Annotated in this window: 64 protein-coding genes (2 of these 64 only partly in view); 17 read left to right on the top strand and 47 right to left on the bottom strand. The window is 45.9% G+C overall.

What is annotated here, in order from left to right; translation table 11 throughout:
- Positions 1-92 carry the 5' end (the start) of a sulfate adenylyltransferase subunit CysD gene (gene cysD / locus ACHUFZ_RS12955; RefSeq protein ID WP_134834315.1) on the bottom strand. It extends 841 nt beyond the left edge of the window, so only the first 92 of its 933 coding nucleotides appear in the window; it begins with the start codon at positions 90-92; its stop codon lies off the left edge, out of view.
- Between the two features lie 28 nt (positions 93-120).
- On the bottom strand, positions 121-990 hold the full coding sequence (gene cobA / locus ACHUFZ_RS12950; protein WP_394127485.1) for a uroporphyrinogen-III C-methyltransferase: 870 nt from the start codon (positions 988-990) through the stop codon (positions 121-123).
- A 261-nt stretch (positions 991-1251) separates the two neighbouring features.
- Between cobA and cpdB the strand changes: the two genes are divergently transcribed.
- From cpdB to ACHUFZ_RS12930, 4 genes are all read left to right on the top strand, one after another.
- On the top strand, positions 1252-3213 hold the full coding sequence (gene cpdB / locus ACHUFZ_RS12945; RefSeq protein ID WP_394127484.1) for a 2',3'-cyclic-nucleotide 2'-phosphodiesterase: 1962 nt from the start codon (positions 1252-1254) through the stop codon (positions 3211-3213).
- Between the two features lie 127 nt (positions 3214-3340).
- On the top strand, positions 3341-3898 hold the full coding sequence (locus tag ACHUFZ_RS12940; RefSeq protein ID WP_394127483.1) for a Crp/Fnr family transcriptional regulator: 558 nt from the start codon (positions 3341-3343) through the stop codon (positions 3896-3898).
- 74 nt (positions 3899-3972) lie between these two features.
- Positions 3973-4425 (top strand): GNAT family N-acetyltransferase, encoded by a 453-nt coding sequence (locus ACHUFZ_RS12935; protein ID WP_394127482.1) that lies wholly within the window; start codon positions 3973-3975, stop codon positions 4423-4425.
- Positions 4426-4429: 4 nt separating this feature from the next.
- Positions 4430-5341, top strand: coding sequence for a DMT family transporter (locus ACHUFZ_RS12930; RefSeq protein WP_394127481.1), 912 nt, complete (start codon positions 4430-4432; stop codon positions 5339-5341).
- Here the strand turns inward: ACHUFZ_RS12930 and ACHUFZ_RS12925 are convergent.
- Positions 5287-5853, bottom strand: coding sequence for a LysM-like peptidoglycan-binding domain-containing protein (locus ACHUFZ_RS12925; RefSeq protein ID WP_394127480.1), 567 nt, complete (start codon positions 5851-5853; stop codon positions 5287-5289). The two genes, ACHUFZ_RS12930 and ACHUFZ_RS12925, sit on opposite strands and share 55 nt — an antisense overlap.
- 233 nt (positions 5854-6086) lie before the next feature.
- On the opposite strand from ACHUFZ_RS12925, the gene ACHUFZ_RS12920 reads away from it, so the two are divergent.
- Positions 6087-6707 carry an FKBP-type peptidyl-prolyl cis-trans isomerase gene (locus ACHUFZ_RS12920; RefSeq protein ID WP_394127479.1) on the top strand — a complete coding sequence of 207 codons (621 nt, stop codon included), beginning with the start codon at positions 6087-6089 and terminating at the stop codon, positions 6705-6707.
- Between the two features lie 141 nt (positions 6708-6848).
- Positions 6849-7352, top strand: coding sequence for a DUF2780 domain-containing protein (locus ACHUFZ_RS12915; protein ID WP_394127478.1), 504 nt, complete (start codon positions 6849-6851; stop codon positions 7350-7352).
- Positions 7353-7478: 126 nt separating this feature from the next.
- On the opposite strand, the gene rplQ is transcribed toward ACHUFZ_RS12915, so the two are convergent.
- From rplQ to rnr, 30 genes are all read right to left on the bottom strand, one after another.
- Complete coding sequence (gene rplQ / locus ACHUFZ_RS12910; RefSeq protein ID WP_004410405.1) at positions 7479-7859, bottom strand: 50S ribosomal protein L17; 381 nt, start codon at positions 7857-7859, stop codon at positions 7479-7481.
- A 25-nt stretch (positions 7860-7884) separates the two neighbouring features.
- A complete protein-coding gene (locus ACHUFZ_RS12905; protein WP_004410407.1) occupies positions 7885-8877 on the bottom strand; it encodes a DNA-directed RNA polymerase subunit alpha in 993 nt (330 codons plus the stop codon).
- Positions 8878-8901: 24 nt separating this feature from the next.
- Positions 8902-9522: a 30S ribosomal protein S4 gene (gene rpsD, locus ACHUFZ_RS12900; RefSeq protein WP_004410410.1), complete on the bottom strand. Its 621-nt coding sequence runs from the start codon at positions 9520-9522 to the stop codon at positions 8902-8904.
- A gap of 27 nt (positions 9523-9549) precedes the next feature.
- Positions 9550-9939 (bottom strand): 30S ribosomal protein S11, encoded by a 390-nt coding sequence (gene rpsK, locus ACHUFZ_RS12895; RefSeq protein ID WP_126575281.1) that lies wholly within the window; start codon positions 9937-9939, stop codon positions 9550-9552.
- 18 nt (positions 9940-9957) lie between these two features.
- A complete protein-coding gene (rpsM, locus tag ACHUFZ_RS12890; protein ID WP_004410414.1) occupies positions 9958-10314 on the bottom strand; it encodes a 30S ribosomal protein S13 in 357 nt (118 codons plus the stop codon).
- 147 nt (positions 10315-10461) lie between these two features.
- Positions 10462-10575: a 50S ribosomal protein L36 gene (rpmJ, locus tag ACHUFZ_RS12885; protein WP_000868186.1), complete on the bottom strand. Its 114-nt coding sequence runs from the start codon at positions 10573-10575 to the stop codon at positions 10462-10464.
- Positions 10576-10614: 39 nt separating this feature from the next.
- Complete coding sequence (gene secY, locus ACHUFZ_RS12880; RefSeq protein ID WP_004410423.1) at positions 10615-11949, bottom strand: preprotein translocase subunit SecY; 1335 nt, start codon at positions 11947-11949, stop codon at positions 10615-10617.
- A gap of 20 nt (positions 11950-11969) precedes the next feature.
- Positions 11970-12404, bottom strand: coding sequence for a 50S ribosomal protein L15 (rplO, locus tag ACHUFZ_RS12875; RefSeq protein ID WP_004410426.1), 435 nt, complete (start codon positions 12402-12404; stop codon positions 11970-11972).
- 5 nt (positions 12405-12409) lie between these two features.
- A complete protein-coding gene (gene rpmD, locus ACHUFZ_RS12870; RefSeq protein ID WP_004410429.1) occupies positions 12410-12586 on the bottom strand; it encodes a 50S ribosomal protein L30 in 177 nt (58 codons plus the stop codon).
- A 7-nt stretch (positions 12587-12593) separates the two neighbouring features.
- Positions 12594-13097 carry a 30S ribosomal protein S5 gene (gene rpsE, locus ACHUFZ_RS12865; protein WP_004745894.1) on the bottom strand — a complete coding sequence of 168 codons (504 nt, stop codon included), beginning with the start codon at positions 13095-13097 and terminating at the stop codon, positions 12594-12596.
- Positions 13098-13111: 14 nt separating this feature from the next.
- A complete protein-coding gene (rplR, locus tag ACHUFZ_RS12860) occupies positions 13112-13465 on the bottom strand; it encodes a 50S ribosomal protein L18 (RefSeq protein ID WP_008072351.1) in 354 nt (117 codons plus the stop codon).
- Between the two features lie 9 nt (positions 13466-13474).
- Positions 13475-14008 carry a 50S ribosomal protein L6 gene (gene rplF, locus ACHUFZ_RS12855; RefSeq protein ID WP_134834290.1) on the bottom strand — a complete coding sequence of 178 codons (534 nt, stop codon included), beginning with the start codon at positions 14006-14008 and terminating at the stop codon, positions 13475-13477.
- Positions 14009-14021: 13 nt separating this feature from the next.
- On the bottom strand, positions 14022-14414 hold the full coding sequence (gene rpsH, locus ACHUFZ_RS12850; RefSeq protein WP_126575278.1) for a 30S ribosomal protein S8: 393 nt from the start codon (positions 14412-14414) through the stop codon (positions 14022-14024).
- A gap of 29 nt (positions 14415-14443) precedes the next feature.
- Positions 14444-14749, bottom strand: coding sequence for a 30S ribosomal protein S14 (gene rpsN, locus ACHUFZ_RS12845; protein ID WP_004410442.1), 306 nt, complete (start codon positions 14747-14749; stop codon positions 14444-14446).
- Between the two features lie 17 nt (positions 14750-14766).
- On the bottom strand, positions 14767-15306 hold the full coding sequence (rplE, locus tag ACHUFZ_RS12840; protein ID WP_004410443.1) for a 50S ribosomal protein L5: 540 nt from the start codon (positions 15304-15306) through the stop codon (positions 14767-14769).
- 23 nt (positions 15307-15329) lie between these two features.
- On the bottom strand, positions 15330-15647 hold the full coding sequence (rplX, locus tag ACHUFZ_RS12835; RefSeq protein ID WP_004745885.1) for a 50S ribosomal protein L24: 318 nt from the start codon (positions 15645-15647) through the stop codon (positions 15330-15332).
- A 13-nt stretch (positions 15648-15660) separates the two neighbouring features.
- Positions 15661-16032 carry a 50S ribosomal protein L14 gene (gene rplN, locus ACHUFZ_RS12830; protein WP_004410450.1) on the bottom strand — a complete coding sequence of 124 codons (372 nt, stop codon included), beginning with the start codon at positions 16030-16032 and terminating at the stop codon, positions 15661-15663.
- Positions 16033-16196: 164 nt separating this feature from the next.
- Positions 16197-16451, bottom strand: a complete 255-nt coding sequence (rpsQ, locus tag ACHUFZ_RS12825) for a 30S ribosomal protein S17 (protein ID WP_008072333.1) — start codon at positions 16449-16451, stop codon at positions 16197-16199.
- Positions 16451-16642 (bottom strand): 50S ribosomal protein L29, encoded by a 192-nt coding sequence (gene rpmC, locus ACHUFZ_RS12820; RefSeq protein WP_004410456.1) that lies wholly within the window; start codon positions 16640-16642, stop codon positions 16451-16453. Before rpmC ends, rpsQ begins: the two co-directional genes overlap by 1 nt.
- Complete coding sequence (rplP, locus tag ACHUFZ_RS12815; RefSeq protein ID WP_004410459.1) at positions 16642-17052, bottom strand: 50S ribosomal protein L16; 411 nt, start codon at positions 17050-17052, stop codon at positions 16642-16644. The genes rpmC and rplP overlap by 1 nt, the downstream gene beginning before the upstream one ends.
- Positions 17053-17063: 11 nt before the next feature.
- On the bottom strand, positions 17064-17762 hold the full coding sequence (rpsC, locus tag ACHUFZ_RS12810; RefSeq protein ID WP_004745879.1) for a 30S ribosomal protein S3: 699 nt from the start codon (positions 17760-17762) through the stop codon (positions 17064-17066).
- A 19-nt stretch (positions 17763-17781) separates the two neighbouring features.
- The gene (gene rplV / locus ACHUFZ_RS12805; RefSeq protein ID WP_004410462.1) at positions 17782-18114 is read right to left on the bottom strand and encodes a 50S ribosomal protein L22; all 333 of its coding nucleotides are present in this window, start codon (positions 18112-18114) and stop codon (positions 17782-17784) included.
- A gap of 10 nt (positions 18115-18124) precedes the next feature.
- Positions 18125-18403 carry a 30S ribosomal protein S19 gene (gene rpsS, locus ACHUFZ_RS12800; protein WP_004410465.1) on the bottom strand — a complete coding sequence of 93 codons (279 nt, stop codon included), beginning with the start codon at positions 18401-18403 and terminating at the stop codon, positions 18125-18127.
- A gap of 21 nt (positions 18404-18424) precedes the next feature.
- Entirely contained in the window at positions 18425-19249 is an 825-nt protein-coding gene (rplB, locus tag ACHUFZ_RS12795; protein WP_004410474.1) for a 50S ribosomal protein L2, read from the bottom strand.
- Positions 19250-19264: 15 nt separating this feature from the next.
- Complete coding sequence (rplW, locus tag ACHUFZ_RS12790) at positions 19265-19567, bottom strand: 50S ribosomal protein L23 (RefSeq protein ID WP_004398471.1); 303 nt, start codon at positions 19565-19567, stop codon at positions 19265-19267.
- Complete coding sequence (gene rplD, locus ACHUFZ_RS12785) at positions 19564-20166, bottom strand: 50S ribosomal protein L4 (RefSeq protein WP_004410477.1); 603 nt, start codon at positions 20164-20166, stop codon at positions 19564-19566. Before rplD ends, rplW begins: the two co-directional genes overlap by 4 nt.
- A 17-nt stretch (positions 20167-20183) precedes the next feature.
- Positions 20184-20813 carry a 50S ribosomal protein L3 gene (rplC, locus tag ACHUFZ_RS12780; RefSeq protein WP_134834289.1) on the bottom strand — a complete coding sequence of 210 codons (630 nt, stop codon included), beginning with the start codon at positions 20811-20813 and terminating at the stop codon, positions 20184-20186.
- A 14-nt stretch (positions 20814-20827) separates the two neighbouring features.
- Positions 20828-21139, bottom strand: a complete 312-nt coding sequence (gene rpsJ / locus ACHUFZ_RS12775) for a 30S ribosomal protein S10 (RefSeq protein ID WP_004410492.1) — start codon at positions 21137-21139, stop codon at positions 20828-20830.
- A 612-nt stretch (positions 21140-21751) separates the two neighbouring features.
- On the bottom strand, positions 21752-22489 hold the full coding sequence (gene rlmB / locus ACHUFZ_RS12770) for a 23S rRNA (guanosine(2251)-2'-O)-methyltransferase RlmB (RefSeq protein WP_394127477.1): 738 nt from the start codon (positions 22487-22489) through the stop codon (positions 21752-21754).
- Between the two features lie 25 nt (positions 22490-22514).
- A complete protein-coding gene (gene rnr / locus ACHUFZ_RS12765; protein WP_394127476.1) occupies positions 22515-24974 on the bottom strand; it encodes a ribonuclease R in 2460 nt (819 codons plus the stop codon).
- Between the two features lie 253 nt (positions 24975-25227).
- Here rnr and ACHUFZ_RS12760 point away from each other — a divergent pair, with 253 nt between their 5' ends.
- Positions 25228-26637, top strand: coding sequence for an amidohydrolase (locus ACHUFZ_RS12760; protein WP_394127508.1), 1410 nt, complete (start codon positions 25228-25230; stop codon positions 26635-26637).
- A 102-nt stretch (positions 26638-26739) separates the two neighbouring features.
- Here ACHUFZ_RS12760 and motX read toward each other — a convergent pair whose 3' ends face one another.
- The 7 genes from motX to kefG form a co-directional block, all read right to left on the bottom strand.
- On the bottom strand, positions 26740-27378 hold the full coding sequence (gene motX, locus ACHUFZ_RS12755; protein WP_394127475.1) for a flagellar protein MotX: 639 nt from the start codon (positions 27376-27378) through the stop codon (positions 26740-26742).
- Positions 27379-27622: 244 nt separating this feature from the next.
- On the bottom strand, positions 27623-28939 hold the full coding sequence (locus ACHUFZ_RS12750; protein WP_005432780.1) for an adenylosuccinate synthase: 1317 nt from the start codon (positions 28937-28939) through the stop codon (positions 27623-27625).
- A gap of 172 nt (positions 28940-29111) precedes the next feature.
- Positions 29112-30053, bottom strand: a complete 942-nt coding sequence (locus ACHUFZ_RS12745; protein WP_394127474.1) for an isoaspartyl peptidase/L-asparaginase family protein — start codon at positions 30051-30053, stop codon at positions 29112-29114.
- Between the two features lie 109 nt (positions 30054-30162).
- Positions 30163-30750, bottom strand: coding sequence for a peptidylprolyl isomerase (gene slyD / locus ACHUFZ_RS12740; RefSeq protein WP_394127473.1), 588 nt, complete (start codon positions 30748-30750; stop codon positions 30163-30165).
- A 93-nt stretch (positions 30751-30843) separates the two neighbouring features.
- Positions 30844-31038 carry a YheV family putative zinc ribbon protein gene (locus ACHUFZ_RS12735; RefSeq protein WP_053438819.1) on the bottom strand — a complete coding sequence of 65 codons (195 nt, stop codon included), beginning with the start codon at positions 31036-31038 and terminating at the stop codon, positions 30844-30846.
- Positions 31039-31055: 17 nt separating this feature from the next.
- Positions 31056-32852: a glutathione-regulated potassium-efflux system protein KefB gene (gene kefB / locus ACHUFZ_RS12730; RefSeq protein WP_394127472.1), complete on the bottom strand. Its 1797-nt coding sequence runs from the start codon at positions 32850-32852 to the stop codon at positions 31056-31058.
- 1 nt (position 32853) lies between these two features.
- Positions 32854-33426: a glutathione-regulated potassium-efflux system ancillary protein KefG gene (gene kefG, locus ACHUFZ_RS12725; RefSeq protein ID WP_394127471.1), complete on the bottom strand. Its 573-nt coding sequence runs from the start codon at positions 33424-33426 to the stop codon at positions 32854-32856.
- A gap of 170 nt (positions 33427-33596) precedes the next feature.
- Here kefG and ACHUFZ_RS12720 point away from each other — a divergent pair, with 170 nt between their 5' ends.
- From ACHUFZ_RS12720 to crp, 6 genes are all read left to right on the top strand, one after another.
- Positions 33597-35519, top strand: coding sequence for an ABC transporter ATP-binding protein (locus ACHUFZ_RS12720; RefSeq protein ID WP_394127470.1), 1923 nt, complete (start codon positions 33597-33599; stop codon positions 35517-35519).
- Positions 35516-35995 carry a TIGR02444 family protein gene (locus ACHUFZ_RS12715; protein ID WP_394127469.1) on the top strand — a complete coding sequence of 160 codons (480 nt, stop codon included), beginning with the start codon at positions 35516-35518 and terminating at the stop codon, positions 35993-35995. Before ACHUFZ_RS12720 ends, ACHUFZ_RS12715 begins: the two co-directional genes overlap by 4 nt.
- 23 nt (positions 35996-36018) lie before the next feature.
- Entirely contained in the window at positions 36019-37008 is a 990-nt protein-coding gene (locus tag ACHUFZ_RS12710; protein WP_394127468.1) for a hydrolase, read from the top strand.
- Between the two features lie 40 nt (positions 37009-37048).
- Positions 37049-37261 (top strand): YheU family protein, encoded by a 213-nt coding sequence (locus ACHUFZ_RS12705; RefSeq protein WP_394127467.1) that lies wholly within the window; start codon positions 37049-37051, stop codon positions 37259-37261.
- Between the two features lie 82 nt (positions 37262-37343).
- Positions 37344-38213: a phosphoribulokinase gene (locus ACHUFZ_RS12700; RefSeq protein ID WP_004410516.1), complete on the top strand. Its 870-nt coding sequence runs from the start codon at positions 37344-37346 to the stop codon at positions 38211-38213.
- A gap of 241 nt (positions 38214-38454) precedes the next feature.
- Entirely contained in the window at positions 38455-39087 is a 633-nt protein-coding gene (crp, locus tag ACHUFZ_RS12695; protein WP_004410522.1) for a cAMP-activated global transcriptional regulator CRP, read from the top strand.
- Between the two features lie 69 nt (positions 39088-39156).
- On the opposite strand, the gene ACHUFZ_RS12690 is transcribed toward crp, so the two are convergent.
- From ACHUFZ_RS12690 to ACHUFZ_RS12660, 7 genes are all read right to left on the bottom strand, one after another.
- Positions 39157-39948 carry a DUF1338 domain-containing protein gene (locus ACHUFZ_RS12690; protein ID WP_394127466.1) on the bottom strand — a complete coding sequence of 264 codons (792 nt, stop codon included), beginning with the start codon at positions 39946-39948 and terminating at the stop codon, positions 39157-39159.
- A gap of 194 nt (positions 39949-40142) precedes the next feature.
- Positions 40143-41600, bottom strand: coding sequence for a succinylglutamate-semialdehyde dehydrogenase (astD, locus tag ACHUFZ_RS12685; protein WP_394127465.1), 1458 nt, complete (start codon positions 41598-41600; stop codon positions 40143-40145).
- 35 nt (positions 41601-41635) lie between these two features.
- Positions 41636-42655: an arginine N-succinyltransferase gene (gene astA, locus ACHUFZ_RS12680; RefSeq protein ID WP_394127507.1), complete on the bottom strand. Its 1020-nt coding sequence runs from the start codon at positions 42653-42655 to the stop codon at positions 41636-41638.
- Between the two features lie 106 nt (positions 42656-42761).
- The gene (locus ACHUFZ_RS12675; protein ID WP_394127464.1) at positions 42762-43976 is read right to left on the bottom strand and encodes an aspartate aminotransferase family protein; all 1215 of its coding nucleotides are present in this window, start codon (positions 43974-43976) and stop codon (positions 42762-42764) included.
- A gap of 402 nt (positions 43977-44378) precedes the next feature.
- Positions 44379-44966 (bottom strand): aminodeoxychorismate/anthranilate synthase component II, encoded by a 588-nt coding sequence (locus ACHUFZ_RS12670; RefSeq protein ID WP_394127463.1) that lies wholly within the window; start codon positions 44964-44966, stop codon positions 44379-44381.
- A 130-nt stretch (positions 44967-45096) separates the two neighbouring features.
- Positions 45097-47694: an ExeM/NucH family extracellular endonuclease gene (locus ACHUFZ_RS12665; RefSeq protein ID WP_394127462.1), complete on the bottom strand. Its 2598-nt coding sequence runs from the start codon at positions 47692-47694 to the stop codon at positions 45097-45099.
- A gap of 347 nt (positions 47695-48041) precedes the next feature.
- Entirely contained in the window at positions 48042-48560 is a 519-nt protein-coding gene (locus ACHUFZ_RS12660) for an FxsA family protein (RefSeq protein WP_394127461.1), read from the bottom strand.
- A 329-nt stretch (positions 48561-48889) separates the two neighbouring features.
- On the opposite strand from ACHUFZ_RS12660, the gene aspA reads away from it, so the two are divergent.
- The 4 genes from aspA to arcA all read left to right on the top strand — a co-directional run.
- The gene (gene aspA / locus ACHUFZ_RS12655) at positions 48890-50341 is read left to right on the top strand and encodes an aspartate ammonia-lyase (RefSeq protein WP_394127460.1); all 1452 of its coding nucleotides are present in this window, start codon (positions 48890-48892) and stop codon (positions 50339-50341) included.
- A 153-nt stretch (positions 50342-50494) separates the two neighbouring features.
- Entirely contained in the window at positions 50495-51802 is a 1308-nt protein-coding gene (locus ACHUFZ_RS12650; protein ID WP_134834264.1) for an anaerobic C4-dicarboxylate transporter, read from the top strand.
- A gap of 473 nt (positions 51803-52275) precedes the next feature.
- Positions 52276-53724: a YfcC family protein gene (locus ACHUFZ_RS12645; protein WP_394127459.1), complete on the top strand. Its 1449-nt coding sequence runs from the start codon at positions 52276-52278 to the stop codon at positions 53722-53724.
- Between the two features lie 880 nt (positions 53725-54604).
- Positions 54605-55728, top strand: the 5' portion of a protein-coding gene (gene arcA, locus ACHUFZ_RS12640; RefSeq protein ID WP_004410565.1) for an arginine deiminase. It continues 100 nt past the right edge of the window; only the first 1124 of its 1224 coding nucleotides appear in the window; it begins with the start codon at positions 54605-54607; the stop codon falls past the right edge of the window.

The following is a 55728-nucleotide window of genomic DNA, read 5'->3' as shown; positions in this document are numbered from 1 at the left end:
ACTTCACGGATGATATGAATACTCTCCGCTTCTAGCTGCTTTAGGTGGGTTAAACGTTCTTGGTCCATGTTAGTGCTTCCTTTAAGGCTCATCATGAGCTTCGACTAATCAAATAATGAGTTATGCAAATTGGCGTTGTTGAGGTTGTTGCTGTGGCTCTGGAGTGAACCACGCGAGCTTCTCTGAAAGTGACACCACTTCGCCAATGACGATAAGAGAGGGCGATTGCGCGTCTTTAGCAAGTTCAGCTAGTTGAGCAAGCTGACCTTTAAAAATTCTTTGAGTTGATTGAGTACCGCGTTCAATAATGGCGATCGGCGTCTCTGGGTTGCGACCATGTTCAATCAATTGGTTTTCAATGTACTCGGACTTCATCAGCCCCATGTAAATCACCAACGTTTGATTGCCACGAGCGAGCGTTGACCAATCCATCTGATCGCTTTCTGCTTTTAAATGGCCCGTAATGAACATCGCGGACTGCGCATAATCACGGTGAGTCAATGGAATCCCTGCATAAGCAGTCGCACCCGCTGCTGCGGTAATGCCCGGAATAACTTGAAATGAGATACCAGCATCAGCCAGCACTTCGAGCTCTTCACCACCACGGCCAAACATAAATGGATCGCCACCTTTAATGCGAACTACGCGATGGCCTTGCTTAGCAAAGGCGACTAATAGCTGATTGGTTTTCTCTTGTGGGACACTATGGTGACCAACGCGCTTACCGACACAAACTAAAATGGTGTCGCTTGGTACTAGCGCCATAATCTCATCCGAGACAAGGTAGTCGTACAAAACCACGTCGGCTTGCTGTAAAAAGCGAATCGCTTTAAGTGTCAGTAGTTCAACATCACCCGGCCCAGAGCCGACAAGCGCGACTTCACCTTGACCAAGGAGACTCTGCCCTATTGAATTTAGATCTGTTCGATTGCTGCGCTGTGCGTGCTGACTACTCAATGGGAATTGAGAGATCGTATCCTTGCTCGCCATAATGTCACCCTTTCCATTTCTCTTTGGGCATTATGGCGTTGTAGTTATATTACCGGAAATTCTAAAATTTCATTTTTTATATCAATTTCTGATAAGAAGATTTGTTATAAGTGATTACGAATTGATCATTTTTGAGAGACTCTAGGCAGAACGCCATAAAGTAATTGGTCAAGATCACACTTTACTATTCACTGAAGTCATTGTTTCATGCCGTTTTGTTACATTAAGCGACGTCTAACTTAACGCTATCGGAGCTTAAAAATGAAAGTAGCAGTGAAACCTCTGTCTCTTGCTGTACTAGGTGGTATGTTGACTATGGCTGGCCCAGCTATGGCAGATACAATCAAACTACGCATTGTCGAAACGACTGACATTCACACTAACGTCATGGATTACGACTACTACAAGGACAAACCGTCACAAAAAATTGGTCTAACTCGTGCCGCTACTCTAGTTAAGCAAGCTCGTTCGGAAGTCGAAAACAGCGTTCTTGTTGATAATGGTGACCTTATCCAAGGTAGTCCAATGGGTGACTACATGGCAGCTAAAGGCATTGAAGCTGGTGAAGTACACCCAGTTTACAAAGCAATGAACCAGCTAAATTACGATGTAGGTAATATTGGTAACCATGAATTTAACTACGGTCTTGAGTTCCTAGCTGAAACTATCAACGATGCTGACTTCCCATACATCAGTGCCAACGTTTTTGATAAGAAAACAGGTAAGCACTACTTCAAGCCATACATCATCAAATCACACACCTTTAAAGATGTAGACGGCGTTGAACATGAAATTAAAGTGGGTTACATCGGTTTTGTCCCACCACAAATCATGGTTTGGGATAAAAAAAACCTAGAAGGTAAAGTCTTCGCTAAAGACATCAAAGAGTCAGCTGAAGAGCTTGTTCCTCAAATGAAGAAAGAAGGCGCTGACGTAATCGTTGCGATCCCTCACTCTGGTGTTGCCTCTGATCCATACAAGCACGGCGCTGAAAACTCGACTTATTACCTTGCAGAAGTTGAAGGCATTGATGCGATTGCGTTTGGTCACTCACACGCCGTATTCCCAGGTAAAGGCTTTGACAACATTCAAGGCGTAGATAACCAAAAAGGCACTATCAATGGTGTGGCATCAGTAATGCCGGGTCGCTGGGGTAGCCACGTGGGTGTTATCGATCTTGAATTAAAAGAGAAAGATGGCAAGTGGACTGTGGTTGACGGCCAATCTGAAGCTCGCCCTATTTTTGACAAAGCTAGCAAGAAATCTCTAGCGGAAGCAGACGCGGATATGGTTAAAGCACTAGAAGGTGACCATAAAGGCACGCGTGAATTCGTTAACCAGCCAATTGGTAAAGCGAATGATGTGATGTACAGCTTCTTAGCACTGGTTCAAGACGATCCAACAGTACAAATCGTTAACCTAGCGCAAAAAGATTATGTTGAGCGCTTTATCCAAGGCGACCCTGACCTATCTGATATCCCAGTGCTTTCTGCAGCTGCACCATTTAAAGCGGGCGGTCGTAAAAATGATCCAGCAAACTTCACTGAAGTTGAATCTGGTCAGCTAACATTCCGTAACGCGGCCGACCTTTACCTATACCCGAACACGCTAGTTGCAATGAAGGTAAGCGGTAAAGAAGTGAAGGAGTGGCTAGAGTGTACAGCAGGTCAATTTAAGCAAATTGACGTTAACAGCACTGAGCCTCAAAGCCTGATAGACTGGGATGGTTTCCGTACTTATAACTTCGACGTTATTGACGGCCTGAACTACCAAATCGATGTGACTAAGCCAGCGAAATACGATGGTGACTGTAAGCTAATTAACGATGGCGCAGAGCGTATTGTTGGTCTAACTTACCAAGGTAAGCCAATCGATATGAAGCAAGACTTCATTATCGCGACGAACAACTACCGTGCATACAGCAACAAGTTTCCTGGAACTGGTTCTGAGTTTGTCGCTTTCGACTCTCCAGATGAAAACCGTTCTGTTATCGCTTCTTATATCACTCGTGTAAGTAATGAGAAAGGCGAGTTCACGCCGAGTGCAGACAACAACTGGACATTTGCACCAATCAAATCTGATAAGCAGCTAGACATCCGCTTTGAAACTTCACCAAGCGATAAAGCGGCGAAGTTTATCGAAGAGAAAGGTCAATACCCAATGAAACGTGTTGGCACTGACGATGTTGGTTTCGCTGTATACCAGATCGACCTACAGAAATAATTTCTGATTGGAAGCACTCAAAGCCGCGACCCCAAGTTGCGGCTTTTTTGTATTTTCATCCCTCTCACACCCTGAGAAGGATTTACGCTACACTCTTGGCTATCACTTTTATCCACTGAATTTGACTATGTTTGACGCTTTCCAACAGCAGTTGGCTAATAACAGCTTTACCCAGCAAGAAATTACTCAGTTATCTGACAGTGCACAATTTATTGAGCTTCCTACCCGGCATATTTTGCTTCATCAAGGGGAAGTCGCCTCGGAGATACACTTTCTGATTGAAGGCATCTGTCACTCGGCCTATTTAACCGATAAAGGCAAAGAGTTCAGTAAAGAGTTCTATTGGGAAAATGATTGGATAATTGGCTTTGAAAGCCTCATCAAGCAGCAACCATCACCTTATTTACTTGAATCTCTTACGCCTTGCTCAATTCTGTCACTGCCGATAGAAACGTTACGCGTTTGGCGCGAGGAGAAGCACAGCATTTATCTTAAACTGCTCGAAACTCAACTGATGTATAAAGAGAACAAAGAGCGCTTTATGCTGCTTTACAGTCCTGAAGAACGCTATGAACTGTTCTGTCAGCACTATCCTGAGCTACTAGAGCGATTGAATGATTACCAAATTGCGGCGTATTTGGGTATCACTCCGATCAGTTTAAGTCGGATCAAAAATCGTCAATAAAGTTAACAATTGTTAATGCAGCCGAGGTAGTGGCTTGCTAGATTCGCTTTATCACTTATTGAAGACGAAACCGCATGATCACTTGGCAACTTACCCCTTTTTCAGATTTAACCACCAACCAGCTTTATCAACTTCTCAAGCTCAGAGTTAACGTATTTGTTGTTGAACAAACCTGCCCTTACCCTGAGCTTGATGACAAAGACCACCAAGCGGGTGTCCACCACCTATTGGGTTACCAAGGTGAAGAATTGATAGCCTGCGCTCGATTACTGCCAAGTGGTATCAGCTACCCATCGGTTAGTATTGGTCGTGTAGCAACCGCAGAAGCTAAACGTGGCGGCGGACTTGGTCATCAACTACTCCAACAAGCATTGCAAGGATGTGAATTGTTATGGCCAGGTGAGAGCATCGAAATTGGTGCACAAGAGCATCTTGCTAGCTTCTACGAAAAACATGGTTTCGTTCAAACGTCAGCAATGTACCTTGAAGACGACATACCGCATATCGATATGAGATTGGATAAGTAACACGATGCGTTCGGCTACCTACTCTGCAATCCTACTATTAGTATTCGGTAACTTAGCGGCGTCGCTATCCGACGTAGCAGTAAAGTTGCTTCATGGGGAGGTGTCGGCGTTTCAATATATTTTTATTCGCCAGTTGTTATCGACATTGGTTATTGCGCCATTTTGGTGGCGACAGAGCAAACAACAACGCGCACTGACACATCCAAAAATAAACCTATTGCGCGCCCACCTGATCATCATCGGCAGCGGCTGCATGGTTGTCGCGATTACCCATCTAACATTAGCCACGGCCAACGCCGTATTCTATGCTGCACCATTGGTGATGTTGCCGCTATCAGCGTTATTACTCAAAGAAAAACCAAGCGTGCGTCGAGTAGGTGCAACCCTATTTGGCTTTGTTGGTGTGATGGTCGTATTAAGACCGACTGAGTTTCACTGGGCTGCCATGTTTGCATTAGGCACAACGCTGACCTTAGCCTTATTTAACATTACGGCACGTAAGCTACCAGCAAGCCAAAGCGTCATTAGCACACTGTTTTGGACATCTCTGCTTTCTTTGCCGGTGTCGGTGTTATTAGCCACGCTCCATTGGGCGCCAATATCACTCAATCAGATCCTACTTATCTTAACCAGCGCAGGACTGATACTGGCCTACAACGGGCTGGCAGTAATGGCCTATCGACGCGCTCCGGCGAATAACATTGCAGTGGCGGAAAATTCGGGATTAGTCTTTGTCGCGCTGTTTGGCATAGCGTGGTTTAACGAAGTGCCTAACTGGCTGACAACATTAGGGATAGTAATGATCATACTCCCCCTAATGCCTTGGAAGGGACTGCTCGATGGTCTAAAACATCGTGGCGGCTATTTACTACGGCCAAAGCCACCATCAGATAAGCGGAAAAACATCACAGACTGATTGTTCTTCTCTAACTGTAAAATATCAAGTTGGCCGCTCTCTTCGAGCTTAAATCGCACCAACTGGCCTTGCTTGATTCGGCTAAGAGGTTTATCGGAACCTTCGACCTTAACCAGTGCATTCAAGTCTGACATCGCTAAGCCATTATTGCGGAAAACCTGAGCCAGCGTATCACCACTTTTTACTTCATACTCTTTCCAAGCATCTGAAGCTAACGACTGTTGCTCGGCACTTTTTTGTTCGCTTAAGCTGCGAGTATTGATATTCACTTCAACTCGTTGAGATGGCGTAGTGGCAGTTTCCTCTTGTTGCTGAGGCTCCGGTAAAGGAATAACAAGCAATATCAGCAACAGAGGAACTAACACCATCAATGCACGCTGGTGTAGTTTTGGCAGCACATTCCATTTAGTCAGTACTTGCTGTTTAATCTGTTGCCAATCAATCGAGCTGAACTTTTCTTTCGCTAGCTCTAGGTAATCCACTTGTTGCTTCTTTTTCTTTCTGCGATTCATCGCACCTTCTCTCCAAACGGGCTGCGCTACCAGTATAAAAAATCAAGACCTTATGAGTATAGGAATTTTCACACGAGCAGGTCATTACTCGCCAAAAATTGACAAATAGCATGCTGAAAGTCGATCTAAATCTCACATTACAGCTAGCCGCCGCGTATCAACCCACTGACGTTTCCTCACGCGGCTATTACTGGTATCCTTTACCCTTTATACACCATATAAAGAGAGACACCATGTCTGAAGTTAAATTTGAGACTGTAGAGCAGAAAGCAAGCTACGGTATCGGTCTACAAATGGGTCAGCAACTAGCTGGTTCTGGTCTTGAAGGTCTAAACGTTGACGCTATCGCTGCAGGTATCGCAACAGCACTAGTTGGTGAACAGCCAGCGATCGAGATCGACGAAATCAACAACGCACTACAAGAGCTACACACTCGCGTAGAAGCAGCACGTCAAGAAGCAGCTAAAGCAGCTGCAGCTGACGGCGAAGTGTTCCTAACAGATAACGCTCTACGTCCAGAAGTGACTGTACTTGAGTCTGGTCTTCAGTACGAAATCATCACTGAAGGTACTGGTGAGATCCCAACTTCTGACAAGCAAGTACGTGTTCACTACCACGGTGAGCTAACAGACGGTACTGTATTCGACAGCTCTGTATCTCGCGGTCAACCTGCTGAGTTCCCAGTGACTGGCGTAATCAAAGGTTGGGTTGAAGCTCTTCAACTAATGCCTGTAGGTTCTAAGTGGAAACTATACATCCCTCAAGACCTAGCATACGGTGAGCGTGGCGCAGGTGCAGCTATCCCTCCATTTGCTGCTCTAGTATTCGAAGTAGAGCTACTAGACATTCTTTAATCGATAACGATTAAGCATATTTAAAACGGCGATACCTAGGTATCGCCGTTTTTATTTATAGAATTAACACACCCATAGCATTTCACGCGCCATTAGGTATATGATGCGGAATGACGTTAAACAAAATTATAAGGAAATGATATGAAAAAGCGCGTCGTAGTCACTGCTGCACTGGTTCTTGCTCTAGTAGGGTGTCAGTCAACAAGTGATCAATCACAAACAGAAGCGACTTCTACCAATTCAGCATACAGTTCACTTGCAACAGCAGCGCTCACCGGAGCGATTAGTGCTTGGGGGCAACAAGGTGCTGCTGATACCGATCTTGCAGGGCAAATCCAGCAAGCAACCAATGTCACTTCAGACCAAGCAATTGGTGGTGTGGGTTCTCTGTTAGCACTGGCACAAAACTCTTTAGGCTCAAGTCAGAATCAAGAGCTCGGTTCGTTGATCCCAGGGTACGATGTTCTTGAAAGCACTGGCTTATCAAAAATGATCACTGACAGCGGTGCAGTAGACAGTGCATTCTCAGCATTGGGCATGGACCCAGCGCTAGTGAGCTCATTTACGCCTTTAATCATCAATGCTCTTCAGGCTCAAGGTGCCAGCAGCGGGCTGACTTCAGCTTTAGCAGGGATTTGGCAGTAAGAATAACTGGTGGGTTTATTGAGAAGAGGTCGATAAGCATATCGGCCTTTTTTAATGGCAGAGTCGAATTGCAGATACAAAAAAAGCCGAGCTAATGCTCGGCTTTTTTTGTTCTTACGAACCTGATTACTCAGCAGCTTCTTCAGCAGCTGGGCGATCTACAAGCTCAATGTAAGCCATTGGAGCTTTATCACCAGTACGGAAACCAGCTTTTAGGATACGAGTGTAACCGCCCTGACGAGCAGCAAAACGTGGACCTAGTTCGTTAAACAGTTTTGCAACTACTTCGTTGTCACGAGTACGTGCAAATGCTAGACGACGGTTAGCAACGCTGTCAGTCTTAGCTAGTGTAATCAAAGGCTCAACTACGCGACGTAGCTCTTTTGCTTTTGGCAGTGTAGTCTTGATAACTTCATGACGTACTAGAGAGCTAGCCATGTTGCTAAACATCGCTTTACGATGTGAGCTGTTGCGGTTGAGTTGACGACCACTCTTACGATGGCGCATGACCTAATCCTTCTAACTTTATCGATTAATCTTCAGCGATAGACGCTGGTGGCCAGTTTTCTAGGCGCATGCCCAGAGACAGACCACGTGATGCAAGTACGTCTTTAATCTCAGTAAGAGATTTTTTACCAAGGTTAGGCGTTTTAAGTAGCTCAACCTCAGTACGCTGTACAAGATCACCGATGTAGTGAATCGCTTCTGCTTTCAAACAGTTAGCAGAGCGAACTGTTAGTTCAAGATCGTCTACAGGACGCAGTAGGATCGGATCGAATTCTGGCTTCTCTTCCTTCTCCTCAGGTACACGTACATCACGAAGATCTACGAACGCATCCAATTGTTCAGCTAGGATAGTAGCTGCACGACGGATTGCTTCCTCAGGGTCTAGAGTACCGTTCGTTTCCATATCGATAACAAGCTTGTCTAAGTCTGTACGCTGCTCTACACGAGCTGCTTCAACAGAATAAGCAATCTTGTCTACTGGGCTGTACGTAGCGTCAACCAGTAGGCGGCCAATTGGACGCTCATCTTCTTCAGTATGGATACGAGCCGAAGCTGGAACATAACCACGACCACGTTCAACCTTGATACGCATAGCGATCTCAGCGTTGTCATCCGTTAGGTGACAAATAACGTGTTCAGGGTTAGCGATCTCTACATCACCATCATGGGTGATGTCACCTGCAACCACAGGGCCCGAGCCTGATTTGTTCAAAGTAATGAACACTTCATCTTTGCCTTCGGCAACGCGTACAGCTAGACCTTTAAGGTTTAGTAGGATTTCAAGAATATCTTCCTGAACGCCTTCTTTAGTGCTGTACTCATGAAGTACGCCTTCAATTTCTACTTCTGTTACAGCACAACCTGGCATAGAAGATAGAAGAATACGGCGAAGTGCATTACCAAGAGTATGGCCAAAACCACGCTCTAATGGCTCAAGAGTTACTTTTGCGTGAGTCGTGCTAACTTGTTCGATGTCAACAAGACGTGGCTTAAGAAATTCTGTTACAGAACCCTGCATTGTGTCCTCTCTTTAGTTTAAACCTTACTTAGAGTAAAGCTCGACGATCAATTGTTCGTTGATGTCAGCAGATAGATCTGAACGCTCAGGCATACGCTTGAACGTAGCTTCCATCTTACCAGCATCTACTTCAATCCAAGTTGGTTTTTCACGTTGTTCAGCAACTTCTAGAGCCGCTTTAATACGAGATTGCTGTTTAGCTTTCTCGCGGATAGAAACAACGTCATTAGCCGCAACTTTGAAAGAAGGAATGTTTACAACTTTACCGTTAACTAGGATAGCTTTGTGGCTAACTAGCTGACGTGCTTCTGCGCGAGTTGCGCCAAAGCCCATGCGGTAAACTACGTTATCAAGACGACCTTCAAGAAGCTGAAGTAGGTTTTCACCTGTGTTGCCTTTAAGACGTGCAGCTTCTTTGTAGTAGTTACGGAATTGTTTTTCTAGAACGCCGTACATACGACGAACTTTTTGCTTCTCACGAAGCTGAACGCCATACTCAGATAGACGACCGCGACGAGCGCCGTGTACACCTGGTGCGTTATCAATTTTACACTTGGTATCGATCGCGCGTACACCAGACTTAAGGAATAAGTCAGTACCTTCGCGACGGCTAAGCTTCAGCTTAGGACCCAAATATCTTGCCATGATCTTTCTCCAGTAATCTAAAAAACGTTATACGCGACGTTTCTTAGGTGGACGACAACCGTTATGAGGGATTGGTGTAGCATCAACGATGTTTGTGATGCGGAAACCAGCAGCGTTCAGTGCGCGAACAGTAGATTCACGACCTGGACCTGGACCCTTAACCATAACTTCCAAGTTCTTTAGACCGTACTCTTTAGCCATTTCAGCACAACGCTCAGCAGCAACCTGTGCAGCGAACGGAGTAGACTTACGAGAGCCACGGAAACCTGAACCACCTGCAGTAGCCCAAGCTAGTGCGTTACCTTGACGGTCAGTAATGGTTACGATTGTGTTATTGAAAGAAGCATGGATGTGCGCAACACCGTCTGCAACTTGTTTGCGAGCGCGTTTACGCGCGCGAGTTGGTTGTTTAGCCATTGTACTCTACCTTCCCGATTATTTCTTGATCGGCTTACGCGGACCCTTACGGGTGCGAGCATTGGTTTTAGTACGCTGTCCACGTAGTGGTAGACTGCGACGATGACGAAGACCACGGTAACAGCCAAGGTCCATAAGACGCTTGATGTTCATTGATACTTCACGACGTAGATCACCCTCTACAGTGTATTTAGCTACACCATCACGCAGTTGATCGATCTGTTCTTCAGATAGTTCACTGATCTTAACATCTTCAGCAATACCCACTTCAGCTAGGATAGCTTGAGAGCGAGTTTTACCGATGCCGTAGATTGACGTTAGTGCAATCACAGCATGTTTTTGATCAGGAATGTTAATGCCTGCTATACGGGCCATTATTCACTCCTAGTGTTTCATAAAAGAATTAGCCGCAGCAAAGCCCGTTATGGATACGCTGCGGGATACTACTTCTTTTGCACGCAAAAGGTAGGCCGAGGAATATACTCGACACTACCTTATATTTCAAGTAAAAATTTCTGCTAATTAGCCTTGGCGCTGCTTGTGCTTTGGCTCACTGCAAATCACGCGAACGACACCGTTACGCTTGATAACTTTACAGTTACGGCAGATTTTTTTAACGGAAGCACGAACTTTCATTGCTAAACTCCGTAAATGAAATCTGAGTCTACCGCCGAATTAACGGCCATAGCCTTTCAGATTTGCTTTCTTCAACACAGAATCATACTGTTGAGACATCAGATGAGTCTGTACCTGTGCCATAAAGTCCATGATAACAACAACTACGATTAGTAGTGATGTACCGCCGAAGTAGAAACGTACGTTCCACGCGACCATCATAAACTCTGGAATCAGACAGATAAAGGTAATGTAAAGCGCACCAGCAAGGGTTAAACGCGTCATTACTTTATCAATGTACTTAGCTGTCTGTTCACCTGGGCGGATGCCGGGTACGAATGCACCGGACTTCTTCAAGTTATCTGCTGTTTCACGCGGGTTGAAAACCAACGCCGTGTAGAAGAAACAGAAGAAAATAATCGCTGCTGCATAAAGCATTACATACAGAGGTTGACCTGGGCTAAGAGCCAAAGACACGTCAGTTAACCAACCGAACGCGCTGCTCTCACCGTTCTGACCGAACCACTGAGCCAGTGTTCCTGGGAACAGGATAATGCTTGAAGCAAAGATTGCTGGAATAACACCTGCCATATTAATTTTAAGTGGCAAGTGAGTGCTTTGCGCAGCAAATACCTTACGACCTTGTTGACGCTTCGCGTAGTTTACAACGATTCGACGCTGACCACGCTCCATGAAAACAACGAAGTAGATAACTGCAAAAGCTAGTACAGCAATCAACAGCAGAAGAAGTACATGCAATTCACCTTGACGCGCTTGCTCGATTGTTTGACCGATTGCAGAAGGCAATCCAGCAACAATACCTGCAAAGATTAGTAACGAAATACCGTTACCAATTCCACGCTCTGTAATTTGTTCACCTAACCACATTAGGAACATGGTACCGGTTACTAAACTTACGGTCGCAATTAGCGTAAACATGGTTTGGTTGATAACAACCAGATTATCGACCATGTTTGGTAGGCCTGTTGCGATACCAATAGCTTGGAATGTTGCAAGTACAAGCGTGCCGTAGCGTGTATATTGGCTGATCTTACGACGGCCTGCTTCACCCTCTTTTTTGAGTTCAGCTAACGCTGGATGAACTACAGTTAGCAGTTGGACAACAATAGATGCCGAAATATACGGCATGATGCCCAACGCTAATATAGATGCACGCTCAAGAGCACCACCGGAGAACATGTTAAACATTTCAACGATGGTACCTTTTTGCTGTTCGAACAAATCGGCAAGTACAGCAGCGTCAATACCAGGGATCGGCACAAAAGAGCCTGCTCGGAATACTAAAAGTGCACCAATTACGAATAATAAGCGCGACTTTAGTTCACTTAAGCCGCTCTGAGCACTACGAAAATCTTGACCTGGTTTCTTAGCCATCTGTACCTCGTTCCTCGAGATTATTCCTCGATTTTACCGCCTGCAGCTTCGATTGCAGCTTTAGCGCCTTTAGTCACACGTAGACCTTTAACAGTCACTGCTTTGTTAATTTCACCAGATAGAACAACTTTTACAAATTCGATGTTCTTAGTGATAACGTTAGCAGCTTTAAGGCTGTTTAGATCTACTACGTCACCAGTTACTTTCGCTAGCTCAGCTAGACGAACTTCAGCAGACACTAGGCTCTTACGAGAAGTGAAACCGAATTTTGGTAGACGTTGTTTTAGAGGCATCTGACCGCCTTCAAAACCTGGACGAACTGAACCGCCAGAACGTGACTTTTGACCTTTGTGGCCACGGCCACCAGTCTTACCTAGGCCAGAACCAATACCGCGACCTACGCGCTTAGCAGTAGTCTTAGCACCAGCAGCTGGTGATAGAGTATTCAAACGCATTCTGATTACTCCTCAACTTTAACCATGTAGTAAACCTTGTTGATCATACCGCGAACGCACGGAGTATCTTCAAGTTCTACTGTGTGGTTGATTTTACGAAGGCCTAGACCTTTAAGACACGCTTTGTGCTTAGGTAGACGACCAATTGAGCTTTTAGTTTGAGTTACTTTAATAGTTGCCATGGTGTTCTTACTCCGAAATAGATTCAACAGTTAGACCACGTTTAGCAGCAACCATTTCTGGTGACTTCATGCTACCTAGTGCATCGATCGTTGCACGAACGATGTTGATAGGGTTCGTAGAACCGTATGCTTTAGATAGTACGTTGTGTACACCAGCAACTTCTAGTACTGCACGCATAGCGCCGCCAGCGATAACACCAGTACCTTCAGCAGCAGGCTGCATGTAAACTTTAGAGCCCGAATGGCGACCTTTCACCGGGTGGTGAAGAGTGCCTTCGTTAAGCGCGATCGTAGTCATGTTACGACGTGCTTTTTCCATTGCTTTTTGAATCGCTGCAGGTACTTCACGAGCTTTGCCGTAACCGAAACCTACGCGACCGTTACCGTCACCAACTACTGTTAGTGCAGTGAAGCTCATGATTCGACCACCTTTAACCGTCTTAGATACACGGTTAACTGCGATTAGCTTTTCTTGCAAATCATTCGCTTGAACTTGTTGTTCTTTAGCCATCTTCCAACCCTACCTTAGAATTTCAGACCAGCTTCGCGAGCAGATTCTGCTAGCGCCGCTACTCGACCGTGGTATTGGAAACCAGAACGATCAAATGCAACTGAAGCTACGCCTTTTTCAAGAGCGCGCTCAGCAACAGCTTTACCTACTGCTTTAGCTGCATCGATGTTACCAGTGTTCTTAACTTGCTCACGGATCGCTTTTTCTACAGTAGAAGCTGCTGCGATAACCTCAGAGCCGTTAGCTGCAATCACCTGTGCGTACACGTGACGAGGAGTACGGTGTACTACTAGGCGAGTTGCACCCAGTTCTGCAATCTTACGACGTGCACGTGTAGCACGACGGATGCGAGATGCTTTCTTATCCATAGTGTTACCTTACTTCTTCTTAGCTTCTTTAGTACGCACATTTTCATCTGCGTAACGAACACCTTTACCTTTGTAAGGCTCAGGCTCACGGTAAGAACGAATGTCAGCCGCAACCTGACCAACAAGTTGTTTGTCACAACCAGTGATCACGATTTCAGTTTGGCTAGGACATTCTGCTTTGATACCCGCTGGCAGCTCGTGCTCAACTGGGTGTGAGAAGCCAAGTGTTAGGCCTACAGCGTTGCCTTTAATAGCAGCACGGTAACCAACACCTTTTAGAGTTAGCTTCTTAGTAAAGCCTTCAGTAACACCAACAACCATGTTGTTAACTAGAGCGCGAGCAGTACCTGCTTGTGCCCATGCATTAACAACACCTTCGCGTGGACCGAAAGTAAGATTGCTTTCTTCCTGAGCTACAACTACTGCGTTGTTAAGAACGCGAGTTAGTTCGCCTTTAGCACCTTTTACAGTGATTTCTTGGCCGTTTAGTTTCACCTCTACGCCAGCTGGAATAGCGACAGGTGCTTTAGCAACACGAGACATAGTCTACTCCTTATTAAGCTACGTAAGCGATGATTTCACCACCAAGACCTGCTTTACGTGCAGCGCGGTCTGACATAAGACCCTTGGAAGTTGAAACGATAGCAACACCAAGACCACCCATTACAGAAGGAAGATCATCTTTCTTCTTGTAAACACGTAGACCTGGACGAGAAACACGTTTAAGTTGCTCGATTACTGGTTTAGCTTGGAAGTACTTAAGAGTAACTTCAAGCTCAGGTTTAACTTCGCCTTCAACAGCGAAATCAACGATGTAACCTTCAGCTTTTAGTAGTGCAGCAATTGCAACTTTAAGCTTTGAAGAAGGCATTTTAACAGCAACTTTGTTTGCTGCCTGACCGTTACGAACGCGGGTCAGCATATCCGAAATCGGATCTTGCATGCTCATATGATTTACTCCAAATGATTAAGTGGCAATTACCAGCTAGCCTTACGAAGTCCAGGAATCTCGCCTTTCATGCAAGCTTCGCGAACTTTGATACGGCTTAGACCGAACTTACGTAGGTAACCGTGTGGACGACCAGTTTGGTTGCAACGGTTGCGCTGACGTGATGCACTTGAATCACGTGGAAGAGATTGCAGTGTAAGAACTGCGTTCCAACGATCTTCTTCAGATGCGTTTACATCGCTGATGATAGCTTTAAGCGCAGCACGCTTTTCAGCGAACTTAGCTACTAGCTTCGCACGTTTTGCTTCACGTGCTTTCATTGAATTTTTAGCCATAACAGTAACCCTTCACCTTACTTACGGAATGGGAAGTTAAAGGCAGCCAGCAGAGCTCGGCCTTCCTCATCAGTACCAGCAGACGTCGTAATAGTGATGTCTAGACCGCGTACTTTATCAACTTTATCAAAGTCGATTTCCGGGAAGATGATTTGCTCGCGAACGCCCATGCTGTAGTTACCGCGTCCGTCAAAAGACTTAGCGCTAACGCCACGGAAGTCACGTACTCGTGGAAGAGCGATGTTAATCAAACGCTCAAGAAAATCCCACATACGTTCGCCACGCAAGGTTACTTTACAACCGATAGGGTAGCCTTCGCGGATTTTGAAACCTGCAACAGATTTACGCGCTTTAGTGATAAGTGGCTTTTGACCAGAGATCGTTGCCATATCAGCAGCTGCGTTTTCTAGCAGTTTCTTATCGTTGATTGCTTCACCAACACCCATGTTAAGGGTGATTTTCTCGATTCTAGGGACTTGCATGACGCTTGTGTAGCTAAACTGTTTGGTCAGTTCAGCGACTACAGACGACTTGTAGTAATCATGCAGTTTCGCCATAGTAGAACTCCAAATTACTTCTATTAGTTAGAAACGATTTCGTTGTTAGACTTAAAGAAACGTACTTTCTTACCATCTTCAAAACGGAAACCGATACGGTCAGCTTTACCAGTAGCTGCGTTAAAGATTGCAACGTTAGAAGCATCAATTGCTGCTTCTTGTTCAACGATGCCACCTTGTTGACCTAGAGCCGGAACCGGCTTTTGGTGCTTCTTAACAAGGTTGATACCTTCAACGATAACTTTACCGGTTGCTAGAACCTTAGTTACTTTACCTTTCTTGCCTTTGTCTTTACCAGCAAGAACGATTACTTCGTCATTACGACGGATTTTAGCTGCCATTTCTACGTGCTCCTTACAGAACTTCTGGAGCCAGTGAAACGATCTTCATGAACTTATCGCCACGAAGTTCGCGTGTCACAGGACCAAAGATACGTGTACCGATTGGTTGCTCAGTGTTGTCGTTCAACAATACGCAAGCGTTTCGGTCGAAGCGAATGACAGAACCGTCAGGACGACGTACGCCTTTACGGGTGCGCACTACCACCGCCTTCAGAACGTCACCTTTCTTAACTTTACCGCGAGGAATTGCTTCCTTAACAGTAACTTTGATAACGTCACCGATATGTGCATAACGGCGGTGAGAGCCACCCAGAACCTTAATACACATTACGCTGCGTGCGCCTGAGTTATCAGCTGCGTCCAGCATACTTTGCATTTGGATCATGTTAGTGCTCCGCTAAATATAAAAAAAACTAGACCCTCTCGGGTCGGGCTGCCTCTTTAAAAGGGACGCGAATTGTACCACCCTTTTTTAAGATTGGGTAGTCAAAAAATAAACGGCTCCAAAAATATTTTTGGAGCCGTTTAATTTCATAGAATTAGCTAAGATTAACCTTTAGCTTTTTCTAGAACTTTTACCAAAGTCCAAGACTTAGTCTTAGACATTGGACGACACTCTGCGATTTCAACGCTGTCGCCTAGGCCACATTCGTTGTTCTCGTCATGTGCGTGTACTTTAGTCGTGCGCTTTACGTATTTACCGTAAATTGGGTGTTTAACCATGCGCTCGATAGCAACTACGATAGACTTGTCCATCTTGTCGCTAACAACACGACCTTGTTGAGTACGTTTTACTTCGCTCATTATGCGCCTGCCTTCTCAGTCAAAACAGTTTTCACACGTGCGATATCACGGCGTACAGCTTTCAGAGTATGAGTTTGCTGTAGTTGACCAGTCGCAGCCTGCATGCGCAGGTTGAACTGTTCACGTAGCAAATTCAATAGCTCAGCGTTAAGCTCTTCAACGCTTTTCTCGCGTAGATCTTGTGCTTTCATCACATCACCTGCTTAGTTACAAATGTAGTTTTGAATGGCAGTTTACGAGCCGCTAGGCGGAACGCTTCACGTGCCAATTCTTCAGGTACACCACCCATTTCGTACATAACCTTACCAGGTTGGATTTGGGCTACCCAGTACTCAACGTTACCTTTACCCTTACCCTGACGAACTTCAAGTGGTTTTTCTGTGATAGGCTTATCTGGGAACACACGGATCCAGATTTTACCTTGACGCTTAACGTGACGTGTCATTGCACGACGTGCCGCTTCGATTTGACGAGCAGTTAGACGACCACGGCCAGTAGCTTTAAGACCGAATTCGCCGAAGCTTACATCAGTACCTTTAGCTAGACCACGGTTACGACCAGTCTGAACCTTACGGAACTTAGTACGTTTAGGTTGTAGCATCTGTCGACTCCTTACTTACGGCCTTTGCGCTGCTTCTTAGGCTTATCGCCTTTAGGCTCTACAGCGTTAGCTGCTGGCATACCGCCTAGAATCTCACCTTTGAAGATCCAAACTTTAATGCCGATCACACCGTATTGAGTGTGAGCCGAAGAAGTTGCGTAATCAATGTCAGCACGTAGAGTGTGTAGAGGTACACGACCTTCACGGTACCACTCTGAACGTGCAATTTCAGCGCCGCCTAGACGACCACTTACTTCTACTTTGATGCCTTTAGCGCCTAGACGCATAGCGTTTTGTACCGCGCGCTTCATAGCACGACGGAACATAACACGACGCTCTAGCTGAGACGCGATGCTATCACCAACAAGCTGTGCATCTAGCTCAGGCTTACGTACTTCAGCGATGTTAATCTGCGCTGGTACACCTGCGATTTTAGCTACAGCTGTGCGTAGTTTTTCTACGTCTTCACCTTTCTTACCGATTACTACGCCTGGACGAGCAGTGTGAATAGTCACACGGATGCTCTTAGCAGGACGCTCGATAACGATGCGTGAAAGTGATGCTTTTTTCAGTTCACTTGTAAGGAACTGACGTACCTTGAAGTCGCCGTCTAGGTTGTCAGCGAAATCTTTGGTGTTAGCAAACCATGTAGCATTCCAAGGCTTAACGATGCCTAGACGAATACCATTTGGATGTACTTTTTGACCCATTGCTTACTCTCCTAGTCTCTTAGCGATCTGCAACAACAACAGTGATGTGGCTAGAACGCTTCAAGATACGATCCGCACGACCTTTAGCACGAGGCATAATACGCTTCATGATCGGGCCTTCATCTACGAAGATTTTTGCGACATTTAGATCGTCGATATCTGCGCCTTCGTTGTGCTCCGCGTTAGCGATAGCTGACTCAAGAACTTTCTTGATCAGTTCAGCAGCTTTTTTGTTGCTGAAAGTCAGGATTTCTAGAGCCTGGTCTACAGATTTACCACGAATTTGATCCGCAACTAAGCGAGCTTTCTGAGGCGAAATGCGAGCAAAGTTATGTTTAGCTAGTGCTTCCATTATCTACTCCTTAACGCTTCTTCGCTTTCTTATCCACGACATGGCCGCGGTAAGTACGAGTTGGTGCGAATTCACCCAGTTTGTGACCGATCATTTCTTCGGTAACGAAAACTGGTACGTGCTGACGACCATTATGGACAGCGATGGTCAAACCAATCATTGATGGGATGATCATTGAACGACGGGACCAAGTCTTAATAGGCTTTTTGTCTCCGCTTTCCACCGCTTTCTCTACCTTCTTCAGCAAGTGTAGGTCAATAAATGGACCTTTCTTGAGAGAACGTGGCATGGCGATTCCTCTTTATATAGATTACTTGTTACGACGACGTACGATGTACTTGTCAGTGCGTTTGTTCTTACGAGTCTTGAAGCCTTTAGTTGGCTGACCCCATGGTGAAACTGGGTGACGACCACCAGATGTACGGCCTTCACCACCACCGTGTGGGTGGTCTACTGGGTTCATTACCACACCGCGAACGGTTGGACGAACACCGCGCCAGCGGTTAGCACCAGCTTTACCAAGTTCACGTAGCATGTGCTCAGAGTTACCAACTTCACCGATTGTTGCACGGCCTTCAGAAAGTACTTTGCGCATTTCGCCAGAACGTAGACGGATAGTTACGTATGCACCGTCGCGAGCAACGATTTGAGCATATGCACCAGCCGAACGAGCTAGCTGACCACCTTTACCAGGTTTTAGTTCAACGTTGTGTACAGTTGAACCTACTGGGATGTTACGCATTGGTAGAGTGTTACCAGCTTTGATTGGTGCATCAACACCTGACTGGATAGCATCACCTGCGTTAACACCTTTAGGTGCTAGGATGTAACGACGCTCACCGTCTGCGTACAGAACTAGAGCGATGTTAGCGCTACGGTTTGGATCGTATTCAAGACGCTCAACTTTCGCTGGGATACCGTCTTTAGTACGTTTGAAGTCAATTACACGGTAGTGGTGCTTGTGACCACCGCCGATGTGACGTACTGTGATACGACCGTTGTTGTTACGACCACCATTCTTAGAGTTTTTCTCTAGAAGAGGTGCGTATGGCTTGCCCTTGTGTAGGTCAGCGTTAACAACTTTAACAACGTGACGACGACCAGGGGAAGTCGGCTTACATTTAACAATAGCCATTCTTAACTACTCCTGTTATTCCGCGCCGCCAACGAAGTCAAGATCTTGACCTTCTTTCAGAGTAACGTACGCTTTCTTAACGTCGCTGCGGCGACCTTGGCGTAGACCCTGACGTTTGGTCTTACCCTTAGTAATAAGAGTATTTACAGACTTAACTTCAACTTCAAATAGCTTTTCTACAGCTGCTTTGATCTCTTTTTTAGTTGCATCTTTAGCTACTTTGAAAACGATAGTGTTCGCTTTCTCAGCTGCCATAGTTGCTTTTTCAGAGATGTGCGGTGCACGTAGAACTTTTAGGATACGCTCTTCAGTGATCATGCTAGCATCTCCTCTACTTGTTTAACTGCATCAGCAGTAATTACAACTTTGTCAAACGCAATTAGAGAAACTGGATCAATACCAGCTACGTCACGTGCGTCAACTTTGTATAGGTTACGAGCAGCTAAGAATAGGTTCTCATCTACTTCGCTAGTCACGATTAAAGCGTCAGTTAGCTCAAGCTCTTTAAGCTTAGCAACTAGTTCTTTAGTCTTTGGTGCTTCTACTGAGAAGTTATCAACAACGATTAGACGCTCTTGACGAACTAGCTCAGAAAGAATGCTCTTCATAGCACCACGGTACATTTTTTTGTTTACTTTTTGGCTGTGATCTTGTGGCTTCGCAGCAAAAGTAACACCACCTGTACGCCAGATTGGGCTACGGATTGTACCAGCGCGCGCACGGCCAGTACCTTTTTGACGCCATGGCTTAGCGCCACCGCCAGAAACTTCTGAACGTGTTTTCTGAGCACGAGTACCTTGACGAGCACCTGCTGCAAACGCAACAACTACTTGGTGTACAAGAGCTTCGTTAAACTCACGTCCGAAAGTAGTTTCGGAAACAGTTAGTGCATCAGCACCTTTAACCATTAGTTCCATTACTTACTCCTGAGACGTTATGCTTTAATAGCTGGTTTAACGATCACGTTACCGCCAGTTGCGCCTGGGACTGCACCTTTAATAAGAAGCAGATTGCGCTCAGCGTCAACACGTACGATCTCTAGGTTTTGAGTCGTTACACGCTCAGCACCCATGTGACCTGCCATTTTCTTGCCTTTAAATACGCGACCTGGAGTTTGACATTGGCCAATAGAACCAGGAGCACGGTGAGACAATGAGTTACCGTGAGTCATATCTTGAGTACGGAAGTTCCAACGCTTAACAGCGCCTTGGAAGCCTTTACCCTTAGATGTACCAGTAACGTCTACTTTCTTAGTATCGTTGAATAGTTCAACTGTTAGCTCAGCGCCAACTGCGAACTCTTCACCGTTTTCCAAACGGAATTCCCAAAGACCACGACCTGCTTCAACACCAGCTTTAGCAAAGTGACCTGCTTCTGGCTTAGATACGCGGTTAGCTTTCTTAGCACCAGTAGTTACCTGGATTGCTGCGTAGCCGTCTGTATCAAGTGTTTTAACTTGAGAAACACGGTTAGCTTCAACCTCAACAACAGTTACTGGGATAGAAACGCCTTCTTCAGTAAATACGCGGGTCATGCCCACTTTACGACCGATTAGACCAATCATTCTTCTAATCTCCCTTAACCTAGGCTAATTTGAACGTCAACGCCCGCAGCAAGGTCTAGACGCATTAGAGCATCAACAGTTTTGTCTGTTGGCTCAACGATGTCGATTAGACGCTTGTGAGTACGAATTTCGTACTGGTCACGTGCTTTCTTGTTAACGTGTGGAGAGATAAGAACTGTGAAACGCTCTTTACGAGTAGGTAGTGGGATTGGACCACGAACCTGTGCGCCAGTGCGCTTAGCTGTTTCAACGATTTCCGCTGTAGAAGCATCGATTAGTTTGTAATCGAAAGCTTTTAGGCGGATACGGATACGTTGGTTCTGCATGAGACAGAGCTCCAATATTAAAAATTACACAAACAATATCGCCACTCAGACTCGTTAAGACGAGAGAATGTACGATTGATTTATGTGAAACCGTAACTTCCAAGATTAGGAAGTATTGTCAGTTAATTTTCGATCAACTACCCCTACATACCAGAATCACGTCTGGGGATAGTTATTCCGAAGAATAAGTAGCTAATTGTATTAACCGCGAACATAAGCTGAGTCTACATTACCTAATAAATCCTTAGATTTATTAGCTCCTCTTCGCTCATTGGTTCACAACTGGATTAACCAGTGGGCTGCATTATACAGATCACAGTTTCACATGCAAGTGCTGTTTGAAAATTAATCGCGTAAGGTGGAAGAAAGGTATGAGTGTGTTGAGGCTCTGTTAAAGCGAGTCGAAATCTTTGTGAGATTCCCTACTCCCTCATTCTTCGGTCTATGGAATGACAGGCTAATACCTTTCATCGAGGATAAGCGCCCGTTACAGCTACCCACCCCGCTACCAACACACTCTTTTTCGTAGAATGAAGTCCGCTCTCGCCTTTAAAAAAACAAAAAGCGCAGACTGAACTCCAGTCTGCGCTTATAGATAAGGTTAGCGAGCAATTATACTAGACGCTGACGTACCGCTTCAAACAAACATACTCCAGATGCCACCGAGACATTTAAGCTTGATACGCTACCTGCCATAGGGATCTTGATTAGGTCATCACACGTTTCACGCGTTAGACGACGCATACCGTCACCTTCTGCGCCCATAACAATTGCCAACGGACCCGTCAGTTTAGCTTGGTAGATATCATGAGTCGCTTCACCCGCTGTACCCACAAACCAAACACCCTGCTCCTGCAGCGCGCGCATAGTACGAGCTAAGTTTGTGACTCGTACTAGTGGTACAGTCTCAGCTGCGCCACAGGCAACTTTACTTACTGTCGCGGTAATGTTTGCTGACTTGTCTTTCGGTACGATAACCGCAGCCACACCAGCTGCATCCGCATTACGTAGACACGCGCCTAGGTTATGTGGGTCAGTCACGCCATCAAGCACAAGCAACAGCGGCGCTTCATGCTTAGCCAGAATGTCATCGAGATCATTCTCGTTCAGCTGCTTGGCTGGCTTAACGCGAGCCATAATACCTTGGTGGTTGGCACCACGCGCTTTGTCATCCAGTGTCTTACGCGTCATCTGTTGAATAGAGACACCACACACTTGCAGATCATTTAGAATCGGCATTAGACGGTCATCTTGACGCCCTTTTAATACAAATGCTTCGATAAAGCGCTCTGGTTCACGCTCTAGTACCGCTTTTACTGCGTGAATACCGTAGATAAATTCGTTACTCATTTAAAAACCTGTTGGGTTAAATTCTTTACTGCGCCGGTTTATTGGTACGCTTGGTTTTCTTTGGCTTGCTGCCTGGCTTTTTCTTACGAGCCTTAGTCACTTTAGGCTTTTTAGCCGGACCTTTTGACTCTGACTTTTCAGGTCGTTTAGTCGGCTCTACCTCTGGGCTCGCTTTGGTATCTCTACCCTTAGTTGCAGCACGCTTTTTCTCTTTGGCTTTTCTCTTCGCCTCTGCCGCTCGTTTCTTGGCGGTCTTCCCTTCGCCGCGTAGCTTACGACTTGTTTCGACTAATTCAAAGTCAATTTGGCGATCATCAAGGTTTACCGCCAGTACTTTCACTTTAACCGCATCACCTAAACGGTAGATAGCACCAAAGCTTTCTCCGATAAGTCTTTGACCAATTGGGTCAAATTGATAGTAATCGTTGGCTAGCGCTGAAATATGCACCAAACCATCAATATGCAAATCACTTAGTCGTACAAAGAAACCAAAACCAGTGACATTGGCGATCACGCCATCCAGCTCTTCACCAACATGGTCCTGCATGTATTCACACTTAAGCCAGTCTGATACTTCACGGGTGGCATCGTCAGCGCGGCGTTCAGTCATAGAACACTGCTCACCGTAGAAATCCATATCATCAAACGAGTAATGGTAGCCACCAGTTGGTGTCCAGCGATCTTTCAGCGTGCCATTTTCTTTCGCAATAAGGTATTTGATTGCACGGTGCAGCAATAAGTCAGGGTAGCGGCGAATTGGTGAGGTAAAGTGCGCATAGCGCTTCAATGCTAGACCAAAGTGGCCACAGTTATCGGCGTTGTATACCGCCTGCTTCATCGAACGAAGCAGCATAGTTTGAATTAGCTCTTTATCTTGGCGCTCAGCAATCAACTTAACCAGATCGGCATAATCTGTTGGTGATGGCTCCAAGCCACCATTTAAGTGCAGACCCAGCTCACCAAGAAAATCGCGGAAACCTTGTAGACGAAGCTCACCCGGTGATTCGTGAATACGGTATAGCGCCGCCTCTTTCGCTTTCTCTACTAAAGACGCAGAAGCGATGTTGGCCAGAATCATACACTCTTCTATCAGCTTGTGAGCATCATTACGAATCACAGGCTCAATACTGTCGATTTTACGTTCCGCATTGAAGATAAACTTAGTTTCAACTGTCTCGAACTCAATCGCGCCACGATTATCACGAGCATGCTTGAGCACTTTGTACATTTTATGCAGCTCTTCTAGATGAGGAACAACTGGCTCGTAACGAGTACGCAACTCTTCATTCCCTTCAAGAATGTCGTGTACTTTGTTGTAGGTTAGACGAGCATGCGAGTTCATCACCGCTTCATAGTGCTTGTAACCCGATAGCTTACCCGTTTCCGAGATAGTCATCTCACACACCATACATAGTCGGTCAACCTGCGGGTTAAGTGAACATAAGCCATTTGATAGCACTTCTGGCAGCATAGGCACGACTTGCGATGGGAAGTAAACCGAGTTACCACGGTTAATCGCTTCTTTATCTAAGGCTGAATCTGGGCGAACGTAATAACTTACATCGGCAATCGCAACCCATAGACGCCAGCCGCCACCTTTCTTCTTCTCACAGTAAACGGCATCATCGAAGTCACGGGCGTCTTCGCCATCGATAGTCACCAGCGGCAAGTCACGCAGATCAACACGACCGACTTTCGCCTCTTCTGGTACTTCTTCACCTAGGCCTTCAATCTGTTTGTCGACCGCCTCTGGCCATTCATGTGGGATCTGGTGAGTGCGAATCGCAATCTGTGTTTCCATACCCGGCGCCATGTTTTCGCCAAGCACTTCAACCACTTTACCCATCATGCCACGTGAGCGCGAACCTCGGTCGGTAATCTCAATCACCACCACATTACCCATACGAGCTCCTGCGCGTAGCTCATTTGGGATTAAAATATCTTGGCTGATACGTGAATCATCAGGTACTACATACGAGTAACCGTACTCCAAGAAGAAGCGACCGACGATTTGAGTTTGACGCTCTTCTAAAACGCGCACCAATCTCCCTTCCTTACGGCCACGTTTTGAGTTATCAGTTGGCTGCACCAGCACATAGTCACCATGGATGATGTTTTTCATCTGGTGATGCGGTAGTACGATGTCATTATCTTTGCCGACACTTCCTTCTGGACGTACCCAGCCATGGCCATCTTTATGACCAATCACATAGCCTTTCACCATTTCGAGTTTTTCAGGCAATGCGTAACACTGGCGACGAGTAAACACGAGCTGACCATCACGCTCCATAGCACGAAGCCTACGACGCAGTCCTTCGTAGTGATCCTCTCCTGAAAGCTTCAGCGCTTCAAACAGGTCATTGCGGTTCATCGGAACCCCTGCTTGGCTTAAGAATTCAAGAATGTACTCTCGGCTAGGGATCGGATTTTCATAATTTTCCGATTCACGAGCTGCAAATGGGTCATTATGGGTATTGTCTGACATAGGCGCGCCTAATTAAGAAGGAAGGGAATTAAATCTAGTATATCCGAGTACCCGTTCTAGGCACAGGTAAGTCGAGTTAAATTCCTCATTTTTCCGTACCTTTTTCATAACTTGGCATCTCTTTTAACAATCCTTTACGCCATACGATAACGATCACATTTCGATGCAAGTGACAGAGCAAACGATTGCAACAGGTAAAGAAAGGGGTATGATTCAGAAAAATTTTACTCCCCTTTTTACTACAGGTATCTCTATGAGTATGAAGCGCACACTCCTTGCGACAGCCATTGCCAGTCTAGGTCTGTTTTCAATGTCAGCATCAGCCGCTGAAAAAGCCGATCTAATGATCACGGACGCTATGGTATTGACCATGAACCAAGACAAAACGGTTTATCAAAACGGTACTGTAGTCATTAAGGATAATAAGATCCTCGCCGTTGGTGATAAGTCACTCGAAAAGCAATACGACGCAAAGAAAGTGCTGGATGTTGATGGTGATATCGTGATGCCGGGCCTGATTAACACTCATACTCACGTATCGATGACCGTATTCCGATCACTAGCGGATGATGTGCCAGATCGCCTGCACCGTTATATCTTCCCACTCGAAGCGAAGCTTGTTTCACGAGACATGGTGCGCATTGGTGCCAACCTAGGTAACGTTGAAATGGTTAAAGGCGGCGTTACTACTTACGCTGATATGTACTACTTCGAAGATGAGGTAGCCAAAACTGTCGACCAAATTGGCATGCGCGCAATTCTTGGTGAAACGGTGATTAAGTTCCCTGTTGCCGATGCTGCTAACGCAGAAGAAGGCATCAAGTACGCGCTTAACTTCATCGAAGAGTACAAAGACCACCCACGTATCACTCCTGCGTTTGCACCGCACGCACCGTACACTAACACGACAGAAGTTCTGCAGAAGATCGCGAAACTATCTCTTGAGCTTGATGTACCTGTGATGATTCACCTTGCAGAATCACACCGCGAAGAAGAGAAAATTGCTGAGCGTGCTGATGGCATGTCACCGGTTCAGTACATGGATAGCATCGGCGCGCTAAACAAAAACCTAGTTGGTGCGCACATGATCTTGGTTGATGACCAAGACATCGAGCTGGTTAAGAAATCGGATATGGGTGTTGCACACAACATGAGTGCCAATATCAAATCAGCAAAAGGCGTTTCTCCAGCATTGAAGATGTACGACGAAAACGTACGTATTGGCCTAGGTACTGACGGCCCAATGTCAGGCAACACTCTAAGTACCATTGATGAATTCAACCAAGTAGCCAAAGTTCATAAGCTAGTAAACAAAGACCGTGCAGCAATGCCACCAATCAAAGTGATCGATATGGCGACGATGGGCGCAGCAAAAGCACTGCACATGGAAGACAAAATTGGTTCACTAGAAGCAGGGAAACTTGCCGACATTATCGTCGTTGATACCAAAGCACCAAATATGGTTCCTGTTTACAACCCATATTCAGCATTGGTTTACTCAGCTAACTCAGGCAACGTTCGTCATACGATTGTTGATGGTAAGATCCTAATGAAAGACCGCAACATGCTAACGGTTGATGAAGATAAGATCCGCGAAGAAGCGTTAGAATTCACCAAAGTTGTTCGCGAGACAGTGATCGAATCAGGTGAAGTGGTTCAGTAATCACATCCCAAAAATGACAATGCCCAGCAAGTGCTGGGCATTTTTGTTTCTAGTGCAACCGACTGAGTGCAGGAAGTCTGTTGCTTTCGATAGTCTATATGTTTACCAGAAAGTATCGCGCTTTTTAGCTCGGGCGATAATGTTCTGTGGCATTCGCCTCTCTAGCCCTTGCCTCAAGACACTGATTCGTTTGTGGGTTCTTTGGTCAGCGGTGACCGAATTGTATAACCAGCGATAGGCATCTTCGTAATCAAGCGGACTACCATAGTCACGCAGCAATAACTCAGCAAGATGAATACGCGCATTCAAGTTGCCCATCGCCGCTGCTTCACGCAGGTAGGGAATCGCACGTTCTTTGTCTTGCTGGACGATGGTACCACGAGAGTAATAACGACCAATCTGCTCTAGCGCGGCAGGTAAACCTTGATGAGCGGCGTTTTCCATATAGTAAAGGCCAAGCTCAACGTCCTGCTCCACACACACGCCCCACGCTAGCATATCACCATACAAAAATTCATACGCTGGTAAGCTAATGCGAGTGGCACGCGCAACGATATCTTCAACTAGCTGACAGCTATCAGCCTTGACTCGTTCTAAATGTTGGTTGTTATTAATCAGTTTAATTAGTTCAGCTTCGGTATAGATAGCTATTGGCTCACCAATATCCGGCGAATCATTCGCCTGAACAACCGATGCGCTCAACGCCAATACCATCGAAGCCGCTAATTTCCTTAGCTTCATTTTCTGCACTCTTTACTTCGATTTCTTCTCTGCCACCAAATAGGCTCATTTGGCAGTCAGTGAGTTATTCGCCACTTAATGCGGCAAGCTTGATACCTGTATCGGCAAGCATTGATAACTCTTTAATCAAAATTGCCGCCTGTTGGCAAATTGTTGCCGTAAGCGCCTAAGATCGCAAGAAAAAAAGCTCAAAAAAAAGCCAGCGATAAACGCTGGCTTTTTTAACTGTCTGAACAATCAGAGATTAAGCACCGTATGGGTGAACCTTAATGATTGTTTCATTACGGTCTGGACCTGTAGAGATGATGTCTACTGGTACACCCGTTAGTTCTTCGATACGTTTGATGTAATCAAGAGCAGCTTGTGGAAGCGCATCGATTGATTTAGCACCAAATGTTGTCTCAGACCAACCAGGCATTGTTTCGTAGATTGGCGTTGCTTCTTCGAATGACTCAGCAGCCATTGGAGAAACTTCTAGGATAGCGCCATCTTTCATCTTGTAACCAGTACAGATCTTGATCTCTTTAAGACCATCAAGAACGTCTAGCTTAGTTAGACACATACCCGTTAGAGAGTTGATTTGGATTGCACGACGCATTGCTACTGCATCAAACCAACCTGTACGACGTAGACGACCAGTCGTTGCACCAAACTCGTGGCCAACATCACCTAGGTGTTTACCAACTGGGTCTTGCTTATCTAGACCGTCGTATAGTTCTGTAGGGAATGGACCTGAACCAACGCGAGTACAGTACGCCTTAGTGATACCAAGGATGTAACCGATGTGACGAGGACCGAAACCAGAACCTGCAGCAACACCACCAGCAGTCGTGTTCGAAGAAGTTACGTATGGGTAAGTACCGTGGTCGATATCTAGTAGCGTACCTTGAGCACCTTCGAACATGATCTTGTCGCCGCGCTTACGTGCTGCGTCTAGTTCGTCAGTTACGTCCATAACCATTGAAGTTAGTAGATCTGCGTAACCCATGCACTGCTCAAGTACTTCATCGTAGCTTACTGTGTCAGCTTTGTAGAAGTGCTCTAGTTGGAAGTTATGGAATTCCATTACTTCTTTTAGTTTCTCAGCGAACATTTCTTTATCGAAAAGGTCACCAACGCGTAGACCGCGACGAGCTACTTTATCTTCGTAAGCTGGACCGATACCACGACCGGTTGTACCGATAGCTTTCGCGCCACGAGCGATTTCACGCGCGTTGTCGATAGCGATGTGGTACGGAAGAATTAGAGGACAAGCTTCAGAAACGAAAAGACGTTCACGTACTGGGATACCGCGCTCTTCAAGAGGCTTCATTTCTTTAAGAAGTGCTTCAGGCGATAGTACAACACCATTACCGATAACACATTTTACGTTATCGCGTAGGATGCCTGATGGAATTAAGTGAAGAACGGTTTTCTCACCGTCAATTACTAGTGTGTGGCCTGCATTGTGACCGCCTTGGTAACGAACCACATATTTTGCATCTTCAGTTAAAAGGTCAACAATTTTACCTTTACCTTCGTCACCCCATTGGGTGCCCAGAACGACTACGTTATTTCCCATCTTTCCAGTATCTGTTGCTAGTTAAAAATGGATTCTAGCACTGAATCACATTTCTTGCAGTCATTTTTTAATCATGCAGACGTAATATGGTGGAAATCCATTTGGGCTGAAATTAACACCGAAACAAATCAGCTAGTTAGCCTCAACCATGGAAGGTTATGCTGACTTAGCGTTACTCATCAGCATATATCTTAACGCTGAATTTGCCATGAATGTCGATACCAGCACGGTACATTCCCGAACTGTTCATCGCAAAATGAAGCTCACCCTGACCATCAACGGCAATAAGCCCGCCTTCGCCGCCCATCTGTTTCAGTTCACCTTGAATGACGGCTTCACTCGCGGTGTGGACATCTTCTTTTAAGTAACGCATTCGAGCTGCGACATCACCCGCTACAGTTTTACGAATAAAGTACTCACCCATCCCCGTCGTCGAAACCGCGACGTTGCCATTTTCGGCGTAGGTACCCGCACCAATGATTGACGAGTCCCCTACTCGGCCATATTTCTTGTTGGTCACGCCGCCCGTACTGGTCGCGGCGGCAAGGTTGCCCTGTTGGTCTAATGCCACCGCACCGACTGTACCGTACTTCTTATCATCAGGATATTTAGACTCTGATAATGCAAACAGCCCTTTCTCTTTCATCGACAGCAACTGGTCATAACGTCGGTCAGTAAAGAAATAGTCTTGCTCGGTAAACTGATAGCCTTGCTCAAACGCAAACTCTTCGGCACCCTCGGCTATCAGTAGCACATGATTACTCTTGTTCATTACATCACGGGCTAGCTCAATGGGGTTTTTGATATGACGAACCCCAGCGACAGCGCCAGCATCAAGCCCTTTACCATGCATGACCGAGGCATCCATTTCGACCATCTCTTTGTGAGTCAGCACTGAGCCTTTACCGGCGTTAAAGTTCGGCGAGTCTTCCAACACCTTAACCGCAGCAACAACCGCATCAAGCGCGTCACCTGACTGAACTAGAATGCTATGCCCAGCACGAACCGAAGCTTCAAGGTCAGCTAAGATTGACGCCTTGAGTTCATCACTCATTTGCTCTCGTAGAATGGTTCCGGCTCCGCCATGAATGGCGATTGAGAATGGTTGGCTCATTGATTGGTCTCCATCGGTATCACTGACCCTATATACATTTAAATAACAAAAAAGGCGTTTCCCGTACAGCGGGAAACGCCTTTTAATATTTTAGCTATCAGCTAACGGATTAGTGAGAACCGCAGCTACCACCACCGCAGCAGCCGTCTTTTTTCTCTTCACCGTGGTCGTGGCCTTCGCCACCACAACAACCGCCTTCGTGATCGTGGTCGTGATCATGACCACAGCCACCAGCTTGATGTACGTGACCGTGTTCGATCTCTTCTGCTGTTGCTTCACGTAGTGCTACAACTTCAACATCAAATGTCAGAGTTTGACCAGCAAGCATGTGGTTACCATCAACAACAACTTCGTCGCCATCAACTTCTGTAACTTCAACAGGGATTGGACCTTGGTCAGTATCCGCTAGGAAGCGCATACCTACTTCGATCTCTTCAACACCTTGGAACACGTTAGCAGGAACACGTTGAACAAGTGCGTCGTTGTGCTCGCCGTACGCTTCTTCTGGAGAAACCGTTACCGAGAACTTAGCGCCCGCTTCCTTACCTTCTAGTGCTGTTTCAAGACCAGTGATTAGGTTGTTGTTGCCGTGTAGGTAATCTAGAGGCGCATCAGTTGTTGATTGGTCAACAACCACACCGTCTTCTAGTTTTACTTGGTAAGCAAGACTTACTACTACGTTCTTTTCAATTTTCATATTTACTCCAAGGAGAATAAAGGACCGTTGTATTCACAACGGTCTGTAAACTTTCTACGTCGGTTATTATGGGGATGATTTAGAGAAACTCAATCAATCTGGTTTAAAAATACCGATCATTTCTTGTCCACTGTGTTCAGCGGTCTCCACAGATTCTGGTGTACGTTGGTCTTGGTGACCACATTCCACACACTCTACTAACTCAATATTGTTCTCTATCCACCAGCGTAGCGTGTCTTGTTGAGCACACTTAGGGCAGCTGGCGCCTGCGATAAATCGTTTTTTCATCTGTTTATTTCACTAGTCTATTCCCAGAAGTTCTTCGCTTGTTGGTCACTTTCCATTTCACGACCAAAAATCTCTTCCAGTTCTTTACGGGCTTCTTTGGCTCTTTGGGCCAATTGTTTGTCATCGTTATGCTGAGGTAACAACTCTTTGAGCATAGCATTATCGAGCTTTCTAAAATGCGCTTCCGCTCGCTTTGCTTGATATGGGTGCATACCTAGATCTATCAATGCCTGACGACCTAAGTCTAGAGCGCCTAGGAAGGTCTCACGCGAATAGCTTTCTACACCGTGGCTAAGCAATTGATACGCTTCAACACGACTGCGGGCACGCGCCAGCAGCTTAAGATTAGGGAAGTTAGTCTTACATAGCTCGATAATCTGCATGATTTCGTCTGGTGAATCAGTACAGATGATCATCGCTTCGGCTTTGTCTGCCCCTGCGGCGCGCAATAAGTCCACCTGAGTCGCATCACCGTAAAACACCTTATAGCCATATTTACGCAACAATTGAATTTGGCTGGCATCACTTTCCAATACCGTGACTTTGATTTTATTGGCATACATGAGACGGCCAATAATCTGACCAAAGCGGCCAAAGCCTGCGATGATAACGCGTGGCTGTTTGTTGACGATGTCTGACTTCAGCTCAGCAGTCGTTTCCGCATTCAGCCCTCGCGCATACCATTTGCTTTGTGCCATTAAAAGCAAGGGTGTCGTAACCATAGACAGACTCACCACAACCAGTAAGAAAGCGGTTTGCGATTGGTTAAGCAGTCCTTCACTCGCTGCAGCGGTAAAGATAACAAAAGCGAACTCACCACCTTGGCTTAAAATCGCCGCCATTTTACTGCGCGACTTAGCACGGCTACCGGCCAATCGAGCCAGTAGGTAAAGAATCATCCCTTTGACGATCACAAGCCCAATTACCGCAGAAAGCACAGCCAGAGGTTCAAGCGCTAAGAGGCCAAGATTGACCGCCATACCGACCGCAATAAAGAACAAGCCAAGCAGCAAACCTTTAAACGGTTCAATCGCAATTTCTAACTCATGACGATATTCACTTTCCGCAAGCAGCACCCCTGCGAGGAAAGTACCCAGTGCCATAGAAAGCCCAAGCTGTTTCATCATCAAGGCGATACCAATCACCAACAGTAGCGCGGCAACCGTAAAAAGCTCACGGACACCACTTAACACCACATAGCGAAACAGAGGTCGTAATAGGAAGTGACCACCCACCAACAAGCCACCAACACCCGCTAGCATCCACAGTGCATCAAGCCAATCACCTGCGGTGTTGCCTGCCAAAATAGGCAGCAGAGCCAACATAGGGATCACGGCGATATCTTGGAACAGCAATACCGCAAAGCCTGACTGCCCGGCTTCTTTGGCGCCAAGTCCTTGTTCTTCAATTACGCGCAACGCAATCGCAGTAGAGGAGAGCGCTAAGCCCATGCCGATCACTAAGCTGGTTTGCCATGAGGTACCAGCGATATACGCGACACTGGCCAGCACTAAGGTCGTCACCACAACCTGAGCGCCACCAAGCCCAAGTATTGGCCCTTTCATTTGCAGCAGTTTTTTCGGATTCAGCTCGAGACCAATTAAAAACAGCAGTAACACCACGCCGAACTCAGCGAAGTGAAGAATAGCATCAACATCGCTTATCAAGCCTAAGCCCCACGGACCAATCGCGATCCCGGCCAGTAGATAGCCTAGTACCGAGCCTAAACCCATTCTTTGCGCCAAAGGAACAGCAACCACCGCAGCGGTTAAGAAAATCGCACTGCTTTGAAGAAAATCATTTTCTAATGCCATGCTACCCTCCTACTTGTTCAGAATAGGACATCAATGGGTCATTTAGCCATTGACGGTAGCGCTCAGCATGTTGATAACGTTCCATCTCAGAAACGTTGCGCGCCCAATAAAGCACCAGCGGTTCAATCCAATGCATCTGGCACAGCGCTGCGGTTAACTCGAACGGCTGTAAGATCTGTGAAAGCGGATAGCGGTTATATCCCCCCTGACCAAACGCCTCTTCTTTGCCTCCGGTGGTAATAACACTGCGCCAATACTTGCCTTTTAATGCTTCACCATTACCAAACGCAAAGCCTTTACCTATGACTCGGTCTAGCCATTCTTTTAATAACGCCGGACACGAGTACATATAAAGAGGATGATGAAAGACGATCACATCATGTTCATTGAGCAACTTATGCTCCGCGCTGACATCGATAAAAAAGTCTGGGTAATGAGCATAAAGATCATGCACAGTGACATGCTCAAGAGATTCCACTTTCTTAAGCATCATTTGATTGGCAACAGAGTCTCGCGATTCTGGGTGTGCGTAAATCACCAATACCTTAGGTACATCAGAGGGTAAATTCGGCATTCCTTGGACAGCAATCCTTATATTATTCATAGCCAAACATGACTGTATTTATTGTAATTTATCGTTATCAGTTTGTTATACGTTGTTAGGCACAATAACGCAACGATCGACATAGCTAGTCAAGTAACCTACTATTCGACGCAATACGAGCAAAGACAAAGCACAAGATTATGATTACCTTCTCTGGCATCCAGCTTCTGCGCGGTGGCAAACCACTGCTTGAACAAGCCTCTGCAACCATTCACCCAGGCGATAAAGTCGGCCTTGTGGGTAAGAATGGTTGTGGCAAATCCACTCTATTCGCCCTGATTAAAGACGAACTTTCTATTGATGCTGGTAATTTTAGCAAACCGGCTCATTGGGAGATGGCGTGGGTAGCTCAGGAGACCCCTGCGTTAGAGCGCAGCGCCATTGAGTATGTCATTGATGGTGATCGCGAATACCGTCGTCTAGAGTCTGATTTAACCGATGCTGAGCAAAAAGATAACGGCACCTTAGTTGCCGAGATTCACGGCAAAATTGAAACTATTGGCGGTTACAGCATTCGCGCTCGCGCCGCAGAGTTACTCGATGGTTTAGGCTTTAGCCAAGAGCAAATGAGCTGGAGCTTAACTCAGTTTTCCGGTGGTTGGCGTATGCGTCTTAACCTAGCTCAAGCGCTGCTTTGTCGCTCTGATCTTTTGCTCCTCGATGAGCCAACCAACCACTTAGACCTTGATGCGGTAATGTGGTTAGAACGCTGGCTACAGAACTACCCAGGCACCTTGGTTCTTATCTCGCACGACCGAGACTTTCTTGACCCAATTGTTGGCCGAGTGATCCACGTAGAGAATCACCAGTTGCACGAATACACCGGTAACTACTCGTCGTTTGAAGACCAGCGAGCACAAAAGCTGATCTTGCAACAAGCTCAATTTGAAAAGCAGCAGAAACAGATGTCACACATGCAAAGCTACATTGACCGTTTCCGCTACAAAGCGTCTAAAGCGCGCCAAGCACAAAGCCGCATTAAAGCACTGGAGCGCATGGAGAAGGTTCTGCCCGCTCAATTGGATAACCCGTTTAGCTTCCAGTTCCGCGACCCAGACGCCCTACCTAACCCAATCATTATGATGGACGAAGTATCGGCTGGTTATGGTGACAACCTGATCCTTGAGAAGATTCGTCTAAATCTGGTACCGGGTAGCCGTATCGGTCTGCTTGGTCGTAACGGCGCAGGTAAGTCGACGCTGATTAAACTGCTATCACGCGAGCTTAATCCTCAAGGCGGTGACCTGACCTATTCTCAAGGCGTCAAGATTGGCTACTTTGCTCAGCATCAGCTCGAAACTCTCCACCCAGAAGAGACGCCGCTGCAACATATGATGCAGATCGCCCCAGATAAGAATGAGCTTGAGCTGCGCAACTACTTAGGCAGCTTTGGTTTCCAAGGTGACAAAGCACTAGAGAAAGTGGCACCGTTCTCTGGTGGTGAAAAAGCTCGCTTAGTGCTTGCGTTGATCGTGTGGCAAAAGCCTAACCTGTTGCTGCTCGATGAGCCAACCAACCACCTTGACCTTGATATGCGCCAAGCGCTGACTATGGCGTTACAAACGTTCGAAGGTGCAATGGTGATTGTTTCGCACGACCGTTACCTACTGCGTGCCACGACCGATGACCTTTACCTGGTTCACGATCGTCAGGTGGCTCCATTTGATGGTGATTTGAATGATTACTACAAGTGGCTGACTGAACAGCAAAAAGCAGAACGCCGCGAAGCGCAAGCACAGCAACCAGAGAAGAGCAGTGAGAACAGCGCCGCAGCGAAAAAAGACCAGAAACGCCGTGAAGCAGAGTTCCGTAAGCTGACCGCACCAATTCGCAAAAAGCTGACAAATCTAGAAGCAAAAATGGATAAGTTAGGCACAGCATTAGCTGAGGCGGAAACGCAATTGTCGGACAACAGCCTTTATGAAGCCGAAAATAAAGCTAAACTTAACCAAGTACTCGCTGTTCAGGCTAACAGCAAAAGTGAACTTGAAGATGTCGAAATGGAGTGGATGTCTCTCCAAGAAGAACTAGAACAAATGGAACAGGAGTTCAATAGCCTATGAGTTCAAAGCACGTCGAAATTTCTTTAACTCTTGAACGCTTATGGCAATTCAGTTTGCAGTATTACAGTGTGCGAGAGGTCAAAGAGGCGTGCTTGAATCTTCAGAACCAATTTAAGGGCAACGTGAACTTATTGCTGCTGCTCAAATGGCTTGATGAGCAGCAGATCTGTTTCAGAGAACAAGACTGGCACCGCGTTGAGGAGTGTTTAGGTCGTTCTGAAGCATTACTGCTCAGCTATCGTGAATTGAGGCGTAAACTCAAACTCCACCTCCCCGATACGCTCTATCGAGAGTCACTCCAATTTGAACTGCAATTAGAAAAACAGCAGCAATCTGATCTGGTTGACTGCATCAACAGTATTCATCTAGAAAAGAATCATAGCGAACCGCTTGTCTTGCGCTATTGTCGCCAACTCGGCGGCGAACAGCTTTACTCGGCCTTTGCAGAACCAATCAATAGTATCGCCAATCTATAAGCTCCACAGACCCTAGGACTTTTATGACACAATTTGTTGCGGCTAAAGGACTCACCAATCCACACCTTCAAACTCTAGCGCCACGATTTATTCGTAAGAAAGCGCTATTTGAGCCGGTGTGGCAAACACTTGATATCCCTGATGGGGACTTTCTCGATATTGCTTGGAGTGAAGACGTCGCTCAAACCAATGGTCAACAGGCCAAAATTGATAAGCCGATTTTTGTCCTGTTTCATGGCTTAGAAGGCTGTTTTTACAGTCCGTACGCCAATGGTTTGATGGATGCCTTTGCCAAGCAAGGCTGGCTGTCGGTGATGATGCATTTTCGCGGCTGTAGCGGTAAACCCAACAAACTGGCTCGGGCTTATCACTCAGGAGAGGTCGAAGACGCACGCTTTTTCCTTGAGCACCTTGATACGCTCTTCCCCAACCAAACCAAAGTCGCTGTCGGTATCTCGCTTGGTGGCAATATGCTGGCTAACTATCTAGCCAAGTATCGCGATAATCCGCTGATTGATGCGGCGACCATCGTCTCAGCTCCGCTGGATCTCGCTGCGTGCTCTGAACGTATCGAACAAGGTTTTTCTAAGCTGTATAAAAACTATCTGCTCTCTTCGCTCAAAAAGAGCGCGCTACAAAAGCACCACCTCCTCAAAGGCGAGCTTGGCCTCAGTTACCACAACATCAAGCGAGTAACAAAACTGTACGAGTTCGATGACTTGATCACCGCGCCACTGCATGGCTTCAAAGACGCCGAAGATTACTACCACCAATGCTCAGGTATTCATCGTCTCAAAGAGATCACTTTGCCGACTCAGATCATTCACGCCAAAGACGATCCATTTATGACGGATGCGGTGATCCCGAAATATGTGCTGCCTGAGAACATCGACTATCGCTTGTTTGACCAAGGCGGCCATGTCGGTTTTGTCACCGGCAGCGCGATTAACCCACGCTTTTGGCTGGAAGAAGCTCTACCCGCCTACTATGAAAGTTTGGCGGTTTCGGCATAATAGCGAGCGTCTACAACGAACATAAAATCTAGAGGCATTTATGATTGTTCCTTGGCAACAAATCGATCCAGACACGCTGGATAACTTAATCAAAGAGTTTGTCCTGCGTGAGGGGACGGACTACGGTGCGATAGAAATTTCCCTGCAAAGTAAAATTGACCAAATCAAAAAACAGCTTGAGTCAGGAGACGCGGTGGTGGTTTTCTCTGAGTTACATGAAACGGTCGATATTCAACTCAAAAATAGATTTTAGAGAACTGCATACAGTGACGTCCAAGTAAAGCATGCTATAGTGGACGTCGATTACAGGAACGTACTCTCAGACAAGGTTTGTCATGTCAGCAAAACACCCTATTATTGCCGTTACTGGTTCGTCCGGTGCGGGAACCACTACCACCTCTGAAGCTTTCCGCAAGATGTTCAACATGATGAACGTTAAGCCAGCATGGGTTGAAGGCGACAGTTTTCACCGTTTCACTCGCCCAGAAATGGATGTTGAAATCCGTAAAGCTCGTGAACAGGGTCGCCATATCAGCTATTTTGGCCCGCAAGCTAATGACTTTGGTGGTCTGGCGGAATTCTTTCGTCAGTATGGTCAAGAAGGTACAGGCCAAGTCCGTCGTTATCTACACACTTTTGATGAAGCCGTCCCTTACAATCAAATGCCAGGCACCTTTACTCCATGGCAAGATCTGCCGGAAAACTCAGACGTTCTGTTCTATGAAGGTCTGCATGGTGGTGTGGTTGATGGTGATGTCAACGTCGCGCAACATGTCGACTTCCTAATTGGTATGGTGCCGATCGTTAACCTTGAGTGGATTCAGAAATTTGTCCGTGATACCCGTGATAGAGGACACTCACGTGAGGCAGTGATGGATTCAATTGTTCGTTCGATGGACGACTACCTGAATTACATTACACCGCAGTTTTCGCGTACTCATATTAACTTTCAGCGTGTCCCGACTGTGGATACGTCAAACCCACTTAACGCCAAAGGCATTCCAAGCCTAGATGAAAGTTTTGTGGTGATTCGCCTTCGTGGCATCAAGAATGTTGATTACCCTTACCTGCTGGCAATGATTGATGGCTCGTTTATGTCGCGCCATAACACCATCGTTGTACCGGGCGGTAAGATGAGTTTTGCGATGGAATTAATCGTACGACCTATTCTTCAACAATTAATCGAAACGGGAAAAATTGGCTAATACGCACGGCTAGAACACGATTACTTTTCATACCGTGATCATGTGCACAGTTTTGCGTAGTAAATACGTCGTTGGACCCGATTAAAATCAAGAAATCGTTTTCGAAAAAGGATACTATTTCTTACCGAAACACAAGATGGCTTGCAGCACTTGTAAAGTGCTCTTATCCTAGTGGGCCTATTTAAGGCTTTGCTAAAACATGGAAAGCGGCAAGCGTACCCTGCAGAGGAAGTGAGATATTATGGTTCTAGGTAAACCTCAAACCGACCCAACATTAGAGTGGTTCCTTTCACACTGTCATATTCATAAGTACCCATCAAAAAGCACGCTAATTCATGCGGGCGAAAAAGCTGAGACGTTGTACTACATCGTTAAAGGCTCTGTTGCGGTTCTTATCAAGGACGAAGAAGGTAAGGAAATGATCCTTTCTTACCTAAACCAAGGTGACTTTATCGGTGAGCTTGGTCTATTCGAAGAAGATCAAGAGCGTACTGCTTGGGTTCGTGCTAAATCTCCTTGTGAAGTAGCAGAAATCTCTTTCAAGAAGTTCCGTCAACTAATTCAAGTTAACCCAGACATCCTAATGCGCCTTTCAGCGCAGATGGCAAGCCGCCTACAAGTGACTAGCCAAAAAGTGGGTGACCTAGCATTCCTAGACGTAACGGGCCGCATTGCTCAGACGCTACTAAACCTAGCGAAACAACCTGATGCAATGACTCACCCAGACGGCATGCAGATTAAGATCACTCGTCAAGAGATTGGCCAAATCGTTGGCTGTTCTCGTGAGACTGTTGGTCGTATCCTGAAGATGCTAGAAGAGCAGAACCTAATCTCTGCTCATGGTAAGACAATCGTTGTATACGGTACTCGTTAATTTCGATTAACGAATCAGAATTAAAAAAGCCACCGACTCGGTGGCTTTCTTTTTATCTAACGAACACTGCTAGCCGTTAGTACTTTCGAAAATCTTATCTGCAGATGCCGCAACAAACCCTGGGTAAAGTTCACCATTTACCATTGGGTAACGCTTAGCAAATTCATAGAAACCACCTGGGATGATTTCAGTGCCTTCGCTAAACTGCACCGCAACTTTGTCTGCCATGGTTGAGGATTGTTCTAGCAGTACCTCTGGAGAGCCTTTCACTTCACCACCAAACTCGTTAATGGTAAAGCCTGCCTCACGTAGGTGATTATTGACGCCAACCACTTCCTCAAACACATTCAATTGGTTAACGCTAACAGTAAAGTGGTTAGCACCATAGCCATGCGCCGCTAACCAAGAAGCGTACTCACTCTCTGCCGCTAATGTTTGAAAATCTGCGTAGCTTAAGTCCCATAAACGACCGCCAGACAAGAATTCATGACCTTTTAGCTTACTGGTGTCCAATTGCTCAACCAGCTTAGTGACGATAGCTTGCAATGCTTCTGAGCACTCTTCCACTTTTAGCTCACTGATAAACACTTTTGGCTGTTTCGGGTCAGGATGTTCAAAGTGCTTGGCTACCAACTTCTTGCTTTCAAACAGATAGTCACCGCAAGGTTTGTAGCCAACGTCTAAGAAAGGCTGCGCTAAAGTTGCAATACCCAATGGCTCGACATTGAAAGTTCGTAACGCAATATGGTCGTTGATCAGCGTTTCATCTTCTTGCAGTAGTTGATGCACTTTTTCAGCAGAGGGACACAAGCGTTGAATATAGTCCTTCCATAACGATTGGAATAAAGCATCTGGCGTCATAACGCCTCCTTGTTTACGGTTGTTTACGTTATCGGGTTAGTCGTTATTATTATTGGTTAAGTTATAAAAGAGGCTACCAAACCGATTTGTCCAGATAATCAGTCTGATAGCCTTCAACCTGTGACGTTAAAAGCCTCCCAGCTCAGGGAGGAAGAAGGGAATGCCCTAACTTAGGTTCTTTGACCTAATGTTTTTTAAAGCTCTAGTCCCGGGCTCAATGTTGCGGGAAGAAGAGTCTCTCCGCCTTCCATTGATGCCATAGGATAAGCACAGTAATCCGCGGCGTAGTAAGCACTTGGTCGTAAGTTACCCGAAGCACCTGGGCCACCAAATGGTGCATCACCACTTGCGCCCGTTAGCTGGCGATTTCGGTTAACGATGCCAGCGCGAATGTGGTCAACAAAGTATTCCCACTCGCTGTCATCGGTAGAAACCAGACCTGCCGATAAGCCAAAGCGCGTATCGTTAGCTAGCTCGACCGCTTTCTCTAGACCTTGGTAACGAACCACTTGTAGCAATGGGCCAAAGTACTCTTCATCTGGTAGCTCTGCGATCGCTGTGACATCAATGATACCCGGAGTAACAAACGCAGCTTGACCCGCTTTCGCTTCAATCAAGCTCTCACCACCCAATTTTTGCAGATTAGCTTGCGCTGCAAGGATGAAGTCAGCAGCTGCTTTAGAAATTTGCGGCCCCATAAATGGTGCAGGTTCAGCAAATGGCTGATCGACACGAATCTTCTTAGTTGCGTCCACCAGTTTGCTCACCAACAAGTCACCTTTTTCACCCACAGGTACGTACAGACGACGCGCACAGGTACAGCGTTGGCCAGCACTGATAAACGAAGACTGAATAATGGTATAAACCGTCGCATCCACTTCACCGTAGTTTTCAGAAATAACCATCGGGTTGTTGCCGCCCATCTCTAGCGCCAGCATTTTGCCCGGCTGACCGGCAAACTGTTTATGCAGGATATGACCAGTGTTAGCGCTGCCAGTAAACAGCACACCATCAAGACCTTTTGAGTCCGCCAGTGCAATACCGGTTTCTTTCGCACCTTGTACGAGGTTAATTACCCCTTTTGGCAGGCCTACTTGGTCCCACAGCTTCATTGCAAACTCGCCAGTTAGCGGCGTTTGCTCTGAAGGTTTAAATACCACGGTGTTACCCGCAAGTAGCGCAGGAACAATGTGACCATTCGGTAGGTGACCTGGGAAGTTATATGGACCAAATACGGCCATCACACCTAATGGGCGGTGGCGAAGGACAATTTGATTGCCCGCGGCTTCACGCTGCGCTCCACCGGTACGGTCATGGTAAGCACGAATCGAGATAGCAATCTTGCCTGCCATCGCCGCGGCTTCTGTGCGCGTTTCCCAAATCGGTTTACCGGTCTCTTTAGCGATGATTTCAGCGATCTGCTCGCTGTTCTCTTTTACCTTTTCGGCAAAGGCGAGCACAATCGCTTCACGCTCAGCAAAGCTCATTTTTTTCCAGCCCACAAACGCGCTGCGTGCAGCTGAGACCGCTTGCTCAACTTGCTCTGGAGTGGCACTCTCACCTTGCCAGATGACCTCATTGTTATATGGGCTTTGTGAGTTCATCGACTCACCTTGACCTGCCACCCATTCACCTGCAATCCAATGTGTCATAACTTGTTCCTTCAAATTTGTTCTTAATCTCAGCGTTACTGAGCTAACATGCGAACATAGTCGCCTTCGTTCACTTTCAATGCTTGCGCGACTTCAGGCGATAGAATCACCGATTCTGACTCATGGTCATGAGCTGCTTTGGCTGCTGTTGCACGGAAGTCTTCAAACGAAGTATTAGAAATTAGGTAATCTTGAGAGCTGCTATGCTCGGCAATCGTCACCTTGGCACGAATAGAGTGACGCACGGATTCAATATTACGCACATCACACTCAACCGTTGGACCGCCATCAAAGATGTCGACGTAGTTTCGGCAAGTGAAACCTTCTTTTTCCAGTAGGCGCAGTGCCGGACGGGTATTTTCATGTACCTCACCAATCACCGCTTGCGCTTCTTTACTCAGTAAGTTGATGTAGATTGGCAGTTTCGGCATCAGATCAGCGATGAAGCCTTTCTTACCAATACCAGTTAGGTAATCAGCCATAGTAAAATCAATTGAGAAGAAGTGCTCTTGCAGCCACTGCCAGAATGGCGAGTTACCTTCTTCATCAGAAACACCACGCATCTCAGCGAATACAGTTTTTGAGAAGCGGTGCGGATGCTCTGCCATCATTAGAAAACGACATTTCGACATCAGACGGCCATTCAAGCCACCACGGAATGACGGCCTCAAGAACAGAGTACAAATCTCACTACAACCTGTGTAGTTGTTGCCGAACGTCAGTAGTTTAACGACGTTATTCACACCCAGTTTCGGTGATGAATGCACCACGGTACTGATGTGATATGAATAGAAAGGCACATCCCAACCAATGGATGCTTCGATACCTGTACAACCGGCAACTTCACCAGTTTCACTATCAAAGCCCACCATCAGATAGCCTTCATCACCTGGCTCTGATACCTCTGGTTTTGTGAAGCTATATTCTGAATGAGTAATACGGTTAGTTAACAGTTCTTCGTTAACTGGTAGAGATGTAAATCCATGACCCGACTCAACCGCACATGTGTGCAGCGCGTCGTAGTCCGACATTGCGATAGGGCGAACAACCAGCATCGATACTCCCTCCTGATGCGGGATACCAATGCTATCGATCATGTGTTCAGGTAGCACTGGTATTGAGGGAGCTATTGCAAAACTGCTCCCCCGGTTTGTTTAATTATTATTTAGCTAGCGTTGCTAGAGCTTTATCTAGGCGCGCTAATCCTTCTTCAATTTCTTCTTTAGTGATAACCAGTGATGGGGTGAAACGTACTACGTTTGCTCCTGCCACTAGCACCATTAGGCCTTCTTTACCTGCTGCAACCAATACGTCGCGAGCGCGGCCTTGCCAATCGTCATTCAGTGCAGCACCAAGCAATAAGCCTTTTCCGCGCACTTCTTCGAACATGTTGTACTTATCATTCAGTTTAGCTAAGCCTTCACGGAACAGCGCTTCACGCTCTGCAACACCAGCTAGTGTTTCAGGTGCGCTAACAACATCAACCACAGCTTCTGCAACCGCACATGCCAGTGGGTTACCGCCGTATGTTGAGCCATGTGTGCCGACTTTGAGGTGCTTAGAAAGCGCCGTTGTCGTTAGCATTGCACCGATAGGGAAACCACCACCAAGTGATTTAGCAGTACTTAAGATGTCAGGCGTTACACCCAGACCTTGGTATGCGTAGAAATTACCAGTACGACCGTTACCGGTTTGTACTTCATCAAAAATCAGTAGTGCATTGTGTTTGTCACACAATTCACGCACTGTCTGTACGAATTCGTCAGTTGGAGAGATGATGCCGCCTTCGCCTTGAAGTGGCTCCATCATGATCGCACAAGTGCGATCTGAAATGTGTGCTTTCAGTGCTTCAACATCATTGTACGGTAGGTGAGTAACATCACCCGGCTTAGGACCAAAACCATCTGAGTAAGCCGCTTGACCACCAACAGTCACGGTAAAGAATGTACGGCCATGGAAGCCTTGTTTAAAAGCGATGATTTCTGATTTCTCAGGACCAAACTCATCAGCTGCGTAACGACGAGCTAGCTTAAGTGCCGCTTCGTTCGCTTCTGCGCCAGAGTTAGCAAAGAACACTTTCTCAGCGAAACACACATCAGTGAGCTTTTTCGCTAAACGTAGTGCTGGTTCGTTAGTCATTACGTTACTTAGGTGCCAGATCTTCTGACCTTGCTCAGTTAACGCATTCACCATTGCAGGGTGACAATGACCTAGGCAGCTCACGGCAATACCACCAGCAAAGTCGATATATTCAGTCCCCTGTTGGTCCCAAACTCGAGCGCCTTCGCCTTTTACTGGAATCATTTCCATTGGGTTGTAACAAGGTACCATTACCTCATCAAACAAACCGCGTTCTACTTTATTTTCTACAGTCATTGCACATTCCCTCTTAATACCGCATGCATAGCGAATATGGTGTCCTTACTTCGATTCAATGAAATAAGATATTGTTTTGCTTTTAAGCAACTACGGCATTGTATTTACATTTAATTAACCATTTCAATAGTGGTTTATTCTTTTTAATCGCCACTACGAAGTCTGATACTCATGATCCTTGAGTATTTATGCATTACCCTTTCACATTTATGAAGCAATATATTCTTATATTAAAGATAAGCTATGGTTAATCTTAGTCGCGATAAGGGCTGAGAAGTAGGCGTGACAAACTCTACGCATACTTTTTCACAAAGTATCCATACGCAAGTTTATGAAGAAAATGTTAAGAAAAGTGATCTAAGTCAGGCTTTAACCGAATAGCAGACACTGGAATTGAGTGTTTTAAAGCGGCGCTCGGGCAATAAAGTTGGCAAGGATCTGATGACCTTGCTCCGTTTTAATCGACTCAGGATGAAACTGAACCGCATCAATCGGCAGGGTTTTGTGTTGATAACCCATGATTTCATCCATGCTGCCATCTGCCAGTTGCGTCCAAGCTGTCAGCTCAAAACAATCCGGTAGCGTACCGTTTTTCACCACCAACGAGTGGTAACGAGTCACGGTCAGTGGGTTATTCAAGCCAGCGAAAACACTGCGATCATTGTGAGCAATTGGCGACGTTTTCCCATGCATTACCTGCCTCGCTCGCACCACTTCACCACCGAATACTTGGGCAATCGCCTGATGACCTAAACAGACACCAAGGATGGGTAGCTTTCCGGCAAAGTAGTCAATCGCTGCCAGTGAAATACCTGCTTCATTTGGGGTACACGGCCCCGGAGAAATAACCAAGTGGGTAGGATTTAACGCTTCAATCTGCTCTAAGCTAATTTCGTCATTACGCACTACTTTCACCTCAGCACCTAACTCACAGAAGTATTGGTACAGGTTATAAGTAAAAGAGTCGTAGTTATCGATAATCAGTAACATGGTGAAACGAACAGCATTGATAAATTGAATGGTTAGGGGCGGTATTGTGCAGCAAGGAAGAATAAAGGCAAGTGCAAACGATAAAATAAGGCCGGCATAGGCCGACCTTATCTGTTTACAGCAAGTTAACTTACTTACGACGACGCCATAGGGCTAAACCAAATAGCGATATCATGGCACCAAAGCCAAATGAACCCGCCATGTTCAGTTCTAGCACTGCTGGATCGTGGTCTGAAGAGCGGAAGTGGTCGTTGTACTTAGGTAGATCACCTTTGTACTCTTCGTTGTAATCAAACAGTTTCGACTCACCACCATTGATGTGCCAGTCCGTTGCATCAACAAAGTGCTTCTCTAGGCTTGGGCTCATCAGTAGATGGTCAAGTGCGCCCACTTCATCATTGAATGAGTAGCTCCAGCTGTTTGGATGCGCTTTCGCCACTGCATTGATGTAGCCGTAGCTATCAGTGATCACAGCGCCTTCGTCGCCAAACTGAACCTGACCGTCGATGTAAGTATTACGCGCTGCTTTGATCGTCTTACCATACTTCTCTTGGCTGTAATCGGTCAGTACTAGTAGTGGATCTTCCTTACCGTAAGCGTTTAAGTCGCCCAGAATCACTTTGTGACCGTCGATTTCATTTAGAGCTTCACCTAGCGCAACAGCAGCTGCAACACGGAAGTTTTCACAAGAACCTTGCTTATCTAGGTCCTTACCACCTTGTCCACCCTGCTCAACTGGTGCTGCGTCTTCCCAACACTTAGAACCTTTAGATTTAAGGTGGTTAATCGCAACCGTGATCTTCTCTTTAGTGCCTTTCACTTTGAACGTCGGCGCTAGAGAATCACGCTGGTAGTTCTTACCATCCTCAATCACTTTACCATTGTCATCTAAAACTTCTGGCGCTTGCTGACTTGGCATAGGGATTACGCGAGAGTCTTTCAGCTTAACTACTTTCGGACGGTAGATTACGCCAGTAGTAATCACGTCAGTACCAATGTAGTCGTTCTCGTCCGTCACTTTATCGCCGTTAGAGTCGATAGCAACGATGTCGTAGCGGTCTTTCTTCTTCGCAATACGAGCGTTCAATTGGTCCACAAGCTGACGAATTGCACCACTATCACCAAAGCCGTTATTTTCGATTTCCATCAGGCCGATGATGTCGGCGTCTAGGCGTAGGATCGCATTAACGATTTTCTCTTGCTGTACTTCGAATTCTTCAAAACTATTCGCACCACGGTTATTACCATGTGGATTTGCATCTCCACCAAATGGCGAGTTGAAGTAGTTGAGTACGTTAAAGGTAGCAATACGTAAATCGCCCTCTTTCATATCGATATCTTCGGTACGAGGGTCATTACGAATAAAGCTTTCGCTGGTTAGGGTATTGGTTGGAATTAGGCGGTAATCACCGTAGCTGTAGGTAATCACACCTTCTAGACCGACAATGGTATCGTCGATACGGATGTAATCTTCTGTAGAGCCATCTTGGTCAATGTCAGTACGGCCGAAGTCTGGATAGTACGGAATTGCTCCATCGCCAGCCTTAGCATCTGACTCAACATACAAGCGGCGCTCTGCGTTTTCAATGCTTTGCTGTTTCGCCTCTTCTGAACCTGCAGGGAAGTTCTGGTTTGGCTGCATGCTGATACGACCTTGCGCCAGTACCATATTGTTACGACGCGCTGCGTAATCGTAGCCAAAGGTACGGGTAACGCGCATATCCAGAGCTTCTGTGGTGTTCACCAACATACCTTCGTAACGCTCTAGTGTGCGGTCGAAGTTTTCATCCGTTGCTAGGATTTCGATGTCTGTCGCCGTTGGAGCAGCTTGCTCGCCTTGTTTAACCCAGTTGTTGTTTTCTGCTTTTAGTTGGGTGTGATCGTAGTACTCTTGTACCTTACCTTTCACACACACCACATCGCCCGCTTGCAGATCAGAACTTGATTGATTGGTATGAACAAACAGACCTTCTGAAGTCTCTGGGTTGTAGTCGTCCGTTAATGCTTGTAGGTAGAAGCCTTTAGTCAGACCGGTTGTTACCGCACTGACGACACCTTTAACAAAAAACTCTTCATCTGTGATGTATGGGTAACCATTAATAAATGGAGAGGTATCACCTTCACCTTGGATCTCTTGAATCGAAGTAAAGGTTGGAGTCGCACCATCTTGTGTACAAGCAAACGGTTCTGGCGCTGTACCACCATCAAGAACGCCTAAGCCCTCGATGCTGTCTTTCGGAAGTGATGACCATTGAGAAGCGTCATAAGTAGAAGAAGGCGTCATCGCATCCGAGTTACGTACTAGTGTTACGTCTTTAGCGAAATCAACGTCACCCACAACACCTAGGACATCGTGCTCTACCCCGTCCTTTAGTAGTGCAACAGGATCATCACCGTTAAAGGTAGCCAATGAACCGTTTAAGATATCAGCGATATCTTTAATATCTTGACTAGCTTGAGTATTTGCTACGACCAATACACTTTCTGCAGCTAGCACCTGGCCATTCAGAGAGAGATGACTGTTCCAGTCACCTTTACCATTAGACTTTTTCGCTAGCTCGTAACCATCAAGAGAAACGGCTGTATCGCCAGTGTTAGCAATTTCAATCGCTTTGTTGTAACCACCACCTTCTACATATTGAGAGATGATGATGTCTGCCATTGCTGGAGACGAAAGAGCACCGGCTACCACTGCGGCAAGTAGCGTAGGAGTTAATTTTTGTTTCATGTTATCCACCATGCATCGCTTCCAATGTTACACATCAACTAGAAAGCGTGTTCCAAATCACTTTTAGCGTGACTACTTATTAATAAACCTTGCTCAGTGTTGACGTTTTTTATGAAACAAAAAATTACATTCAGTGACAGTGAGATTTCGATCTCATAGATATGCTGAATATTTGAAGCACCATCAAGTTTTCAACATATCGTGATAACAGAAGTTTCAAAAATGAGAATATCTAGCTGATATAAATCAGGTTTTGCTAATAAATAAAGCAATAGCTCTACTATTGCCTTGATTTTTAGGCATAAAAAAAGGCGCTATAAAAAGCGCCTTTTTCATAATCAAACCGATCAATTCAATCTATTGCGATCGTCGTCATCTTTTCGCTCAAACTCGCCTTCAAAGGTAGAACCTTGCTGTGAGTCGTCACGATGAAATGGATCCTGCTCAAATGGGCTTTGACCAAATTGGTCGCCTTGAAAGCTACCATGGAAGCCATTACTCCCCATCGACTTGACCACCATTTTACCCATAAGGTATTTGGCAATCATAGCTCGAGGTGCTGGCAATAGCACCAGCATACCCAATGCATCGGTCATAAAACCCGGAGTCAGTAGCAATACACCTGCAACGGCCAGCATCACACCTTCAAAGATTTGCTGAGCGGGAAGCTCACCCTGTTGAAGACGGTTTTGGACCGACATTAATGTTTGTAAACCTTGGCTACGCACGAGGGAAGCCCCAACGAATGCTGTAATCAATACCAAGGCGATAGTTGGCCACAGTCCAAGAAAGCCACCAACTTGAATAAATAGGCCTATTTCGATGATAGGAACAAAAATAAACAGTAGTAATAAGATAGGAAACACACGCCCTCCTTTGTTGTACTCAGTGTACGTGCAAGGCGGTTTGAGCTCAAATTAAAGCAGTAAAAAAACGTGACATGAAAGTGATAAAAAACTCAATTAAACCCTACCACTAAAGGGTTATTAATACTCTGTTCATATCTAACCAAATTTTGACTCAACAAAAGCAGAAAAAGGTGATCAAGTTACTATTTTTATACGCTAGGTACAGTATCATGTGCCACATAAGTCAGGACGGATTATACAGCCAAAAATTCTGCCGAATGGATTCTTACACTACAGAATGGCTAGAAATAAACTTTATTATCAGAATAAATTCCTAAGGATCCTGTATGGCTACCCTAACTGATGCTCCAAAAACGGCTAACCCTGCAACTCGTATCGAAGAAGACTTACTAGGCGAACGCCACGTACCAGCTGATGCGTACTACGGCATTCACACTCTACGCGCGATCGAAAACTTCAATATTTCAAGCACTACTATCTCAGACGTACCTGAATTCGTCCGTGGTATGGTGATGACGAAGAAAGCCGCTGCACTAGCAAACAAAGAGCTTGGTGCGATTCCAAAAGACGTTGCTAACTACATCCTAGAAGCGTGTGATTTGATCCTTGAAACAGGTAAGTGCATGGATCAGTTCCCATCAGACGTATTCCAAGGCGGTGCGGGCACGTCAGTGAACATGAACACTAACGAAGTTATCGCCAACGTTGCACTTGAACTGATGGGCAAAGAAAAAGGCCAATATGAGTTCATCAACCCGAACGATCACGTTAACAAGAGCCAATCAACGAACTGTGCATACCCAACGGGTTTCCGTATCGCGGTTTACAACAGTGTTCATCAGTTGATGGAAGCGATAGAATACCTAAAAGGTGCATTCGAGCTTAAAGCACAAGAATTCAAAGGTGTGTTGAAGATGGGTCGTACTCAGCTTCAAGACGCAGTTCCTATGACAGTGGGTCAAGAGTTCCACGCATGGGCAGTAACGCTAAACGAAGAAATTCGAGCTCTAGACTACACCTCTAAGCTGCTACTAGAAATCAACCTAGGCGCAACCGCAATCGGTACTGGTCTAAATGCACCAGCGGGTTACCAAGCAACGGCAGTAAAACACCTAGCAGAAGTGACTGGCCTAGAAGTGGTTCCAGCAGAAGACCTAATCGAAGCGACGTCTGACTGTGGTGCTTACGTAATGACGCACGGCGCACTGAAACGTCTAGCGGTGAAACTGTCTAAGATTTGTAACGATCTTCGTCTACTTTCTTCTGGTCCTCGCTCTGGTCTAAACGAGCTAAACCTACCAGAAATGCAAGCAGGTTCTTCTATCATGCCAGCAAAAGTAAACCCAGTTATCCCAGAAGTAGTAAACCAAGTTTGCTTTAAAGTTCTAGGTAACGACAACACGGTTTCTTTCGCAGCAGAAGGCGGTCAGCTACAGCTAAACGTAATGGAACCAGTAATCGCACAAAGCGTGTTTGAGTCTATCTCTCTACTCCACAACGCCTGTGTTAACTTGCGTGACAAGTGTGTTGACGGCATCACTGTTAACAAAGAAGTGTGTGAGAACTACGTTTACAACTCTATCGGTATCGTCACTTACCTAAACCCATACATTGGCCACCATGAAGGTGACATTGTGGGTAAAATCTGTGCAGAAACAGGTAAGAGTGTACGTGAAGTGGTTCTTGAGCGCGGCTTATTAACAGAAGAAGAGCTCGATGACATTCTTTCTGTTGAAAACTTTATGCACCCAACGTATAAAGCGAAACGCTACGAGTAATCGCAAAGCGACAAGGCCCCAAACGGGGCCTTTTTTAGGCCTTTATACGGTTAACCATACACAGTCCAAGGTCTTTATTTTCTGATTATCTAAACATTCAGACGGTGAGTTTTTAGATAATCAGAATCAAAATAACTTTATGAGGTAATTATTATGGTAGCAGTAGAGCTCTTTGTCGTTCTGCTCTTTATCTATTTAGGGGCACGAATCGGCGGTATCGGTATTGGTCTAGCAGGTGGTGCGGGTGTTATCGCCCTGTCGTTAGTATTGGGCGTACCAACCAGCCAAGCATTCATTCCTATTGATGTAATCCTGATCATCATGTCAGTGATTACCGCGATTGCAGCTATGCAAGTCGCCGGTGGTCTAGATTGGATGGTACAAGTGGCTGAAAACTTTTTGCGTAAGCACCCTGAGCGCATCACATTTTACGCGCCGATTGTTACCTTCTTGATGACATTAATGGCAGGTACTGGTCACACCGCATTCTCAACGCTACCAGTAATTGCAGAAGTAGCCAAAGGCCAAGGTGTTCGTCCTTCTCGCCCTCTTTCTATTGCGGTTGTGGCATCTCAAATCGCCATCACTGCATCGCCAATTTCGGCAGCGGTTGTGGCATTCGCGGCAATGCTGGCACCAATGGGTGTTGATTACCTAACGCTACTTGCTGTGTGTATTCCAACCACCTTCGTTGCCTGTATGGTGGGTGCGTTCGTTGCAAACTTCATGGGCTGTGAGCTAAAAGACGATCCTGTTTACCAAGAGCGTCTAGAAAAAGGCCTAATCAAACTCGCTACAGATGAGCAGCGCGAGATCCTACCGACGGCGAAAAAAGCAACGTACATCTTCCTAGCGGCGATTGGTTTTGTGGTTTGTTACGCAGCGGCAATTTCAAACTCAATTGGCCTAATCGAGAACCCAGCGCTTGGTCGCAACGAAGCAATCATGACGGTAATGCTTGCAGCGGCAGCAGCGATCGTAATGAGCTGTAAAATCGACGCAGGTAAGATCCCAGCTGCGGCAACATTCCGCTCTGGTATGACAGCATGTGTCTGTGTACTTGGTGTAGCATGGCTTGGTTCAACATTCGTAAACGCACACGTAGATGGCATTAAAGAAGTCGCAGGCGCACTACTAGCAGACTACCCATGGATGCTAGCAATGGTACTGTTCTTTGCCTCTATGCTGCTTTACTCACAAGGTGCAACGACAGTTGCTCTAATGCCAGCAGCGCTTGCAATCGGTGTAGCGCCACTGACAGCCGTTGCATCATTTGCAGCTGTAAGTGCTCTGTTCGTACTTCCAACTTACCCAACGCTACTAGCCGCGGTTGAGATGGATGACACAGGCTCAACACGCATTGGTAAATACGTCTTTAACCACCCGTTCTTCATCCCTGGTGTAGCAACAATTGCTTCTGCGGTAGCACTTGGCTTCACATTTGGTGGTCTATTTATCTAATCGCATCAAGCGAATATATGGGGAGCTTCGGCTCCCTTTTTTATTTTCTCCACCGTAAAAGTACTTAGCTCACATTTCATTTTTGACTTTAATCAATAAAAGCGCCGAAATTTAATCTTGCATTTTAATCCGGCGATATGAATAAAATTCCCTTATTATTAAACCACAGCCATTTTCACTTAAGCCAAGAAGAAAACTCCGCCAAACAAAAGAATATTAATCCGACTATTTCAAACAATTAGTCTCCACTTAATCTTATGTGAAAAACCACACAAAGGAAGGGTCTATATTTTTGTGAAGACCCACAAAGTTACCTTTCCAACCTCGGATTAAAATAGTCCCAACAGGCAAGAAGCCTATATAAGAATTCCAATTACCAATAACTTCCCTACAGAGTTATTTTATTTTTAATAACGATGAGTCGCTGATTCACTTTTATTTATCGGTATATAAATAAAAGTAAGGAGATAGCCATGACAACCCAAACTGTACCGACCGAAGAAAAAAAAGGTGGCTTCTTTGCCAACTTTAAATTCCCTTCTGCATACACCATTCTTTTTATCTTAATTGCTTTAGTGGCAATGCTGACTTGGATCGTTCCCGCAGGTCAATACGACCGTGCCATGAATGAAGACCTAGGTCGTGAGGTTCCTGTCACTGGCACCTATCAGACCGTTGAAGGTAACCCTCAAGGTGTGATTGATGTTCTGCTAGCACCGATTGATGGCTTCTACGACCACAATAGCTATGAAGCTGCTGCAATCGATGTTTCTCTTTTCATTCTTATCATCGGCGGTTTCCTAGGTCTAGTAACCAAGACAGGCGCAATTGATGCGGGTATCGAGCGTGTTACCCATCGCTTGCAAGGTAGAGAAGAGATGATGATTCCTATCTTGATGGCACTGTTTGCAGCCGGTGGTACTGTCTATGGCATGGCGGAAGAATCATTGCCTTTCTACACTCTACTGGTTCCTGTGATGATGGCAGCACGCTTTGACCCACTAGTTGCCGCAGCGACTGTACTGCTCGGCGCGGGTATCGGTGTACTAGGCTCTACTATTAACCCATTTGCGACGGTTATCGCTGCCAACGCTTCTGGCATTCCTTTTACCGATGGCATCATGCTACGTGCAATCATGCTAGTGATTGGCTACGGTATCTGTGTTGCTTACGTGATGCGTTACGCTCGCATGGTTCGTGAAGACCAAAGCAAGTCTATCGTTTACGATAAGTACGAAGAGAACAAGGCGCACTTCCTTGGCAACCAAGATGGCGGCTCTCTAGAGTTCACAACAACGCGTAAAGTTATCCTAACTATCTTCGGTGGTTCATTCGGGGTAATGATTTACGGTGTATCCGTTGCAGGATGGTGGATGGCTGAGATCTCAGCTATGTTCCTAGCGGCAACGATTCTTGTTGGTCTAGTGGCTCGCATGAGTGAAGAAGACTTTACCAATAGCTTTATCGACGGCGCTCGTGACCTACTGGGTGTCGCACTGATTATCGGTATTGCTCGCGGTATCGTAGTGGTAATGGACCGCGGTATGATCACCGATACTATCTTGTTCTCTGCAGAGCAAATGGTGACAGGCCTATCGTCTGTAGTCTTCATTAACGTAATGTTCTTCCTAGAAATTCTACTGTCATTCCTAGTACCTTCAACGTCAGGTCTAGCGGTACTAACGATGCCAATCATGGCACCACTTGCTGACTTTGCTGGTGTGGGTCGTGAGCTTGTGATTACTGCTTACCAGTCTGCTTCAGGTCTAGTGAACTTAATTACGCCGACATCAGCGGTGGTAATGGGTGGTCTGGCTATCGCTCGCGTCCCTTACGTTCGCTGGGTGAAATGGGTAGCACCACTGCTCGCGATTCTGACTCTGTTCTGCATCGTATGTCTAAGTATTGCCGCGCTAATCTAAGTTAATCGTTTCTTTTCCTTACCCGGCTCACAGGAAGTGAGCCCTCTCCCAAAGCCGCCCTAGTGCGGCTTTTCTCGTATCTAGGCTAGGTAAGACCCGTCTAGAGATTCCCTACTCTCTTCTGCGTCGCTCTGTGGAATGACCACAAATCTCCTTCTCACTACAGCACTGTCATCCTCAAGAGTGAGGAACGAACGAGTTGGGGATCTCTTAGCGCTCGTCGCACTCTTTTAGATATTCCCTACTCGCTCCTGCGTCGCTCTATGGAATGACCCAAATTAACTCCTTCGCTGAACTATGGAATGATTAATTCAAATAACACCATTCAATAAATCCTATATTTCCCGATATTTATTAATAAGAAAAACTATCGCTATTAATTAACTCTATTAATCAATCTTATTTTAGTGTTTGGCGTATTTTAAATAACCAATGTGATCCAGAACAAATTTATTATCAAAAGTTTTGTTACCAGAGGGCTAATTTACTATTCAAAACCACTTAACTAGGAACTTATAGTGCATATTTCTAATCTATTCACTTTTTTATCAAGCTATTTAAATTGAATATTCTTCCTGTTAAACACCGCTAATCTAATCCTACGCATAAAGTGATGCATAAACTTCCCAATAAGCTACCTAAATAGGGCATTCACATCCAGGCAACAAGTGAATAGATATTGTTAAAACCCTTGTAAATCAAGGCCTAGAGCATAAAAAACGAACTGTGATTGACCTCTAAGAATCCCCTGCCAACAGGCGTAATATGAATTCCAGAAACAAAATAAGTGAATAAATAAATTCACGCTTCTATTCCCTACAAATTAATTATTAGTTTTTTAAATTAAAACTAATTAAAGAAATATAAGAGAGATACGATCATGAGTAAGTTATACGTAGGTTCTGAAATCGGTCAATTACGTCGCGTTCTTGTTCACCGTCCTAGACGCGCTCTCACTCACTTAACACCTTCTAACTGTCACGACCTACTGTTTGATGATGTGCTTGCTGTAGAACGTGCAGGTAAAGAGCACGATGTGTTTACTCAAACGCTACGTGACCAAGGTGTTGAGGTTCTACTGCTGACTGACCTTCTTGCTGATACGCTTGCAGTGCCAGAAGCAAAAGATTGGCTGCTAAGCCGTCAGGTTTCTGACTACCGTTTAGGTAAAACATTTGCTAACGACGTGCGCTGCTACCTGGGTGACCTTCCAAACCTAGAGCTAGCGAAGATCCTAACCGGTGGTCTGTCTTACGCTGAAATGCCAATGAAGTCTTCTTCTATGTTGCAAGGTCTTCACGCGCCAACAGACTTCATCATTGAGCCACTACCGAACCACCTATTTACTCGTGACACTTCATGCTGGGTATACGGTGGCGTATCTATCAACCCAATGGCGAAACCAGCTCGTCAACGTGAAACCAACCATGTTCGCGCTATCTACCGCTGGCACCCAACATTCGCGGGCCAAGACTTCATTAAGTACTTTGGCGATGACGAAAACATCAACTACGACAACTCTACCATCGAAGGCGGTGACGTGTTGGTTATCGGTCGCGGCACAGTACTTATCGGTATGTCTGAACGTACTACTGCGCAAGGTGTTGAGCACTTAGCATCAGGCTTATTCAAACATGGTCAAGCGAAGCAAATCATTGCAATGGAGCTACCGAAACACCGCTCTTGCATGCACCTAGATACCGTAATGACGCACATGAACGAAGATACTTTCTCTGTGTACCCAGAAGTAGTGCGTAAAGACGTTAAATGCTGGAGCCTAACTGGTGATGAGTCTGGCGCAGTCAATGTCAAAGAAGAAGGCTACTTCGTCACGGCTATCGAAAAAGCACTTGGCGTAGACAAGCTAAACCTTATCACAACCGGTGGTGACAACTTCCACGCAGAACGTGAGCAGTGGAACGACGCGAACAACGTACTTACTGTGAAACCTGGCGTGGTTATCGGCTACGAAGGCAACACTTACACCAACGAGAAATACGACAA

The sequence above is a fragment of the Vibrio hepatarius genome (genome assembly GCF_043642085.1).
Taxonomy (GTDB): Bacteria; Pseudomonadota; Gammaproteobacteria; order Enterobacterales; family Vibrionaceae; genus Vibrio; species Vibrio hepatarius_C.
This window is presented reverse-complemented; position numbering and strand designations above follow the sequence as displayed.

Excerpts from the sequence above, each read along its gene's own strand:
- astA (WP_394127507.1), bottom strand. The coding sequence starts at position 42,655 with ATGCTGGTTGTTCGCCCTATCGCAATGTCGGACTACGACGCGCTGCAC.
- rplC (WP_134834289.1), bottom strand. The coding sequence starts at position 20,813 with ATGATTGGTCTAATCGGTCGTAAAGTGGGCATGACCCGCGTATTTACT.
- rpsQ (WP_008072333.1), bottom strand. The coding sequence starts at position 16,451 with ATGAGCGAAGTAAAACGTACTCAACAAGGTCGTGTTGTTAGCGACAAG.
- rplV (WP_004410462.1), bottom strand. The coding sequence starts at position 18,114 with ATGGAAGCACTAGCTAAACATAACTTTGCTCGCATTTCGCCTCAGAAA.
- rplN (WP_004410450.1), bottom strand. The coding sequence starts at position 16,032 with ATGATCCAAATGCAAAGTATGCTGGACGCAGCTGATAACTCAGGCGCA.
- rpsD (WP_004410410.1), bottom strand. The coding sequence starts at position 9,522 with ATGGCAAGATATTTGGGTCCTAAGCTGAAGCTTAGCCGTCGCGAAGGT.
- astD (WP_394127465.1), bottom strand. The coding sequence starts at position 41,600 with ATGACACATTGGATTGCAGGTGAATGGGTGGCAGGTCAAGGTGAGTCG.
- ACHUFZ_RS12670 (WP_394127463.1), bottom strand. The coding sequence starts at position 44,966 with ATGTTACTGATTATCGATAACTACGACTCTTTTACTTATAACCTGTAC.
- ACHUFZ_RS12690 (WP_394127466.1), bottom strand. The coding sequence starts at position 39,948 with ATGACGCCAGATGCTTTATTCCAATCGTTATGGAAGGACTATATTCAA.
- cpdB (WP_394127484.1), top strand. The coding sequence starts at position 1,252 with ATGAAAGTAGCAGTGAAACCTCTGTCTCTTGCTGTACTAGGTGGTATG.
- ACHUFZ_RS12935 (WP_394127482.1), top strand. The coding sequence starts at position 3,973 with ATGATCACTTGGCAACTTACCCCTTTTTCAGATTTAACCACCAACCAG.
- ACHUFZ_RS12930 (WP_394127481.1), top strand. The coding sequence starts at position 4,430 with ATGCGTTCGGCTACCTACTCTGCAATCCTACTATTAGTATTCGGTAAC.
- aspA (WP_394127460.1), top strand. The coding sequence starts at position 48,890 with ATGGCTACCCTAACTGATGCTCCAAAAACGGCTAACCCTGCAACTCGT.
- rplE (WP_004410443.1), bottom strand. The coding sequence starts at position 15,306 with ATGGCGAAACTGCATGATTACTACAAGTCGTCTGTAGTCGCTGAACTG.
- ACHUFZ_RS12675 (WP_394127464.1), bottom strand. The coding sequence starts at position 43,976 with ATGACTGTAGAAAATAAAGTAGAACGCGGTTTGTTTGATGAGGTAATG.
- crp (WP_004410522.1), top strand. The coding sequence starts at position 38,455 with ATGGTTCTAGGTAAACCTCAAACCGACCCAACATTAGAGTGGTTCCTT.
- rplX (WP_004745885.1), bottom strand. The coding sequence starts at position 15,647 with ATGGCAGCTAAAATCCGTCGTAATGACGAAGTAATCGTTCTTGCTGGT.
- ACHUFZ_RS12715 (WP_394127469.1), top strand. The coding sequence starts at position 35,516 with ATGAGTTCAAAGCACGTCGAAATTTCTTTAACTCTTGAACGCTTATGG.
- ACHUFZ_RS12925 (WP_394127480.1), bottom strand. The coding sequence starts at position 5,853 with ATGAATCGCAGAAAGAAAAAGAAGCAACAAGTGGATTACCTAGAGCTA.
- rlmB (WP_394127477.1), bottom strand. The coding sequence starts at position 22,489 with ATGAGTAACGAATTTATCTACGGTATTCACGCAGTAAAAGCGGTACTA.
- ACHUFZ_RS12735 (WP_053438819.1), bottom strand. The coding sequence starts at position 31,038 with ATGAAAAAACGATTTATCGCAGGCGCCAGCTGCCCTAAGTGTGCTCAA.
- rpsE (WP_004745894.1), bottom strand. The coding sequence starts at position 13,097 with ATGGCTAAAGAACAACAAGTTCAAGCGAATGATTTGCAAGAAAAGCTA.
- rpsM (WP_004410414.1), bottom strand. The coding sequence starts at position 10,314 with ATGGCCCGTATAGCAGGCATTAACATTCCTGATCAAAAACATGCTGTG.
- ACHUFZ_RS12940 (WP_394127483.1), top strand. The coding sequence starts at position 3,341 with ATGTTTGACGCTTTCCAACAGCAGTTGGCTAATAACAGCTTTACCCAG.
- ACHUFZ_RS12700 (WP_004410516.1), top strand. The coding sequence starts at position 37,344 with ATGTCAGCAAAACACCCTATTATTGCCGTTACTGGTTCGTCCGGTGCG.
- ACHUFZ_RS12705 (WP_394127467.1), top strand. The coding sequence starts at position 37,049 with ATGATTGTTCCTTGGCAACAAATCGATCCAGACACGCTGGATAACTTA.
- rplP (WP_004410459.1), bottom strand. The coding sequence starts at position 17,052 with ATGCTACAACCTAAACGTACTAAGTTCCGTAAGGTTCAGACTGGTCGT.
- ACHUFZ_RS12650 (WP_134834264.1), top strand. The coding sequence starts at position 50,495 with ATGGTAGCAGTAGAGCTCTTTGTCGTTCTGCTCTTTATCTATTTAGGG.
- rpmC (WP_004410456.1), bottom strand. The coding sequence starts at position 16,642 with ATGAAAGCACAAGATCTACGCGAGAAAAGCGTTGAAGAGCTTAACGCT.
- ACHUFZ_RS12920 (WP_394127479.1), top strand. The coding sequence starts at position 6,087 with ATGTCTGAAGTTAAATTTGAGACTGTAGAGCAGAAAGCAAGCTACGGT.
- ACHUFZ_RS12645 (WP_394127459.1), top strand. The coding sequence starts at position 52,276 with ATGACAACCCAAACTGTACCGACCGAAGAAAAAAAAGGTGGCTTCTTT.
- rpsC (WP_004745879.1), bottom strand. The coding sequence starts at position 17,762 with ATGGGTCAAAAAGTACATCCAAATGGTATTCGTCTAGGCATCGTTAAG.
- slyD (WP_394127473.1), bottom strand. The coding sequence starts at position 30,750 with ATGAAAATTGAAAAGAACGTAGTAGTAAGTCTTGCTTACCAAGTAAAA.
- rplF (WP_134834290.1), bottom strand. The coding sequence starts at position 14,008 with ATGTCTCGTGTTGCTAAAGCACCTGTCGCTATTCCAGCTGGCGTAGAG.
- rplW (WP_004398471.1), bottom strand. The coding sequence starts at position 19,567 with ATGATCACTGAAGAGCGTATCCTAAAAGTTCTACGTGCACCGCACATC.
- ACHUFZ_RS12710 (WP_394127468.1), top strand. The coding sequence starts at position 36,019 with ATGACACAATTTGTTGCGGCTAAAGGACTCACCAATCCACACCTTCAA.
- ACHUFZ_RS12905 (WP_004410407.1), bottom strand. The coding sequence starts at position 8,877 with ATGCAGGGTTCTGTAACAGAATTTCTTAAGCCACGTCTTGTTGACATC.
- secY (WP_004410423.1), bottom strand. The coding sequence starts at position 11,949 with ATGGCTAAGAAACCAGGTCAAGATTTTCGTAGTGCTCAGAGCGGCTTA.
- rpsK (WP_126575281.1), bottom strand. The coding sequence starts at position 9,939 with ATGGCTAAACAACCAACTCGCGCGCGTAAACGCGCTCGCAAACAAGTT.
- rpsS (WP_004410465.1), bottom strand. The coding sequence starts at position 18,403 with ATGCCACGTTCTCTCAAGAAAGGTCCATTTATTGACCTACACTTGCTG.
- kefB (WP_394127472.1), bottom strand. The coding sequence starts at position 32,852 with ATGGCATTAGAAAATGATTTTCTTCAAAGCAGTGCGATTTTCTTAACC.
- rnr (WP_394127476.1), bottom strand. The coding sequence starts at position 24,974 with ATGTCAGACAATACCCATAATGACCCATTTGCAGCTCGTGAATCGGAA.
- ACHUFZ_RS12760 (WP_394127508.1), top strand. The coding sequence starts at position 25,228 with ATGAGTATGAAGCGCACACTCCTTGCGACAGCCATTGCCAGTCTAGGT.
- ACHUFZ_RS12745 (WP_394127474.1), bottom strand. The coding sequence starts at position 30,053 with ATGAGCCAACCATTCTCAATCGCCATTCATGGCGGAGCCGGAACCATT.
- rpmD (WP_004410429.1), bottom strand. The coding sequence starts at position 12,586 with ATGGCAACTATTAAAGTAACTCAAACTAAAAGCTCAATTGGTCGTCTA.
- rpsH (WP_126575278.1), bottom strand. The coding sequence starts at position 14,414 with ATGAGCATGCAAGATCCGATTTCGGATATGCTGACCCGCGTTCGTAAC.
- ACHUFZ_RS12750 (WP_005432780.1), bottom strand. The coding sequence starts at position 28,939 with ATGGGAAATAACGTAGTCGTTCTGGGCACCCAATGGGGTGACGAAGGT.
- ACHUFZ_RS12915 (WP_394127478.1), top strand. The coding sequence starts at position 6,849 with ATGAAAAAGCGCGTCGTAGTCACTGCTGCACTGGTTCTTGCTCTAGTA.
- rplB (WP_004410474.1), bottom strand. The coding sequence starts at position 19,249 with ATGGCTATTGTTAAATGTAAGCCGACTTCCCCTGGTCGTCGTCACGTT.
- rpmJ (WP_000868186.1), bottom strand. The coding sequence starts at position 10,575 with ATGAAAGTTCGTGCTTCCGTTAAAAAAATCTGCCGTAACTGTAAAGTT.
- ACHUFZ_RS12665 (WP_394127462.1), bottom strand. The coding sequence starts at position 47,694 with ATGAAACAAAAATTAACTCCTACGCTACTTGCCGCAGTGGTAGCCGGT.
- rpsN (WP_004410442.1), bottom strand. The coding sequence starts at position 14,749 with ATGGCTAAAAATTCAATGAAAGCACGTGAAGCAAAACGTGCGAAGCTA.
- rplQ (WP_004410405.1), bottom strand. The coding sequence starts at position 7,859 with ATGCGCCATCGTAAGAGTGGTCGTCAACTCAACCGCAACAGCTCACAT.
- ACHUFZ_RS12720 (WP_394127470.1), top strand. The coding sequence starts at position 33,597 with ATGATTACCTTCTCTGGCATCCAGCTTCTGCGCGGTGGCAAACCACTG.
- kefG (WP_394127471.1), bottom strand. The coding sequence starts at position 33,426 with ATGCCGAATTTACCCTCTGATGTACCTAAGGTATTGGTGATTTACGCA.
- rplO (WP_004410426.1), bottom strand. The coding sequence starts at position 12,404 with ATGCGTTTGAATACTCTATCACCAGCTGCTGGTGCTAAGACTACTGCT.
- rpsJ (WP_004410492.1), bottom strand. The coding sequence starts at position 21,139 with ATGCAGAACCAACGTATCCGTATCCGCCTAAAAGCTTTCGATTACAAA.
- rplD (WP_004410477.1), bottom strand. The coding sequence starts at position 20,166 with ATGGAACTAATGGTTAAAGGTGCTGATGCACTAACTGTTTCCGAAACT.
- cobA (WP_394127485.1), bottom strand. The coding sequence starts at position 990 with ATGGCGAGCAAGGATACGATCTCTCAATTCCCATTGAGTAGTCAGCAC.
- motX (WP_394127475.1), bottom strand. The coding sequence starts at position 27,378 with ATGAAGCTAAGGAAATTAGCGGCTTCGATGGTATTGGCGTTGAGCGCA.
- rplR (WP_008072351.1), bottom strand. The coding sequence starts at position 13,465 with ATGGATAAGAAAGCATCTCGCATCCGTCGTGCTACACGTGCACGTCGT.